Below are 57671 nucleotides of genomic sequence, written 5' to 3'. Positions count from 1 at the left end.
AGTACGTGCTGTCGTTCGTGCTCGCGTGGTTCGTGCCGCGCGTCCGCGAACGGTGGGTGTTCGGAAGCGCCGCAGGCGTGGGGGAGGGCGCGCTCGCCGTCGCACGCGCGCTGCTCGCCGAGCAGCCGAACGCCCGCATCGCCTGGATGGTGGCCGACGAGGCCGAAGCCGAGCACGCACGTCGCGAGGGGTTCGAACCGGTCGCGCGACGCGGACGCGCCGGGTTCTGGGCGACGCTGCGCGCCGGACACATCGTCGTCACCCACGGGCTCGGCGACGTGAACCGATTCGGCGTCGTCGGCGGCTTCATCGTGCAGCTCTGGCACGGAGCGCCGCTCAAGCGACTCCACTTCGACTCGCCGGTCACAACCTCCGTCGCCGGTCCGCCCGTCGTCAGAGCGCTGCTGACCCGCATGTACCGAGCCGGGGCGCAGCAGGTCGACCTGTACGTCGCGGGATCCCCGACCGCCGCCGATCGCCTGCGCTCGGCGTTCCGCGTGGACCTGGGAAAAGTGCGGGTGCTCGGCGACCCCCGCGACGACGCGCTCGACCGGTCAGCGGCCGCGGAGGGTGGCGCAGACGCCGCCCGCGACGAGGTGCGCGACATCCTGCACCGAGACGGAGCGAGCGTGCCGGCCGGGCGCTCGCTCGTGCTCTACGCCCCGACGTGGCGGGACGGCGCAGTCGATCCGGCGATCCCGTCGGCGGCTGAAGCCGACCTCATCCGCGAAGTCTGCGAACGGACGGGAAGCCACCTCGTGATCCGACCGCACCCGCTCGGGCGAGGCGCGTACGACGGGTTGATCGGCGAACGCGTGCACGTGCTCGGCTCCGACTCGCTCCGAGACATCACCCCCGTGCTCGGGGCGTTCGACGCGGTGATCACCGACTACTCGTCCATCGCACTGGACTTCTCGGTGCTCGGCCGGCCCATCATCTGGTTCGCTCCCGACCTCGAGGAGTACGGCAGCACGCGCGGTCTGTACGAGCCGCTCGCGGTCACGGCTTCGGGGCGCGTCTTCCGCGACTGGGCGGGCGTCGTGCAGGCATGGGCCTCCCTCTCCGCGCCGGCCGCGCGCCAGGCGTTCGCCCGTGAGGCGCGCGTCATCGCCGATCGGTTCCACGTCCACCGCGACGGCCGGTCTGCCGAGCGGGTCCTCGCCGAGATCCGGCGGCTCCGCACCCCGACAGCCGAACTCATCGACCCCGAGGGCGTCTTCTTCGAGAGCTTCTACGGCCGGCAGGTCAGCTGCAATCCCCTCGCACTCGACCGCGAGATCGCCCGGCGGTTCCCGGATCGCACCCGCTACTGGAGCGTCACCAGCGAGCGCCAGTCGGTGCCGAGCGGCGCGGTCCCCCTGCTCGTCGGCGGACGGGAGTGGTTCGCGGCGCGGCGCGGCGCGCGACTCCTGATCGTGAATGACTGGCTGCGCTACGGGTTCCGCCGTCGGCGCGGGCAGGTCGTGCTGCAGACCTGGCACGGCACAATGCTGAAGCATCTCGCGCTGGGCCGCCCCCGGGTGAGCCTGCGCACCCGGATCGCGATCCGCAGGGAGAGCCGGCGGTGGAGCCTCATGCTGTCCCAGAACCCGCACTCGACGGAGCAGTTCCGCGCGAGCTACGCGTTCACCGGCGAGATCCTCGAGACGGGCTACCCGCGCGACGATCGCCTGGCTCAGGCGCTCGCCGGGGAGACCGTGAATCCCGTGGCAGTCCGGCTCGCGCGCGCCGAGCTCGGTGTGCCCGCCGACGCACGGGTGCTCGTGTACGCCCCGACCTGGCGCGACCGCGGGGTCACGCTCGTCGACGATCTCGACGTGGGCCGCCTCGCGGAGGAGCTCGGGGAGGAGTGGGTCGTCGTGGCGCGCGGGCACACGCGCACCCACGCATTCGGCACCTATTCGGGCGCCGGCGGCCGCGTCGTCGACGCCTCGCACCACCCCGACGTCTCGACCGTCATCCTCGCCGCCGACGTGCTCGTCACCGACTACTCGTCGATCATGTTCGACGCCGCGGTATCCCGTACGCCCATGCTGTTCTTCGTGCCCGATCTCGCCGCCTACCGCGATCGGGAGCGCGGGTTCACCTTCGACTTCGAGCGGGAGGCGCCCGGCCCGCTGCTCGACACCCGCGATGCCGTCGTCGCGCACGCCCGCGCCTGGGCGACGGCCGGGCGCGACGCGGAATGGGTGCGCGGCTACGCCGCTGCGGCGGAGGCCTGGCGCGAGCGCTTCGCACCGCACGACGACGGCAGCGCCGCGGTGCGCGTCGTCGACGCGCTGATCGCGCGCGGCGCCCTGCCCCAGTCGGGGGCACCCGCAGCGCGCGAATAGCCGCGCCCGCTAGACGCGCGAGCGATCCACCACGCGGCCCCGCCCGAACACCCGACCGCCGCCGAAGACGATGCCGCGCAGGAATCCCGCGCCCCAGGTGAGATGCATCGTCACCAGCGTCGCGGCCGTCAGCATCCGATCGCGCGGCCCGTGCTGCGCCGGAATGCGCGCCACCGCGACGCCGATGCCGACGAGGTACGCCGCCATCGGCGCGAGGAGCACCGGCCAGCCCGACGCCCAGGGCAGCACCCCGGCGAGGAGGAGCGCGAGCGCGAGGGCGCTCACGGCGAGGCCGAGCACCAGTGCGCCCGGCGCGAAGAACCGCCAAGGGTTCGCGCGCCCGTACTTGCGCACGAGCACGGCGCGCCAGGTGCCGGTCGCGAAGAACTGACGCGCCAGGTCGGCGAAGCTCGCGCGCGGCCAGTAGGTGACGCCGAGCGCCGGTGAGAACCACACCCGACCGCCGGCCCTCCGGATCCGGAGGTTGAGCTCCCAGTCCTCGCCGCGCAGGATCTCGCGATCGTAGCCGCCGACGGCCTCGATGGCCTCGCGCCTGAAGATGCCGAGGTAGGCGGACTCCGCCTCGCCCGCCGCGCCGTCGCCGTGATAGGCGCCGCCGCCGAGCCCGTACGGGCTGTTGTAGCCGCGCGCGATGGCGCGCTGCACGTCGCCGTCGCCGGCCGCGCGCATGACGCCGCCGACGTTCGCCGCGCGCTCCCGGCCGAGGATCTCGACTCCGAGGCGCGTGTAATCGGGGGTCAGCTCGGAGTGCGCGTCGACGCGCACGACGATCGGATGGCGGCTCACGGCGATGGCGCGATTGAGGCCGGCAGGGATGTCGCGATCCGGGTTCCCCACGAGGCGCACGCGGGGATCCTCCTCCGCGAGCGCTGCGGCGATCGCATCGCTCCGATCCGTCGAGGGCCCGAGCGCGAGCACGATCTCCTTCGCGCCCACGTAATCCTGGGCGAGGATCGTGCGGACGGCGCGTTCGAGGAACCCCTCCTCGTTCAGCACGGGCATGACGTAGCTCACAGCCGGGAGGTCGGGCAGGGCGGGGAGATGCACGCGTCGATCCTCGCACATTCCGCGCTCGCGCCCCGCGGCTCAGGCGCTTCTGCGGCGCATCGGGTTAGGCTTGCAGGATGCAGTTGGCGAAAGATGTGAGTCGCGCTCTCCGGCTCGGCAAGCGCGTGCTCAAGAGGCGTCAGGCATACTCGCAGTTGCGCCGGCTGGTCGAGGAGCGCGGGCCCCTGCCGGAGGGCGGGTTCAGGATCGGCGTCTACTTCGCCGACAGCGACGTGAACATCTACCAGATGCGGCAGTGGTACGCGCCGCTGCAGAAGCTCTCGGAGCGGTGGCCGGTGCTCGTGCTGTCGCGCAACGCGTCGGGGGCGCGGCAGCTCATGCGCGAGAGCGGGCTCGCGGTGGAGTTCGTGCGTCGCGTCACGGAGATCGAGCAGGTGCTCGAGCAGCAGCGGCTCGACGTCATCCTCTACGTCAATCAGAACACCCGCAATTTCCAGATGATGCGGTACGGCCAGCGGTGGCACGTCTTCATCAATCACGGCGAGAGCGACAAGATGTACATGACGAGCAACCAGCACCAGGCGTACGACTTCGCGTTCGTCGCCGGTGACGCGGCCCGCGAGCGGCTCGCGCGCGCACTGTGGAACTTCGACGTCGACGCCCGCACCATGTCGATCGGCCGACCGCAGACCGACCACCTGGAGGGCGCGCCGCCGTTCACGCCCGATGAGCGCACCGTCGTGCTCTACGCCCCGACCTGGGAGGGCGACCGACCCGCGGCGAGCTACGGGTCCGTCGCCAGCCACGGAGAGGCGCTCGTGCGCACCCTCATCGGCACGGGCCGGCATCGGGTGGTGTATCGACCGCACCCGCGCAGCGGCGTCGTCGACGCCGAGTTCGGGGCGGCGAACGAGCGGATCATCGCCATGATCGACGCCGCCAATCGGGCGGACCCGTCGGCGCAGCACGTCTACGACACGAGCGCGCGCATCGGGTGGCAGCTGAGTCTCCCGGATGTGGCGATCTGCGACATCTCCGCGATGGTCTACGACCGACTCGCGACCGGCCGTCCGCTGATGGTCACGCGTCCAGTCTCTGCTGAGGCCGCGGTCGACGAGCAGGGGTATCTCGGGGTGTGCGAGTGGCTCGACGCGGCCGAGACGCCGCGGATCGCCGCGGTGCTGGATCGCGTCATCGGCGACGACGAGGCCCGCGAGCGCCTCGACACCTGGTCGGCGCACTACTTCGGCGACACCACTCCCGGGGCGCCCACGCGCAGATTCCACGGGGCGATCGCCGACCTGCTCGAGCGCGCCGACGCCGAGCGGGCCCGCCGCGGCCTCGCCTGAAGCTCCCGTGCCGCCGGCCCGCGCTCAGCCGAGCCGGGGCGGGGGCGGGGGCGGGACGCTCGGCAGCGGCGGGCCCGACGCCGACTCACACGGGGTGATCGGCGTTGTATCGCTCGAGCACCGCTTCGATATCGTCGTCGAGCACGAGCCGGCCGCGATCCAGGTACAGCCCGCGTGAGCAGAACCGGCGGAGGTCGCGCTCGTTGTGCGAGACGAGGAAGAGCGTCTTCCCCTCCGCGAGGATCTGCTCGATGCGCGCGTAGCACTTCGCCCGGAAGGCCTTGTCGCCCACCGCGAGCACCTCGTCGACGAGCAGCACCGGCTCGTCGAGCTGCGAGATGACCGAGAACGCGACGCGCACCTTCATCCCGCTCGAGAGATGCTTGAACGGCGTATCGATGACGTCCTCGGCCCCCGCGAACTCGATGATCGAGTCGAAGCGCGCCGCGATGGTGCGCTTGCTCAGCCCGTGGAGACCCGCGGTGAGCCACACGTTGTCGCGCACGGTCAGGTCGCCGACGAAGCCGCCCGTGATCTCGATGAGGGGCGCCACCCCGGCGTTGACCTCGACGCGGCCCTCGTCGGGGAAGAGCACGCGGGCCACCAGCTTGAGCAGCGTCGACTTGCCCTGACCGTTGCGTCCGACGACACCGATGGCCTCGCCGGCGCGGACGTCGAACGAGACGTCGCGCAGCGCCCAGAAGTCGCCGGGCCGCTCGCGGCGGGAGCGGCCCGAGAGCAGGTCCTTGAAGCTGCGGCGCGATCCGCGGTTGCGGCGGAAGCGGACCCCGAGACCGGTCACCGAGATGATCCGCTCGGCGGTCTGCGGGGCTCCGGGGGTGCCCTGGTGCGTTGCGTTCACGTTACAGCTCCTTCAGCACGCCGCCGATGGTGCGGCGGAAGACGAGGATCCCGATCCCGAGGAACAGGAGCGTCATACCGGTCGAGGCCGCGATGAGCGGCCAGTCGATCTGATCCGGGAAGAATCCGGCGCGGAAGAGCGCGAAGATGCCCGAGAGCGGGTTGAACCACGCGAGCGGCCGCGCGAACTCCGGCAGGTCCTGCGCGCCGTAGATGATCGGCGAGGCGTAGAAGAGCACGCGCAGGATGAGTTTGGTGGCCCGCTCCAGGTCGCGGAAGAAGACGACGAGCGGCGCGACGATCAGGCCGACGCCGAGCGTCAGCGCGGCGAGCAGCAGCACCGCCACCGGCATGAGGAGGACGCCCCAGCCGACGTGCGCCCCGCTGAAGATCGCGAACGCGACGAGCACGGGCAGGCTGAGCAGGAACTCGATGCCCTTCGAGCACACGATGCGGCCGACCCAGATCCAGTGGGGGAGCGCCACTGACCGCACGAGCTTGACGTCGCGCAGGAAGGCGCGCGTCGAGTCGGAGATCGCTCCGTTGACCCACACCCACGGCAGCAGGGCGGTGAGCAGGAAGACGATGTACGGCTGCTCGCCGACCGTGCGCTGGAAGACCTGGGTGAAGACGAACCAGTAGATGAGGCTCATCAGCAGCGGATCGAGGATGGACCAGAGGTACCCGAGCAGCGATGTCGCGTAGCGCACCTTGAGGTCGCGGCGCGTCAGCAGCCACAGCGACGACCATGCGCTGGCGCGCCGGTTACGGGAGGGAGGTGAAAGGGTCACGCTGCTATTCTGCCGTCTTCCGGCGGACGGCGAGGCCAGACGAGTGCACGGCGAACCTTTGCTAAATTAGTAGCCGTGCCGCCCGTGACCTCGTCTGCCCTGCCCGAGCCCGAACCCCAGAGGGGGTCGATGCCGAGTGAAGCGACGGTGATCGGCGAGATGTCGAGCGGAACGGGGGCGGGATCGCGCCTGCGTCCGAGCCGCACGGCCGGCGGGCAGCCGGTGCCCGCTCGACCTGCGGAACCCGCAGGGACGGCGCCCGCGCAGCCCTCCGCCCCCGCCGAAGCGCCCCCGACTGCGCCCGTGCCGGAGCCGACCGCGGACGAGACCGCTGCCCCGTCCGGCGAAGCGACCTCCACCCGGAGTGCGCCGCGGACGCCCCGCACCGGCCGCATCGAGGTGCCGGTGCCCTCGGTGGTGCGCGCCCGCGAGCGCGGGCGCATCGCCGAGCAGAACCCGATCGTGCTGCGCACGGAGATGCTGACGAAGACCTACGGCTCGCTCGTCGCCGCCGGCGACGTGTCGATCGACGTGCACGCCGGGTCGTTCACCGGGTTCGTCGGGCCGAACGGCGCCGGGAAGACCACGACGCTCTCCATGATCAGCGGGCTGCTGCGCCCCACATCGGGCCGGGTGACGGTGAGCGGGGTCGACGTCTGGGCCGATGGCCCGGCGGCGAAGCGACTCATCGGCACGCTGCCCGACCGACTGCGGCTGTTCGATCGTCTCACCGGCGCGCAGCTGCTGTACTACAGCGGTGTGCTGCACGGCGTGCCCGAGGCGGCGGTCGCCACGCGCTCAGCCGAGCTCGCCGAGGCGTTCGGCCTCGAATCGGCGCTCGGGCGGCTCGTCTCCGACTACTCCGCCGGCATGCAGAAGAAGATCGCACTCGCCTGCTCCATGATCCACGCCCCCGAGGTGCTGGTGCTCGACGAGCCGTTCGAGGCCATCGATCCGGTCTCGGCCTCCAACGTGACCGAGATCCTCGAGCGCTACGTGTCGGGCGGCGGCAGCGTGGTGATGTCGAGCCACAGCCTCGACCTCATCCAGCGGGTCTGCGACCACGTGTCGATCATCGTCGACGGCAGCGTCATCGCCCAGGGCACCGTCGACGCCGTGCGCGACGGTCTGAGCCTGGAGGAGCGCTTCGTGCAGCTCACCGGTGCGAGCGAGACGAGGAAGGGACTCGAGTGGCTTTCCGGCTCTTCCGACTCCGAGTAGCGCTGCTCGGCGGCGGCTTCCGCGGTTCGTTCGGCCGGGCATTCCGCACCGCGCTGCGCCTGCTGCTCCTCGCAGCCGCGGCGGTGCTCCTCGCGATCGCGCCTCGCATGCTGCTGGACGACGCGCACGAGCGGTCGGTGGTCGATCTCATCATCGGCACCGCGATCCTGCTCGGTGCGTTCCTGGTGCCCTTCTTCGAGAACCGTCGCATGCTCGAGCCACGCCAATTCGCGCAGTACCCAGCGAGGTCCGGCGCGATTGCCGCCGCGCTGCTCGCGTCGACCGTGGTGACCTGGCCCTGCTTCCTCCTCGTCATCTGGCTCGCGACGCTCGGCGTCGCGCGCCCCGAGTGGCACGACGCCCCCGGGGTGCTCGTTCTGGCGTTCGCGCTGGCGGCGCTCCTCGCCGTCACGGGCGCGCGCGTCACGTCGCTGCTGTCGCGCCTGCTCGCGGGGCAGCGCTTCGCAGGGGCGCTCCGCACCGCCGGGGTCGTGCTCGTCGTGGCCGCGCTGCCGCTCGCCGTCTTCGCCGGTGCAACCGTGATGGCGCCCGGCGGCTTCGACACGGCCGACCGCGTCGCGGAGCGGCTCGCTTGGACGCCGTTCGGGGCCCCCTTCGCCGCCGTCCAGGCCGCCGCCGCGGGCGACCTCGACGCCGCAGGCGGCTTCCTCGCCATCGTCGCGGGGGCGATCGCTCTGCTCCTCGTGATCTGGTTCCCGACCGTCGCCGCGTCGAACCAGCGCATCGAACGCCCGCTGTCGCCCGGCGTGGCGCGCAGCGGGCTCGGCTGGTTCGAGCGGTTCTCCGCGCGCCCCGCTCAGGTGATCGCAGCTCGTCAGCTCACCTACTGGGCCCGCGACCCGCGTTACCGCGTCGCGCTGTTCGCCATCCCGCTCGCCCCCGTGTTCATGCTGCTGGCGTTCTGGGTGGCCGGCGCACCGCTCACCGCGCTCGCGCTCGTGCCGCTGCCCGTCATGCTGCTGCTGCTCGGATGGTCGCAGCACAACGACATCGCCATGGACTCTACGGCGATCTGGGAGCACGTCGCGAGCGGTACCCGCGGTCGCTCGGACCGGGCCGGGCGCCTCGCGCCGGTGCTCATGATCGGCCTGCCGCTCGCCGTCATCGGATCGAGCGTGACGGTCACCATCGTGGGCGACTGGCGCATCCTCCCGGCGGTCATCGGGATGAACATCGGCGTGCTCCTCGTCGCGTGCGCCGTCTCCTGCATCTTCTCGGTGCTGACGCCGTACCCCGCCACACGTCCCGGGGACAGTCCGTTCGTGCAGCCGCAGGGTGCCGGCAACGGTTCGGGGCTCGCGCAGACCCTCGCGATGATCCTCGCGCTGGTGCTCGCCGTGCCGCCGGTATGGTTCGCCGTGGCGGCCGTCGTCGACGTGGAGTTCGCCGCGAATCTGTGGGCGCTCGGCTTCGGGATCGGCTACGGGCTCGTCGTGCTGGTGCTCGGCGTGCTCGTCGGCGGATGGCTCTTCGACCGCAGCGGCCCCGAGCTCATCGCCGTCACCCAGGTCTTCGATTGAGGCCCGTGCGCGCGGAGTAGACTGTGCGCATGGGCATCTTCACGCGCAACGATTCGGAACCCGCAGGGGGCACGGATGTGCTCGATCGCGAACTCGAGAAATTGCTCGAGGATTCGCAGATCGAGGATGGGGACCACGAGCGGTTCTCGCACTATGTGCCCAAGGACAAGATCATGGAGTCGGCGATGACCGGGAAGCCGGTGCGCGCGCTCTGCGGCAAGAAGTGGACGCCCTCGCGCGATCCCGAGAAGTTCCCCGTCTGCCCCGACTGCAAGCGGGTCTACGAGCGCATGCGCAAGTAGCGCTCCCGGTTCAGCGGTACTCGGTCGGGATCGCCGGGTCGCCCCGCGTCAGGCTCATCGCGACGAGCGGCAGCTCGGAGACGCTCACCCGGTGCCGTTCGCGCGCCGCGGCGATGCCGTCGCGACCGGTGAAGCCGGGCTGCACGGCGCCGTCCACGATGAGCGGCACGAGCACCTCGCGGCCCGCTGCATCGTCCGCCTCCGGTGCGCCGCCCGGCCCGTCGCCGAGCAGAATGAGCTCCTTGGCGGCGGCGCCATCCGCGCCGAATGCGCGCCGAACGCTCTTCCGGCCGCCGACGGACGCCTTCTCCGCCGACTTCTTCGCGACCGACACCCAGGCGCCCGTCGCATCCTCGTGGGCGACGAGCTTGTAGACCATCCCCATCGTGGGGGTGCCCGAGCCCACTACCACCGACGTTCCCACGCCGAAGCTGTCGACGGGCGCCGCGGCGAGCGCCGCGACGGTGTGCTCATCGAGGTCGTTCGTCACCGTGATACGGGTGCGGGTCGCGCCGAGTTCGTCGAGCAGGTGCCGCACGCGGCGCACGACGACGGGAAGATCCCCTGAATCGATGCGCACGGCGCCGAGATCGACGCCCGCGACGTCGATCGCGGTGCGCACGCCCTGGTCGATGTCGTAGGTGTCGACGAGCAGCGTCGTGTCGGTGCCGAGCGCGGCGACCTGAGCCGCGAACGCCTCCCGCTCGGTGTCGTGCAGCAGGGTGAAGCTGTGCGCAGCAGTGCCCATCGTGGGGATCCCGTGACTGCGACCCGCCTCCAGATTCGACGTCGCGGTGAATCCGGCGATGTAGGCGGCCCGCGCCGCGGCGACGGCGCTGTACTCGCCCGTCCGTCGCGACCCCATCTCGGCGAGCGGCTTGCCCGCCGCGGCGTGCACCATCCGCGACGCCGCGGTACCCACCGCTGAGTCGGCGTTCAGGATGCTCAGTGCGAGCGTCTCGAGGAGCACGCCCTCGGCGAAGCTGGACTCGACGGTGAGCAGCGGCGAACCGGGGAAGAAGACCTCGCCCTCGGGATACCCCCAGATGTGACCGCTGAACCGGAAGTCGGCGAGCCAGTCGAGGGTCCGATCGCTGACGACTCGCTGCTCGCGCAGGAACGATAGCTCGGCATCGGTGAAGCGGAAGCGCTCGATCGCTTCGAGGAGCCGGCCGGTGCCCACGACGACGCCGTAGCGCCGGGCGCCCGAGAGCCGTCGGGCGAAGATCTCGAACACGCTGCGACGATGAGCGGTGCCGGCTTGCAGCGCCGCATCGACCATCGTGAGTTCGTAGTGGTCGGTGAGCAGCGCCGTCGAGGTATGCACCCCGTCAGCTTAGCCGGTCGTCGCGGAGCGGCGCCGCACCACTGAATCACCGGAAATCGCGCGAATTCACGCCGATGGGGGCCGCGAGCGGCTCGAACGTCTGCGCGATCACGTTGACGACGCCCTCGGGCGAGCGCTCGAGCACGCCGCGGATGATGAGCGCGGGAGAGGCGCGGGCGACGAGACGGTTGCGCGTCCAGACCTTCGCCCACGTCACGATGTTGACGGTGCCCGCCTCGTCTTCGAGCGTGAGGAACGTGATCCCGCTCGCAGTGCCGGGTCGCTGCCGGTGCGTGACGAGGCCCGCCACCTCGACGACCGATCCGGGCTGGGTGTGCCGCGTGCGATCCGAGCGCACGACGCCGCGCGCGTCGAGCCCGTCGCGCAGGAGGGCGAGCGGATGCGTGCCGGTGGCGACGCCGGTCGTCCAGAGATCGAGAGCGGTCTGCTCCGCCGTGTTGAGCACGGGGAGCAGCGGCGGTTGCACATGCACCGCGATGCCGGGCAGGAACCGCTCACGGTTGTCGGAGGCGGGGGCGGCCGCCCACAGCGCCTCCCGCCGGTCGAGCCCCAGGCTCTCGCAGGCGCCGGAGGCGGCGAGCGCCTCCAGCCGGGTGCGGTCGAGATCGGCCCTCCGTGCGAGGTCGGCGAGATCTGCGAACGGCGCCTCCGCGCGGGCGCGTGCGATGCGCTCCGCGGTGTCGCGCTCGATCCCGCGGATCTCGGTGAGGCCGAGCCGCACCGCGAAGGCGCCGTCTCGTCGGTGGAGCGCGCTCGTGTCGGGGGAGTCCCGCACGAATGGGCCGGGGGCGGGGTGATGCGGGGCCAAGCAGTCGTCGGAGCCGGTCGGCGGCCGGCGATCCTCGACCTCTTCGGTGCCGTGCGCGCGGGGCGCGAGCGGCTCGAGGGTCGACAGCGCTGCGGAGTGCTGCACATCGGGCGGGCGCACCTCGACGCCGTGCCGGCGCGCATCCTCCGTGAGGGAGCGCGCGTTGTAGAACCCCATGGGCTGCGCGCGCAGCAGGCCAGCGAGAAACGCGCCCGGGTAGTGCAGCTTGCACCAGGAGCTGACGTACACGATCAGCGCGAAGCTGATGGAGTGGCTCTCGGCGAACCCGAAGCCGGCGAACGCCTCGATCTGCTCGTACATGCGAGTCGCCTCGTCGCCCGTGATGCCGTTCGCGGCCATGCCCTCGAAGAGCTTGGCCTTGAGGCTGTCGATGCGCTCCTGGCCGCGCTTCGAACCCATGGAGCGGCGCAGCAGATCCGCGTCTTCACCGCTGCACCCGCCGACGGTCATCGCCATCTGCATGAGCTGCTCCTGGAAGAGGGGCACCCCGAGCGTGCGCTCCAGCACCGGCACGAGCTTCGGGTGCGGGTAGACCACGTCCTCCTGCCCGTTCTTGCGCCGCAGGTACGGGTGCACCGCGCCGCCCTGAATGGGGCCGGGTCTGATCAGCGCGATCTCGATGACGAGGTCGTAGAACTTGCGGGGCAGCAGGCGGGGGAGCGTGTTGAGCTGGGCGCGGCTCTCGACCTGGAAGACGCCGATGGCATCGGCCCTGCAGAGCATGTCGTACACCCCGCCCTCCTCCTTCGGCACGGTGTCGAAGGTCCACCGCTCGCCGGTCGACTGCGCGATGATGTCGAAGGTGTGCCGCAGTGCGCTGAGGATGCCGAGCCCGAGCATGTCGAACTTCACGAGCCCCATCGTCTCGCAGCCCTCCTTGTCCCATTGCAGCACGGTGCGGTGCTCCATGCGCGCGTGCTCGATGGGGCAGACCTCTCCCACTGGGCGCTCCGTGAGCACCATGCCGCCCGAGTGGATGCCGAGGTGGCGCGGCGCCGTCTGGAAGGCCTGCGCCAGCCGCTGCACGGACATCGGGATCGGGCTCTCCGGATCCTCCTCGATGGTGCGTCGGCGCTCGAGGGCGCGCGTCCACGCGCGCTGCTGCCCCGCGCTGTAGCCGAGCGCTTTCGCCGCATCGCGGATCGACGCCTTCGGCTGGTAGGTGATGACGTTGGCGACCTGCGCCGCATTGCGCCGCCCGTAGCGCTCGTAGACGTACTGGATGATCTCCTCGCGCCGCTCGGAGTCGAAATCCACGTCGATGTCGGGCTCCTCGTCGCGGAGGCTCGAGAGGAAGCGCTCGAACGGGAGGTCGTAGAAGATCGAATCCACCGACGTGATGCCGAGCACGAAGCAGACGGCGGAGTTCGCCGCCGACCCGCGCCCCTGGCAGAGGATCTCCCGGTTGCGCGCCTCGCGCACGAGGTCGTGCACGATCAGGAAGTAGCCGGGGAAGTTCTTCTGCTCGATCACCTCCAGCTCCCGCTCGATGCGTGTGCGGTGACCGTCGGGCAGCGCGATGCCGTAGCGCCGCTCGGCGCCCTCCCAGACGAGTGCGCGCAACCAGCTCATCTGCGTGTGCCCCTCGGGCACGTCGAGTCGTGGCAAGCGGGGGCGGGCGGCGCGCAACGGGAATGCGAGCTCCTCGGCGAGCGGCACCGTGCGGGCGATGGCGTCGGGGTGCCGTGCGAAGCGCCGCAGCATCGCGGAACCGCTGCGCAGGTGCGCGGCACCGGAGGCCGGCAGGTGCGGATCGAGTTCCGCAAGGCTGCGCCGGGCCCGCACCGCCGCCATCGATTCGGCGAGCGGCGCATCGGCGGCGGTCGCGTAGTGCACGTTGCCGGTCGCGATCGTCGGCAGGCCGCGTGCGGCTGCCAGCTCGGCGAGGCGGTCGTTGCGCGGATCGTCTCCCGGATGCCCGTGATGGCTGAGCTCGACGTGCACGTTGTCGCGGCCGAAGAGCGCGGTCAACCGGTCGAGCTCGACGAGCGCCTGCGCGTCGCCCGCTGAGCGGGTCGAGGCACTGTCGAGTGCGCGGCGCACGGAGCCCTTGCGGCAGCCGGTCAGGATCGCCCATTCGCCCCCGCCCGCAGCTGCGAGGGCTTCGAGATCGTAGACCGGCCGTCCCTTCTCTCCGCCGCCGAGCTGCGCCTCGGTGATGGCCGCCGCGAGCCGGTGATATCCGCTCGCGCCGCGGGCGAGGACGAGCAGGTGGGCGCCCATGGGGTCGGCGGCTCCCAACTGGGGCGCGTCGAGGCCGAGGGAGAGCTCGGCGCCGTACACGGTGAGGAGGGCCATCTCGGGCGAGCGCCGCACGTGCGCGTCTGCGGCGTCGGCGAATGCCGCCGCGCCGTAGAAGCCGTCGTGGTCGGTGAGGGCGATGCCGGCGAGCTGCAGGCGGGAGGCCTCGGCGATGAGATGCTCGGGGGAGGAGGCCCCGTCGAGAAAGCTGAAGTGCGAGTGGGCGTGGAGCTCTGCGTAGGGAACGACCGGCCCCGGGGGTGCGGGGGGCGGGGCGCCGCGATCCTCGGTCGCAGCGCGTGCGCGCTCATCGGCGCCCGAGCCCTCGGGGGCGCGGCCCGAGAGGCGGCGTTCGAACTCGTTCCACGAGAGCGAGGAGTTGCTCCAGCGCATGCGGCCTCCAATGAGCGGGCGAACGGGGGAATGGAATGGGCGGGGCGATGCGGTGCGTCAGTCGTATCTCCCCTCGGCGGCCCAGGCGCCGGTGCGGAAGATCAGCAACCAGGCGTCGCCGTCGGCCAGCTGCACCTGCAGGCGGAAGCGCGCGGGAGCCCCCTCCCACCATCGCTCCCGCACGGCCCAGGGCGGCGACCACGCCGCGACGGGGGCGTCGAACCGGGTCGCGGCAACGAGCAGCTGAGCGGGATCCTCGGTCAGCAGATCATCGGCATCGATCCCGACCGGGGAGCCGGAGGCGCCCAGCAGCACGGCGGGGATCGGTTCGGGGAACACCTGGCTGGGCGCCGGGCCGGTGAGCGCGCCGGGCCACGGCCCGGAGGCCGATGCGCGCGCGGTGGCGCGCTCGACGCGCGTGGTGCTCCACGGCACGAATCGCTGCCGATCGGCGAGCAGGCGACCGCCCGCGAGCGCGACCGTTCCGACGCCCGTGTGCCCGAGACGGCTCTGCGCGCGACTGAGGTGGTGGTGCACGCGCTCGTCGGGTTCCGTGCTCCACAGGCCGGGTTCGTGCGATGCGGCGTGATCGGTGTGCACCGGGGTGATGCGCACGTTCGTGACCCCCGCTCCGCCGCGCTCGGTCTCCCGCGTCGCCGAAGCGGCCTGCCAGCGGATGCGGCCGACGGTGTCGGCCGCGGTGAAGTGCCTCGGGTGCGCCCATTCGCGCTCGTGCCGCGCGCCGACATCATCGGTGAGCTCGATGCGCAGTGCGGTGCACACCAGGCGATCTTCGGTGAGGCCCCCGATGAACCGCTCCGCGAGCGCGCTGCACGCGAACGCCAACTGGTCGGCCGCGTCGATGGGGGTGTCGAACGACAGCTCCACCGACAGCTCGCGCACCGGCTGCCGCGGGCGCACTTCGGCGCCGGGGCCGGCGCCGAACGCCGTCGCCCGCCGATGCGCGGTCAGCCCCTGCGGGCCGAAACGCTGCCGAACCGCATCTTCGGGGAGGGCCGCCAGCGCCCCGAGGGTGCGGATGCCGAGCCCCTGCAGGGTCTCTGCGAGGCCGGCGTCCACGGCGCGGGAGACCGGTAGCGGGGAGAGGAACGCGGGGGACCCGCCGGGTTCGACGATGCGCAGCCCCTCGAGCGGTGCGGAGACGCCGAGGTCGGTCGACGCGGCGCGGGCCGCCTGCTCGGCGGCGAACCGCCCGTCGGCGATGCCCACGCGCGCATCCGGCAGGCCCAACTCCGCCGCGAGCCGAAGCACCGCCTCCCCGGCGGGGGCCTCTCCGTCGTAGTAGCGCGACGGGCCGCGCGCCCGCATGGCGCAGAGGCCCGCGCGCACCACCTCGACGCCGGGCACGAGCTGTTCGAGGGCTGCCGCGACGGGTGCGAACCTCCGATCGTCGGTCTCGGGGTCGTGCGGGTACACGGCGAGCTCCGGGCAGCGCGTCTGAGCCTCGCGTTCGCGGATGCCGGTGCGCACGCCCTCGCGGCGGGCGGCGGGCGAGCACGCGACGACGAGGTGATTCGCGATGAGCGCCAGGGGCGCATCGGGGGAGAGGCCGTCGGCTCCGTCATCGCGCAGCAGCGCGTGCACGGGCCAATCGGGCACCCAGACTACGAGCGTGCGTTCTGCGATCATCGTGCCCCCAAGCGCCTGACCGGGGCGGTATCGGGGGCGACGACGGCTCCGTCCGCAAAGCGCACGGTGTGCCTCCTCGCACCGAGGCGATCCTGCGATTGCACCACCAGTTCGCGATTCGCGAGCAGGCCGTGGCCGCGCCCCAGACCATCCCAGCGCGACCCCGTGACGTGCAGCGTGGACTCGGGGCGCGGCCACTCGCCGGCCACCACCAGCGCGGCGTCGTGCTCCCGCAGACGAGCGGAGATGCGCTCCGCCTCGCCGGGGCTCGGCGGAGACGGCGAGGCCAGGAGCAGCACGGTGAGGATCTCGGCGAGCGCCCCCGTGAGGCCCAGCGCGTCCTCGCCCGGATGCGGGATCACGACGCAGCGCTCGAGCGCGATGCCGAGTGCTGCGGCGGCCTCCGCCCCGAACGATGCGTCGCCGATCACGCCGCACCAGGCGCCGGACGCCGATGCCTCGGCGAGCAGCGCGAGAGCCAGCTGCCGCGACCCCTGCACGGCGTAGCTCGCCCCCATGCGCAGCGCGCCGCCGGGGAGGAGCGGCCGCAATCCCTCGGGCGTCGGGAGCACGCGGGCGTCGAGGCGCACCGGCTGCATCTCGGAGATGCGCTGCTGGAGCGAGCGGACGGTCGCGAGGGAATTCATGCAGGTATATTCGAACATATGTTCGAATAAGTCAATCCCGCGACCGCTGGCGCGTCGCGCGCGAACGGCGCTCGAATCGCGCCGCGCGAACGGCGTAGGATGGACGGGATGAACGAGGACGAGCTAGACGATTACGAGCGCGAAGCCGAACTGTCGCTGTTTCGCGAGTACCGCGATATCGCGAGTCAATTCCGTTACGTCGTCGAGACCGAGCGGCGCTTCTATCTCGCGAACGATGTCGAGCTCACCCGGCAGGACGCGGGAAGCGATTTCTACTTCGAGCTCTCCATGACCGATGTGTGGGTGTGGGACGTCTATCGGGCGGATCGCTTCGTGAAGTCCGTCCGCGTGCTCACGTTCAAGGACGTCAACGTCGAGGAGCTGTCGGCCCGCGAGTTCTCGCTGCCGCAGGAGCTCGCGCTCGACGAGTAGCGCCCGCGCCGGCGCTGTCGGCGCCGGCGTTCGGGCCCGTGCCCGGCGGCGTCGCTCACACCTTCGACGTTGCTGGGGAACCGGCAACTTCTCCACATCATGGCGCACCGCCGCCGCGCGCCCTCCCCGTCCCGCCCATGCTGGGATGCCAGGAGGTGCATCATGGAGCGCACGGCAGGACGCACGAGCGGTACGGGGCGGGGCGCCCCCAGCGGAGCCCCGCCCCGCAATCGCACGCTCGGGGCGCAGGGCGAGACGATCGCGGCGGCGTACATCGAAGGGCTCGGGTGCCGCGTCCTCGACCGGAACTGGCGAAACCGCTACGGTGAGCTCGACCTCGTCGTGGCCGACCGCGGCGTCGTCGTCGCGGTGGAGGTGAAGACCCGCAGCGGCAGCGGCTACGGCAGCCCGCTCGAAGCCATCACCGCGCGGAAGGCGGCGCGGCTGCGTCGGCTGCTCCTGGACTGGGTGCGGGCGCACGCGCGATCCGCCACCGGTCTCCGCGTCGATGCGATCGCCATCATCCTCCGCTCGGGGGCGGAGCCGAGCATCGACCACCTGCGGGGGATCGCATGAGCGGGGTCGTGTGCCGAGCGGCGTCGATCGCCCTCACCGGGCTTCAGGGCACCCCCGTGATGGTCGAATCCGCGATCTCGCAGCAGCTCCCGGGAATCGCGATCATCGGTCTGCCCGACGCGTCACTCGCCGAGGCGAAGCTGCGCGTGCGCACGGCGACCGCGCAGAGCGGACTGCCGCTCTCCGACCGATTCATCACCGTGAACCTCGCGCCGGCTTCCCTTCCCAAGCACGGGTCGGGGTTCGACCTCGCGATCGCGCTCGCCGCGCTCGCCGCCTCCGGGCACCTCCCCGCATCGGCTCTGGCGGAGGTCGCCCATCTGGGGGAGCTGGCGCTCGACGGGGCGCTGCGCCGGCCGGCCGGGCTGCTCTCCTCGGTGGCGGCGGCGCGGAACCAGGGCTTCCCCCGAGTGATGGTGCCCGAGTCGTGCGCGGCGGAGGCCGCGCTGGTGCCGGGCATCGAAGTCGTCGCAGTGCCCGATCTCGCGAGCGCCGTCGCCTGGTACCGCGGCGAGCGAGACCGGGGGCGCGTCGTGTCCACGGAGACCGCGGCCGAACCCGCGGCCGAATCCGGCGCTCCCGGCTCGGGAATCGACATCTCCGACGTGGTGGGGCAACCGGAGGCGGTCGAGGCCATGGTGATCGCCGCCGCAGGCCGGCATCACGTGTCGCTGCTCGGGCCCCCGGGCGCCGGCAAGACGCTGCTGGCGACGCGTCTGCCGACCCTGCTCCCCGAGCTCGACGACGACGCGGCGCTCGAGGTCAGCAGCATCGCCTCTCTCGGGGGCTCTCCGCTGCTGCGACTCGTGCGTCGACCGCCGTTCGAGAGCCCGCATCACACCGCGTCGGCGGCATCCATCATCGGGGGCGGCCAGGGGATCGAAGTGCGGCCGGGCGCGATCACGCGCGCATGCCACGGCGTGCTCTTCCTCGATGAGGCGCCCGAGTTCCCGCGGTCCGTGCTCGATGCGCTGCGGCAGCCGCTCGAGACGGGGAGGATCGAGATCCACCGCTCGCGCATCCGCACGGTGCTCCCGGCTCGGGTGCAGCTCGTGCTGGCCGCGAATCCCTGCCCGTGCGGCAACGCGGGCTCGCCCGATACGGTCGCGAGCTGCACCTGCACCCCTCGGGTCAGAGTGGGGTACCGGCAGCGCATCTCCGGCCCTCTCGCGGATCGCATCGACCTGCGATTGACGCTGCACCGCGTCTCGAAGGTGCTGCTCGACGATCCGCACGAGCGCCGCCCCACCAGCGACCAGCTGCGCGCACGCGTGGTCGAGGCCCGTGCTCGCGCCGCGGAGCGGTGGGCGGGCATGCCCTGGTCCGTCAACGCGGAAGTACCCGGAAGCTGGTTACGCAGCCGCGACCTGCGGCTTCCCCGCGCCGATACGGCGGTGCTCGATCACGCGCTGGCCCGAGGCGCGCTGACGCTGCGCGGCTACGACCGGGTGCTGCGCGTGGCGTGGACGGTGAGCGACCTCGCCGGCGCGGAGCGGCCGCGGCGTGCGGAGGTCGCCCGGGCGCTGGCGCTGCGCGGGGGTGATCCGGCGTGAGCGAGCATCGACTTCGCGTGCGCGCCGATGCGGGGGAGCGCGCGGCGATCGGGCAGCTCGCCCCCGATGCCGGAGGCACGAACGGCACCTCGCATCGAAACCGGTCGGAGGAGTCGACCGCGGTGGATGCGGTGCTCGCCCGAATCGTCTGGTGCCGGCTCATCGAGCCCGGCGATGCGGTGGCCGGTGCGCTCATCGAGGCGCTGGGCGCGGTGCCGGCACTGGAGATGCTCGCAGACGCCGATGCGGTGCGGCGACTCTCCGAGGCCGCGCAATCGGCGGGGATCGACGTGACCCGGCGGGCTCTCAGCGCGGCGATCTCGCGCTGGCTCCCACGACTCGACCGCGCGGCCACGGGCGGCGACCTGTCGCGAGCGACTGCGGCGGGCCTTCGGGTCGTCACCCCGGAATCGCCGGAGTGGCCGGCGTCGCTGAACGATCTCGGCGTGCATGCTCCGCAGCTGCTCTGGGTGCGGGGCGACGCGAGCACGCTCGCGCGCGCCGGGCTCGCCGTCGTCGGCGCGCGTGCCTGCACGGGATACGGTGCGAGCGTGACCGCCGACCTGGTCGACTCGGCGGCTTCCGCGGGGGTCTCGATCGTCTCGGGGGCCGCCTACGGGATCGATGCGGTGGCGCACCGAACGGCGCTCGCCGCAGGTGCCGTGACCATCGCGGTGCTCGCCGGGGGCGCCGACCGTGCGTATCCCGCTGCGCACGCGCAGCTGCTCGATCGCATCGCAGCGGACGGGGTGGTGTGCTCGGAGATGGTGCCGGGGGCCGCGCCGACGCGGTGGCGCTTCCTGCAGCGCAACCGCTCGATCGCGGCCCTCGCCTCGGCGGCCCTCGTGACGGAGGCGGGCACGCGGTCGGGATCGCTCAACACGGCGGGCCACGCCGCAGAGCTGGGGCGCGATCTGGGGGCCGTTCCCGGACCCGTCACGAGCGCTGCGTCAGCCGGCTGCCATCGCCTCATCCGCGAATACGGGGCGACGCTCGTCTCGAACGCTGAGGAGCTCCGAGAATTCCTGAGGGTCGAGAGTGCGAGCGGCCAGCTCGTGAACGAGCTCTCGACCCGGCAGTCCGCAGCGCACCTCCGAGTGCTGGACGCGCTCCCGCTGCGCGGCAGCCGGAGCGCCGAAGACGTCGCGCTCGCCGCAGGCCTCGACGTCAGCGAGACTCGAGCGGTGCTCGCGGAGTTGGAGCTGCTGGGGTTCGCCGTGGCTGCGCATGCCGCTTCAGGCCGTGCGCACTGGCGTCTGGTGCGACGCGCATGAGTGCGCACCCCCCGGAGCGGGGCACCCCGGCGTCAGGCGGCGAGGAGCGGGTTGCGCTGCGCCCATTTGGTCGCCTCGGTCTCCGACAGCGCCACGAGTCCGCGCGGTGTGTAGGAGACCGCCAGCAGAGCTTTGATCCACGCGGGGTTGAGCTGAGGGGCCTTGCCTCCGCTGAACCGGAAGGCGATGGGGGAGTGCTCCGAGATCCACACCTCGTGCCGGCCGCTTCCCCGGTTCGCATCGACCGACCAGCTCAAGAAGAATCCCTCGCGCTTCGAGAGCTTCATGCCCATCACCGTCTTCAGGTGCGCGAGCGTGCGATCTTCGAACTCGTATTCACGGCCACCGTGCAGCATGTATCCCATACAGCAAGTGTCACATAATTTAAGCAAGTGAGAAAGCAACTAAGTGACAATTTCACCCCCCACCCGCGCCACGGTGCGCCAGCGGCGCCGAAAACGAGGCGGCGAGTCGCGAGTGTCGCGCCGCTCCGCTCGCCGTCGCGACGCCTCCGTGCCCGCTCTCGGGTGCGACGCCGGGCCGGCGAGCCGCGCGAGCGGGTGGACGTACAATCGCAGAGGGGATCGACGGCTGCGGCACTTGCAGCTGCGCGCAGAGGGGGTCGGCGACTGCAACACCTGCAGCCGCCGTGGAGAGACCGGTGGGGCGGTCGCAACGACATCGGAGAGGCCGCAATGAACAGCGATGCCGAAATGTTCCGCTACCTCGTCGAGGCGGTGCAGGACTACTCGATCTACCTGCTGTCGCCGAGTGGGACCGTGACCACCTGGAACGCCGGCGCGGAGCGCATCAAGGGATACCGACCGGACGAGATCATCGGGAAGTCCTTCGAGTCGTTCTTCACCGGCGAGGATCGCGCCGACGGGCTCCCCGGCCGCGTTCTCGCGGTCGCGAGACGCGACGGCCGCTTCGAGACCGAGGGGTGGCGGATCCGCAAAGACGGATCGCGGTTCTGGGCGCACGTCACGGTGAATGCGGTGCGCGACGACCGGGACGAGGTGATCGGCTTCGCGAAGATCACGCGCGACGTGACCGTGGCGCGCGAGGCGTCGAATGCGCTCAGGCGGGCGGCATCGACCGACCCGCTCACCGGGATGTGGAACCGGTCGGCGTTCCTCTCGGAGCTCGGTCAATGGTCCGCCGACGCCGCGCCGTTCGCCGTCGCACTCATCGATCTCAACGACTTCAAGCGGATCAACGACACGCTCGGACACGCGGCCGGCGACGAACTGCTGCGCGGCACCGCCGCCAACCTCCACCGCAGACAGGAGCTCGGCATCGTCACCGCGCGGCTCGGCGGCGATGAGTTCGCCGCCGCAGCGCTGACCCCCGACGCCCGAGCCGTCGACGACTTCATCGACGGGGTCGCCGCCGCGATGCACGAGCCGGTGCTCTTCCACGGAAAGTCGAGCAGCGTTCCCGCCAGCATCGGAGTCGCCCGGTTCCCGGCGGATGCGAGCGACATCTCAGAGCTACTGGTGCGGGCGGACGCCGCGATGTACGACGCCAAGGAGCGCGGGGCCACCGAGGCGATGCGGTACCGCGAGGGGCTGCTCGAGCACTCCGCATCCCGCCGCTTCCTCGGACGGCAGATCCTGGGAGCGATCGCGCGCGACGAGTTCACGCTCCTGTATCAGCCCCAATCGTCGCTGAAAGACGAAGTCGTCGTCGGGTGGGAGGCGCTCATCCGGTGGCAGCATCCGGTGCTCGGGCTGCTGCATCCCGGCGAGTTCATCCCCATCGCCGAGACGAACGGCACCATCGTGCAACTGGGCGAATGGGTGCTGCGACGCGCGTGCTCGGACGCGGCGAGCTGGCAGGATCAGGCCCGTATCGCCGTCAACGTCTCCGCTGCGCAACTCACGGACGACCATTTCCTCGCCTCCGTGACGCGCGCGCTCGACGAGAGCGGGCTCGAGCCCGGCCGGCTGGAACTGGAGATCACCGAATCGACGCTGATCTCGCATCGACGAGAGGTCATCGCGACGTTCGCGCACCTGCAGAAGACCGGCGTGCTCATCGCCCTCGACGACTTCGGCACCGGGTTCTCCTCCCTCGACACGCTGCTGTCGTTCGGGTTCGACCGTGTGAAGATCGACCGCTCCGTGCTGTACGAGAGCCTGCAGCCCTCCCGCACCCGCGACGTGCTCCGCGCGATACTGGCGCTCGGCCATGCGCTCACGGCCACGGTGCTCGTGGAGGGGGTCGAGACCGAGCAGCAGCGCGAGATTCTGAGAACCGAGGGCTTCGACGAGATCCAGGGATTCCTGACGGGGCGGCCCGGCGCCGGACCGATGCGCCCGGGAGCGGGCGAACCGCCTCGCCAGGCGGAGACTCCGTTCCCGGAGGCGGCTGAGCCGGCCCTCGCGGCGGGCGAAGCGCTGCTCGCAGAGCTGGCTGCGCGCGATGCCGAACGAGCCGGGCCGGAAACCGGCCAGATTCGGCTCGCGCTCCCCTGACCTCCGCGGTGCGGGCGGCGAGGCGGACACTCCGCCGGCCCGACGCCCCACCGGCGACCGGAGCGACGAGAATGGAACCGTGCGATTGTCAGCAGCCGTCGAGCGGTTCCTCACCGCTGCGCAGCTCGAGTACGGCTACTCCGAGCACACGGTGCGCGCCTACCAGCGCGACCTCGGGGCATTCGCCGCCTTCGCCGAATCGGCGGGTCATGCGGACCTCGCCGCGTGCGATCTCGAGCTCATGCGCGACTGGCTGTGGCAGCGACAGCAGCAGGGCCTGGCCGCGACGACCCTCGCGCGGAACGTCGCCACGCTGAAATCGTTCGGCGCATGGCTCGAACGCTCCCGGCTCGTTCCGGGAAGCCCGGCATCCCGGCTCCGAGCCCCCAAAGCGGGGAGAGACCTCCCGCGGGTGCTCGCGGACGAGCAGATGCGACGCCTGCTCGAACGGGTCGAAGCGCGGGCAGACCTGGAGCGCCCCGAATCGCTGCGAGACCACGCGGTGCTCGAACTCCTGTACGCCGCCGCGCTCCGCGTGTCCGAATTGTGCTCGCTGCCGCTGACCGGCGTCGATGCCGGCGCGCGCACCGTGCGCGTGCTGGGCAAGGGCGGCAAGGAGCGCGTCGTGCCTTACGGCCGCCCCGCGGCCCGCGCCATCGAGACCTACGTGCGCGACGCGCGCCCCGCACTGCTCCTGCGCGCCGAGTCGGCCGGCCGGGGTCGCCCGCCGGAGCCCGCACGCGATGCTCTGTTCGTGGGCAACCGGGGCGGGCGCTTGAGCACCAACGCCGTCTATCGAACGGTGGCGCGCGAGCTGGCGGACGAGCCGGGGGGAGGGCCGCGCGGCCCGCATACCCTCCGACACACCGCGGCGACCCATCTGCTCAACGGGGGCGCGGACCTGCGCGTGGTGCAGGAGATGCTGGGGCACTCGAGCCTATCGAGCACGCAGGTGTACACGCATGTGTCGACCGAGAGGCTCGCGCAGAGCTACCGTCAGGCGCACCCGCGGGCGTGAGGCCCCTCGGCACGGCTGGCCGTCAGCGGCGTCACCACGGCAGCAGCACGGGCCGAGCGACGAAGTAGCGCATCGGATTCACGTACGCGTCGTCGACGCGGATGCCGAGGTGCAGGCAGCGCGCATCGCAGTGCCCGCCGGCGGCCACCGCGCCGATCGGCGATCCGATGCCCACGGCGTCGCCCTGCTGCAGGTCGCTCGTGACGGGCTCCATCGAGTACACCGTCTGCTCGTCGACCTGCACGGAGACCACCGGGCGATCGACGACGAGCCCCGCAAAGCTGACCGTGCCCGCGGCAGGCGCCCGCACCGTCGCTCCCGGGGGTGCTGCGAGATCGATGCCGCGGTGTCCTGGACCGTACTCGTGCGGAGGCGCGCGGAAGGCCTCGATCAGCTCGAACGGCGTCGCCTCGAGGGGCGGAAGCCAGCGCGACCCGTCGGCGCGGATCGCCGGCGTCGTCGCAGAAGGTGCAGGAGAAGGTGCAGGAGTCGTAGGAAGTGCGAGCGGAGCCCAGAGGGCGAGTGCGCACAGCGTGACGCGTACGAGTGCGCCCGGTAACCTTCGATGTCTCATGCCGGGATTCTGCCGGTCGTCGCGCCGCAGTTCCCGGTGCGGTGCGCGGAGTGTGCAGAGGTCGCATGATTCCGCGCGAAGCCCGGGGTGTGAGCGGAGGAAACCGCGACCGTGCTGGTGTACACTGGTCCAGCACCTCGCGAGAGGTGACTTCGCGTGCCCACGCATCGGAGTGAAGCCGACGGTCCGCGTTCTTCTGGAACGCGGTGGCGGATCCCGAGGGCACCAGGATCTGGTCGCACCCGCGACCGATGACAACCGTGATGCGCGCGCCCGCGAGGGCGCGCAGAACAGGAGAACGGCAATGGCCGTCGTAACCATGCGCCAGCTGCTCGACAGCGGCGTCCACTTCGGACACCAGACCCGCCGCTGGAACCCGAAGATGAAGCGCTTCATCTTCACCGAGCGCTCGGGCATCTACATCATCGACCTGCAGCAGTCGCTCGGGTACATCGATGCCGCGTACGACTTCGTGAAGCAGACGGTCGCCCGCGGCGGCAACATCCTCTTCGTCGGCACGAAGAAGCAGGCCCAGGAGGCCATCGCCGAGCAGGCGACCCGCGTCAACCAGCCGTACGTCAACCAGCGCTGGCTCGGCGGTCTGCTCACGAACTTCCAGACGGTCACCGGCCGCCTGGAGCGCATGAAGGAGCTCGAGCAGCTCGACTTCGAGGGCACGACGAGCGGCTTCACCAAGAAGGAGCTGCTGCTCAAGAAGCGCGAGCTCGAGAAGCTGCAGAAGTCGCTCGGCGGCATCCGCCACATGGGCAAGACCCCTTCGGCTCTCTGGGTGGTCGACACCAAGAAGGAGCACCTCGCGATCGACGAGGCCAAGAAGCTGGGCATCCCGGTGATCGCGATCCTCGACACCAACTGCGATCCCGACGAGGTCACCTACCCGATCCCGGGCAACGATGACGCGATCCGCTCGGTCGCACTGCTGACCCGCGTCATCGCCGATGCCGCCGCCGAGGGTCTCATGGAGCGCCACCAGAAGCCCTCGGAGGGTTCCGAGCAGGCCGCTGAGCCGCTCGCCGAGTGGGAGGTCGAGCTGCTCGGTAGCGACGCTTCGGCTCCCGCCGCCGAGGCTCCGGCTGCTGAAGAGGCTCCGGCTGCCGAGGCTCCCGCCGCGGAGGAGGCTCCGGCCGAGGCCGCTGCCGAAACCCCGGCCGCAGAGTAAGTTTCTGACCGTTCACCGAACGACCACTGTAAGGAGTCACACATGGCTGCAGTAAGCATGGCCGCTGTGAAGGAGCTGCGCGACCGCCTCGGCGCCGGCATGCTCGACAGCAAGAACGCGCTCATCGAGGCCGACGGAGACGTCGAGAAGGCCATCGAGATCCTGCGTCTCAAGGGCCTCAAGGGCGTCGCCAAGCGCGGCGACCGCGAGGCGAGCGAGGGCCTCGTCGCCGTCCGTCAGTCCGAGGGCGCTGCGACGATGATCGAGCTCGTCTGCGAGACCGACTTCGTCGCGAAGAACGAGAAGTTCATCGCGCTCGCCGAGCGGGTGCTCGATGCGGCCGTCGCCGCCGGGGCGTCTTCGGCCGAGGAGGCCCTCGCGGCCCCCGCCGAGGGCAAGACCGTCGCCGACGTCATCACCGAGGAAGCCGCCATCATCGGCGAGCGCATCGAGGTGCGCAAGCTGTCGCGCGTCGAGGCGCCCGCCACGTCGGTCTACCTGCACCAGACCTCGAAGGATCTGCCCCCGCAGATCGGCGTGGTCGTGGGCTACGAGGGCGACGACGCCGAGGCTGCGCTCAGCATCGCGCGTCACATCTCGTTCGCGGATCCGCTCTACCTGAGCCGCGAGGACGTTCCCGAGGCGGACGTCGAGAAGGAGCGCGCACTCGTCACGGAGATCTCCAAGAACGAGGGCAAGCCCGAGGCCGCACTGCCGAAGATCGTCGAGGGTCGCCTCACCGCGTTCTTCAAGCAGGTCGCACTCAACGAGCAGGTCCACGCGCTCGACGCGGACAAGCGCGAGGTGAAGAAGGTGGCGGAAGCCGCAGGCATCACCGTCACCGGCTTCGCTCGCAGCAAGGTCGGCGCCTAGCCACTCGCACCGGGACCCGGGCCTCACGGCTCGGGTCCCATGCTGTGTCCGCACTAATATGGGCTCCGGGTTCGACCGGGCCCCACGGCGCTTCGGCGTCCACGTTCGAATCAAGGAGACACCTCACATGACGAAGACCGCCGATCGCAAGCGTCGAGTACTGCTCAAGCTCTCGGGGGAGGCCTTCGGGGGAGGGACGCTCGGGGTGAACCCCGACGTGGTCAGCCAGATCGCCCGTGAGATCGCCGCCGCGATGCAGGAGGCGGAGGTCGCCGTGGTCGTCGGCGGCGGAAACTTCTTCCGCGGAGCGGAGCTCTCGCAGCGGGGCATGGATCGCGCTCGCGCCGACTACATGGGGATGCTCGGCACCGTGATGAACGCCCTCGCCCTCCAGGATTTCCTCGAGCAGGCGGGCGTCGAGACCCGTGTGCAATCGGCCATCACGATGACGCAGGTCGCGGAGACGTACATCCCGCTGCGCGCCATCCGCCACCTCGAGAAGGGCCGCGTCGTCATCTTCGGCGCCGGGGCGGGACTGCCGTACTTCTCGACCGACACGGTGGCCGCGCAGCGCGCGCTGGAGATCCAGGCCGATCAGGTGCTCGTCGCGAAGAACGGCGTCGACGGGGTCTACACGGCAGACCCGCGCCACGATCCCGAGGCGACGCTGATCGAGCAGATCACGTACAACGATGCGCTGGTGCGGGGGCTCAAGGTGGTCGATTCGACCTCGTTCAGCCTCTGCATGGACAACGGCATGCCGATGAGGGTCTTCGGGATGGAGCCGGCGGGCAACGTCACGGCGGCGCTTCGCGGCGCACCGCTCGGCACACTCGTACACGCCTGACGGCGGCGTCGGGGGTGGCGCCCGCTAAGCTGGAATTCCGAGCGTTTTCACTAAGGAGTACACCGTGATCGAAGAAGTCTTCGCCGACGTCAAGGACCGCATGAGCCGCGCGGTCGAATCCGCCAAGGAGAGCTTCGCCACGGTTCGCACGGGTCGCGCGAACCCGTCGCTGCTGCAGAACGTGCAGGTCGACTACTACGGCACGCCCACGCCGCTGTCGCAGCTCGCGTCGGTGCAGAACCAGGACGCTCGCAGCCTCCTCGTGACGCCCTACGACAAGGGCGCGATGAAGGACATCGAGCAGGCGATTCGCGACATGCCGAATCTGGGCGCCAACCCCTCGAACGACGGCTCGGTGATCCGCCTGTCGCTTCCCGAGCTCACGACCGAGCGTCGCAAGGAGTTCGTGAAGATCGTGAAGGGCAAGGCTGAGGATGCGCGCGTCGCTGTGCGCAACGTGCGCCGCTCGGGCAAGGACGATCTCGAGGCCCTGAAGAGCGAGGTCGGCGAGGACGAGATCGCCCGCGCCGAGAAGGAGCTCGAGAGCGTGACGAAGCAGTTCATCGAGCAGATCGACGAGGCCGCCAAGCGCAAAGAAGCCGAGCTGCTGGAGGTCTGACCCGGATGGCCGGCTCGGAGAAACGCGAAGAGATTCGCAGCGCGCTCGAATCGACTCGCGCGCAGCTCGAGGCGACGAATGCTCGCATCGAGGCTCGGGCCGGCCGTAATCTCGCCTTCGCCATCGCGTCGGGGGTCATTCTCGGCGGAGTGTTCCTGGCGAGTCTGCTGCTGGTGAAGCAGGTGTTCGTCGTGCTCGTGGCGATTCTGGTCGGGATCGCGCTCGTCGAGCTCGCGTCCGCGTTCCGCGTCGCCGGCCGCCGCGTGCCGCGCGTGGGCGTGGTGCTCGCGGGGCTGGTCGTCGTCGCGGGGGCGACCTTCTGGGGTGCCGAGGGCATGCTGCTCGGCCTCTTCGCCGGATCGCTGCTGCTCATCGTGTGGCGGCTGATCGAGGGTCTCGTGCCGCGCTGGGAGGCTCCGGCGCGGACGCTCGTGCGGGATGTGTTCTCGGGCTGGTTCACGCTGGTGTACGTCGGCTTTCTGGCATCATTCACGATTCTGCTGGTGCTCGCGGAGCAGGGCGAGTGGTGGGTGTTCGCGCTCGTGCTCGTGGTGGTCTCGGTGGACATCGGGGCCTACGCCGCCGGAGTGACGCTCGGCAAGCACAAGATGACGCCCCGCATCAGCCCGAACAAGACGTGGGAGGGCTTCGCCGGAGCCGCGGTGGTGGCCACGGGCGCCGGCGTGCTGGTGTCGATGCTGGCGCTCGGCCAGCCGTGGTGGGTCGGCGTCGTCATCGGCATCGTCGTGCTCTTCACGGCCACGGGGGGAGATCTCACGGAGTCTCTCATCAAACGCAACTTAGGGGTGAAAGACATGAGTTCCTGGATTCCTGGTCACGGCGGTTTTCTGGACCGCCTCGACTCGCTGCTGCCGTCGGCGGTCGGCGTGTACGGCGTGGCCCTCGCTCTGGGAGTCGTGTGATGACGCGCTCCACTCAGCGGTCGAGCACGGAGCCGGTGCAGAATGGTCGCGTGCACACCTCCTTCCCCCTCGCGACCGGATCGCAGCTCGGCTATCAGCAGGAGCAGGTCGACCGGTTCTTGGAGGAGGCCCGCTCGGCCTACGAAGGCGCCGCAGAGGGCAGTGCGATGACGTCGGAGACGGTGCGCAGGCGGGCGTTCGCGGTGAAGCGCGGCGGCTATGCGCCGAGGTACGTGGACGCCGCGATGGATCGCCTCGAAGAGGTCTTCTACGAGCGGGAGCGTCGCGCGCGCGTGCGCGCCGCGGGCGAGGAGGCCTGGTGGGAGGAGACCCGGCAGCTGCTCTCCGAAGTGCGGGGCAGGATCAACCGGCCGCGGGGCAAGCGCTTTCGCCGACGGGGGCTGTTCGCGACGGGCTACCGCCGCTCGCAGGTCGACGCCTTTCTCGATCGCGTCTCGGAGATGTTCGAGCGTCGCGAGCTCGCGCTGCAGCCGGCGGAGGTGCGCGATGTCGTGTTCCACTCACAGTGGCGGGGCTACGACGAGGAGCAGGTCGATGCGCTGCTGGATGCCGTGGTCGAGCTGATCCTCGCGACCAGATGATCGCCCGTGCTGGGCTGGCCGGCCCGCGGCGGCGAGTTCCGGTTGTCCATTCCACCCTCCCGAGATAGAATCGTTACATTGTGGCTATCGTGAAGTTTGCTCCCGTCTCCCGCTGGTCGAAGCTCCGGGCTCCGATCGCGGTGCTCGCGGTATCCGGGTTCCTGGGTGCCGCGGTCATCGCTCCGTTCGCGATGCCCAGCGCTCCGGCTGATGCCGAGACGCTCGCGTTCCAAGAGCGAATCCATCAGGAGTTCACTCCTGCCGCGACGGATGAGGCCGACCTGGTCTACACCGAGGTCGGCGTCGTCGAGCTTCCCGACCCCGCCGAGGTGAAGCGGAAGCAGGAGGCGAAGCGCGCTGCAGAAGCGGCGAAATCCGCCAAGGCCGCGGAGGAGGCCGAGGAAGCGGAGGGCGCCGAGGGCGAGCCCGCTCAGGAGGAGGGCCCCGAGGCGCCGCCGAAGTACTCGGGCGGAGGCTCGCCCGCGGAGTGGATGGCGGCCGCCGGGATCCCCGAATCCGACTGGGGCTACGTCGACTACATCGCTTCGCGCGAGAGCTCCTGGAACCCGAACGCTACGAACGCCAGCTCGGGCGCGTGCGGGCTGATCCAGGCGCTGCCGTGCAGCAAGGTGCCGGGCAGCGGCTACGATCCGGTCGACAACCTGCGTTGGGCGAACGGGTACGCGATCGACCGCTACGGCAGCTGGAAGGCCGCCCACGCGTTCTGGACCGCGAACCACTGGTGGTGACCCGGCGTCGTGGCGAAGAGCCGGCGTCTGAACAAGTACCAGCGCGCTGCGCTCTCGCCGCAGCCCGACGTCACGAGGCTCGCCCACGGCGGGGCGCGGTCTGAGACCCGCTCCGGCGCGGCGTGGTTCGTGCGCGACATTCCCGCGCATCGCGCCGAGAAGGCCTATGTCTGCCCCTCGTGCAGCACCGATATTCCCATCGGCCAGGCGCATGTGGTCGCGTGGCGCGCAGACGATCTCTTCGGAGATGAGGCAGCGGTGCGCAATCGTCGCCACTACCATCTGCACTGCTGGCGTCTGAAATAGCCGACGCTCCTCCGCGGCGAGCGGTCGAGCGGAGCGAGCGCGCACCCGGCTCTCGCGCGGGCCGTAGACGCTCTCGCGCGAAGCCGCTCAGAACAGGGTCGGCGGCACCGGCGCGGTCGGTGCCGCGATTTCGAGCGTCGGCGATCCCTCCCCGGCGAGCCCGGGGCCCCGCTCGGGCTCGCGACCGGCCTGGAACGCGGTCGCCGCCGCGCGAGCCCGCAGATCCGCAGCCTCGTTGAGCGCGTGCCCGGCATGGCCCTTCACCCACTCGAACTGCACGTCCCGACCGACCATCGCCGCGTCCAAGCGCTCGAGCAGTTCGCGGTTCAGCACCGGCTTGCCGTCGGCCTTCCGCCAGCCTCTGCGCTTCCACCCCGCCATCCACTGCGTCACGGAGTTGATCACGTACTGGCTGTCGCACAGGATCCGCAGCGGTTCATCGGCTCGATCCTCGGTGGCGAGCAGCAGGTCGAGCACCGCCATCAGCTCGCCCTGATTGTTCGTGGCGCGCGGCCACCCGCCGGCCCGCCACTGATCGTCGTCGACGTACCAGGCCCAGCCCGCCGGTCCGGGGTTGCCGAGTGCTGAGCCGTCAGCTGCTGCAGTGAGTGCCATGGAGTCCATCCTGCCAGAGCCGGGACGGGGTTCCGGATAGGCTGGTCGGGTCGGCTGAAGGGAAGCGGAGGATGCGGGCGATGGTGGAGATCTCGAGCAATACGGTGCTGCGGTCGCGCCGGGAGGACGTCGAACTGCGCACTGCGGACGGGCTCACGCTCTACGGCGAGCTGGCGCTGCCGTTCGACCGGGAGCCGCGGGCCACGCTCGTGACCCTGCATCCGCTGCCCACCGCCGGCGGGTTCATGGAGTCGCACATTCTGAGAAAGGCGGCCAATCGGCTGCCCGAGCTCGCGGACCTCGCGGTGCTGCGGTTCAATACGCGCGGCACCTCGTCGCCCCGGGGCACGAGCGAGGGCGAGTTCGGCGAGGGGGTCGCGGAGGAGCACGATGTCGCCGCCGCGATGGCGTTCGTCGCCGAGCGTGCGCTGCCGAACCCTTGGCTGCTGGGATGGTCGTTCGGTACCGAGCTCGCGCTGAAGTACGGCCTCGATCACGACATCGTGGGCGCGATCCTGCTCTCGCCGCCGCTCCATCGGGCGACGGCCGACGACGTCGCCGCGTGGCAGCAGGCGACTCCCGAGCTCGTCGCCCTCATTCCGGAGTTCGACGACTATCTGCGCCCGGCGGAGGCGGCGGAGCGGTTCGCGAGCGTGCCGCGCATGACGCTCATCGACGTGGAAGGCGGGCGTCACCTCTGGGTGGGGGAGAAGCAGACTCGTCGGGTGCTCGACGAGATCGTCGCCGCGGTGGGCACCGCAGCGACTCCGCTGCCCGTCGAGGTGGAAGCGGAGCGGCTGCAGCGCTAGCGGTTCTCCTGCCCCGGCGCGCGGGGAGCCTCACCCGGCGTCTCGCGCGGCTCCTCCGCCGGCGCCGGCGCGTTCGGTGCCTGCGCGTCCGGTACCGGCGCGACGGTCGCCTGGGCGGTCTCGTCGAGGTCTCGAGGCACGGCCTCGGCGACGGGCTGCGCGACGAGTCGACCCGCCACGGTGCTCATCTTCTGGGCATTCGTGATGACCTCGCCGAGGCTCTCGAAATAGCGGGCGACGGCTCCGCGCTCCACCTTCAACTGCGCCATGCGATCCTCGGCCGCGGCGAGCACCTTGGTCGCCCGGTCCTCCGCGGCCGCGAAGGTCGTCTGGGCGCGCTGCTCGGCCTCCATGACGATCTCGGCTGCCTGGCGCTCGGCGTTCGCGCGCACGTTGCGCGCGTCCTGCGTCGCCTCCGAGCTGAGTCGTTCGTACTCCGCACGAGCCGATTCCAGCTGCGCCTTGAGCTCTGCGAGCTCCGTGCGCGTGGCGTCGAGCTCGCGCTGCGCGGTCTCCGAGGCGACGCGCTGGCGCTCCGCCAGGTCGCGCTCGAACGCCTCGCGCTGCTCCGCGGTGTCGGTGCTGAACGCGGCGCTCTCGCGCTCGATCCGCTCCGTCATCTGCCGCACGGCGTCCTCGGTGCGCTCGCGAAGCTCCGCGAGGCGGGCCTCTTCGGCGGCGCGATGCTCGGCCAGCTCGGCCACCGTGTCGGCACGCAGCAGATCCGTCTCTTCGGTGACGGCCGCGCGCTTCGCCGCGACCTCGCGCTCGATCGCCGCGGTGTGCTCCTCCCGCTCGCGCCGCAGGTCCGCCTCGTGCTGAGCGACCTCCGCCGCGATGGCGCGGTCGTGCTCCTCTCGTTCTCGCGTCAGGTCATCGGTCAGGCGGGCGCGCTCCCGCTCCATCTCGAGCTCGAGGGTCTCGCGCGCGAGACCCAGCGCCTCGGCGGCCTCATCCCGCTGGATCCGCAGACGCTCGGACTCAGCGGCCCGCTCGTCGGCGATGCGCTGCTCGTGCTCCCGCGCCTGGGCGGCGAGCCGCTCCTCGTGCACCGTGGTCTCATCGGAGATGCGGGCGGCGTGCACCTGCTGCTCGCGCTCCTGCTGGCGGGCGAACGACTCGCGCGCTTCGATCATCTCGCGCTCGTGGGCGGTGCGCTCGGCGGCGATCCGCGCACGATGCTCGTCCCACTCGGAGATCACGCGATCCTGATGGGACGCGAGTTCTGCTCCCAGCCGCTCCTCGTGAGCGGCGACCTCGCCGGCGAGGCGGGTGTCGTGCGCGTGCCGCTCTTCGACGAGCTCCGTGTGCAGGGCGGCGCGCTGCGCCTCCTGCTCCTCTGCGAGCTCGGCGCGGGCCGATGCGATGCTCATCTCGTGCTCGGCTCGCTCGCTCTCGATGCGCGTGCGGTGCTCGTGCAGCTCAGCGGCGAGAGCCGTGTCGTGGGCGTCGCGCTCGCTCGAGATCGCCGTGCGGTGAGCCTCCAGCTCCTCGGCGATGCGCGCCTCGTGCGCGCTGCGCTCCGATGCGATCGCCGCGTCGTGGGCGTCCCGCTCCGACGCGATCGCGGCTTCGTGCTCCGCGCGCTCCCGCGAGATCGAGGTCTCGTGCGCGTCGCGCTCCTGGGCCAGGCGGGAGACGTGGGCGGCGAGCTCGTCGGAGAGCCGCACCTCCTGCCGGTGCCGCTCGTCGGCGAGCCGCATCTCCTGCGCCGCGCGCTCCTCGTCGAGTGCCGCGTCGTGCGCTGCCCGCTCCTCGTGCAGGCGGGCGTCGTGCTCGGCGCGCTCGGTCGCGATGCTCGTGTCGTGCTCGCGGCGCTCGCGGGCGATGGTGTCGCGGTGCTCGGCGAGCTCTGCGGCGATGGCCGCGTCGTGCGCGTCGCGCTCCTGCGACAGCGATTCGCGTTGCGCGGCCGTCTCGCCGGCGAGCACCTGATCGTGATCCTCCCGCTGGGCGGCGAGCTGGGATTCGAGGCGGGCGGCTGCCGCTGCGCGGTCCTCGGCCGCCAGGGCGTCCTCGCGCTCGCGCTCCCGGTCCGCCTGCGCGGCGCGGGTCGCCAGCTCCTGATCGAGCGCCTCGCGGTCGCGCGCGATCCCCGCCTCGTGCTCGGCGCGCTCCTGCGCGATGCGGTCCGTGTGGGCCTGCAGCTCGGCGTGCAGGCGCCGGTCGTGGGCGTCGCGCTCCTGCTGCAGCGCGGTGTCGTGCTCGGCGCGCTCCTGCGCGATGCGCCCGCGGAGCGTCTCGACCTCGGTCGTGAGTGCTCGGCGCTGCGCGTCGATGTCGGCCTCGAGGGTGCGCTGCTGCTCCGTGTAGCGCTCTTCGAGCTCGGCCTCCTCCCGCTGGCGCCGAGCCTCGAACTCGGCGCGCGCGCGTTCGCCCTCCTGCACGAGGCGAGCCCGCTCCAGCTCCGCCTCCCGTTCGTTCTCGGCCCGCTGGCGCTCGAAGGCCTCCGCCTGCATCTCGGTCTGCGCCCGCAGTTCGTTCGCGGCGGCGCGGGATTCGGCGGTCAGGCGCTCCGCCTGCGCTTCCGCGGCGGCGATCGCGGCCTGTGCATCGCGGTGGGCGGTCTCCCGTTCGGCGAGCGCCGCGCGCTCCGCGCTGCTCCTCGTCAGCTCGGCCTCGCGGCGCGCCTCGTCGAGCAGTCGCTCGCGCTCGGCGTTGGCCTCGGCGCTCTGCGTCGCGACGTCGTTGCGCGCTCCCGTGAGAATGATCTCGGCCTGCTCGGAGGCGGAGGTGAGGAGCGCATCGGCCCGCTGCTGCGCCTGCGTCAGCACGCGGCGGCTCTCCTCCTCCGAGGATCGGCGCAGCTTCTCGGCGTCGAGGTCCGCCTGCGCCATCAACCGCTGCGCGTGATCCTCGGCGACCTGGAGGCTCTTCTCGACGCGGAGGCCGAGGCCCGAGTAGCCCGAGGCGCCGAGCTCGGCGACCTGCTCCTGCAGATCCGCGATCAGCTGCCGCTGCTCGTTCCCGACCTGCGCGGCCTGCTGGTGGGCCTGCTGCAGCGATTCGAGGTGCGATTGCAGCGTGGCGATGTGGCCGGTGAGCGCGCTGACTCGTTCGTCGACCTCTTCGCGGTTGTAGCCGCGGAACGCGGGTGAGAACTGCTGGGCTGGTTCGGACACGGGCCCTCCGGTAACTGAAAGTCGTCGCGCACACACGGGCCGCGACGAGAACACGATTGCCCACCAACGATAGCGCAACGGTCTGATCGGGTCGGGGGAGCGCTCCCGCTCTCCGGGCCCGCTCGAAACGGCTCGAAATCGGCGTCTTCATGTCACACCCGGGAAGCTCCGGTACCGTGGGAGGTCGAAGAATCGTGTCCGGGCGCAGGGGCCTCCGCCGCTCGCCCCCGGACCGTCGCGAATGTAGAGGAGATCCCGTGCGACATGCGCTTGCGATCGCAGTGCTCGTGCTGTCCGGAGTGCTACTGCTCCTCGGGCTCGGGCAGCGCACCTTTCTCGCCGGCCCCGCAGAGATCAGTCTGCCGGTCGACACCCAGTCGGAGGCGGCGTTCGCCGTCGTGGACGGAGCGGAATTCGCCAAGCTGCCCGGGCAGGCGAACGTCGTGGTGCAGGGCGCGGATGCGTTCGTCGCGACGGCGATGACTCGTGACGTGGACGCGTGGCTGGAGCCGTTCCCGCACGCCGAGCTCACCGTCGATCAGCGTCAGGAGCGGCTGCTGACGGCGCTCATCCCAGGCGCCCCGGCGGAGGCTCCGGCCGCGGGCTCCGCGTCTGAGCCGGCCGACGCCGAGGCGGGCCTCGACCCCCGCGGCAGCGACCTCTGGCTCGACTCGAGGTACGTCGACGGCGTGGGCGACGCGGCATCCGCGACGGAGACGGAGACGCTGCGCGTGCCGGTGTCGATCGCGGTCGATCAGTCGGTGCTCATCGCGACCAACGGCACGGATCCGATTCCGAGCGAGCTGACCCTCGTCTGGGCGCAGGATCGCAGCACCCCGTGGGCCGGGCCCCTGCTCGCGGCGGGCGGGCTCCTCGCCGTCGTCGGCGCGGTGCTCTACCTGCTCGCCATCGACCACGATCGCCGCGGCCTCGGCCCGCGCCGCGGGCGCCGCGGACCCCTGCAGGGCCTGCGCAACGCATTCGCACGGCCGAACCGCCCGAGTCGCCGAACGTCAGCGCCGGTCGACTCCGACGGCGCGGCCGTCGCACCCCGAGGAGACCGCATGTCCATCACGAGGCACGACCGATCGTCGAACGACCGAGGCGGGGTGCGCGCGATGCGCATCGGGCGCCGCGCGCGCCGCGCGATCCCGGTGCTCGGGATCGCCACGGTGCTCGGTCTCACCGGCTGCTCGGCCGAGTACTGGCCGCAGGTCGGCCCGAAGCAGGTGGAGGAGACGCCGACCGCGCAGCCGTCGTCGATCGCGCCGGTGCCCGTCACCGAGGCGCAGCTGCATCGCATCGTCGAGCAGATCTCCGCCGCGGCGAACCGCGGCGACGATGAGCTCGACCCCGCGGCTCTCGAGGAGCGCTTCGTCGGCGACGCACTCGCGCAGCGCACCGCGAACTATCAGATCCGCGCCGCGGTGCCCGACTACGCGGTGGTTCCGCCGCGGATCACCGATGAGGAGCTCGACTACGCCCTGGTGCAGAGCACCGAGTCGTGGCCGCGCACCGCGTTCATCACGGTGGCGTCGCAGTCGGGCAAGACCGATGCCGACGCGGCGGCCGACGGCACCGCCGACGGGTCGGAGGATTCGGGCGCGGCGGAGGACGAGTCCGCTGCCGGCGAAGACGCGGCGGAGCAGCAGACCTCGCCCTCGCTCGCGCTGATCCTCACCCAGCAGTCGCCGCAGGAGAACTTCGAGGTCTCGCGGGTCATCGCCCTGCGGGGCGGCATCTCGATGCCGCAGGCCGCGCCGGCCGAAGACGGCACCGCGCTGCTCTCCAACGACATCGAGACGCTCGTGCTCCCGCCGGGGCAGGTCGGCGACGCCTACGCCGCGCTGCTCCAGAACGGCACGGAGGCGCCGGAGGCGGACCTGTTCGATCTCGAGAGCGACACGCTGCTCGAGAATTACGGCCGGGCGCGCGCCGCCGCCGCGCAGCAGCAGTCGGACGACAAGGACCAGACGATGAAGTACAGCGCGACCGCGCGCCAGGGCGATGCGCCCGCCGTTGCGCTCTCCACGGGAGCCGGCGGCGCACTCGTCGCGACGACGGTCATCGACGAGCAGATCGTCGACGCCGCGGGCGGGCGCTTCAAGCCGCAGGCGCAGGGCGCGATCACCGCACTGTCCGGCCTCGAGGGCGAGCAGGAGCGGCTCGTGCAGCAGGTCGCCCACCAGATGCTCTTCTTCGTTCCGAGCAAGTCCGACGGGGCCAAGATCGAACTGCTCGGCGTGACGAGCGAGCTCGTCGGCGTCTCGAACTGATTCACCAGCACCCCGTCGGCGCGTCGGCGGCGGCGCAGTCGAGCGACTCGCCCCGCCCCGCAGCCGCGACCACCGAACACGAGAGAGGACCCGACCGATGAGTCAGCAGTTCCCGGAGCGCATTCCCGGCGGAGGCGTGGACCTCAGCCACCTCGCCGCGCGAGCCGCGTCCCCGCAGCCCGGCGCCGCCGCGCCGACGGCGAGCGGTGCGCCCGGAGTTTCGGGAGCGCCGGTCGTCGACGTGCCGTCCCTCGTACTGGACGTGACCGACGCGACCTTCGAGCAGGCGGCGCAGCTCTCGAGCGTCGTCCCCGTCGTCGCGCTGCTGTGGTCCACGCGGAGCGAGCCGTCGACGGCGCTCGGAGCGGTGCTCGAGCGGGTGACGCGCGAGCTCGACGGGCGCGTGCTCCTGGCGCGGATCGACGCGGACGGCAACCCGGGCCTCGCCCAGGCGTTCCAGGCGCAGGCGGTTCCGACGGTCGTCGCGCTCGTCGGGGGCCGGCCCGTGCCGCTGTTCCAGGGCCCCGTTCCGGAGGAGCAGGTGCGCGAGTTCTTCGGTCAGCTGCTGCAGCTGGCCGAGCAGCACGGCGTCGCCGGCCGGGTGAATGCTCCCGACGACGGGGGCGCCGACGCGAGCGAGGCCCCGGCGGAGCCCGAGATCCCCGCTGCGCACCTCGCCGCGATCGAGGCCGCGGAGCGGGGCGACTACGCCCGGGCGATCTCGGAGTGGGAGGCGGTGCTGACCCGCTCCCCGGCGGACGCCGACGCGCGGGCGGCGCTCGTGCAGGTGAAGCTGCTGCACCGTCTGCAGGGGCTGACCGCCGACGAGATCCGCAGCGGCGCAGCCGCGGCCCCGACCGACATCGAGGCGCAGCTCCGCGTCGCGGATCTCGACGTGTCGGGCGGGCACGTGGAGGATGCCTTCCTGCGTCTGCTCGACCTCTTCGCCGCGGAGGATGCCGAGGGCCGCGCGGTGATCCGGGAGCGCCTGCTCGAGCTGTTCGAGGTCGTCGGCGTCGGCGATCCTCGCGTGGCCGCGGCGCGCGGCCGGCTCGCGAACCTCCTCTACTGAGCGGTGCACCGATGATGGTCGGCGGGAACGCGTATCTCGATCACGCCGCGACGTCGCCGATGCCCGAGGCCGTGCTCGAGGCCTACGTCGAGGCGCTGCGCACCGTCGGCAACCCCGCGTCGACGCACGGCCACGGGCAGCGGGCGAGCCTCGTGCTCGAGTCGGCGCGCGACCGCATCGCCCGGCTGGTCGGCTGCGATCACGCCGAGCTCATCTTCACGGCGGGCGGTACCGAGTCGATCAATCTCGCGCTGAAGGGGCTGTACTGGTCGCGCCGGCGCGCCGGGGCGGGCCCGGTCGTGCTGGTGGCCGCGGGCGAGCATCACGCGACGGTGGAGGCGGCGGAGTGGCTGCGCGACACGCAGGGCGCCGAGCTCGTCTGGGTGCCGATCGACGCGCACGGGCTGCTCGCGCCGGACGCGCTCGCGCACGCGATCGCCGCGGCGGGGGCGGAGCGGGTCGCCGTCGTCTCGTTCCTCTGGGCGAACAACGAGGTCGGCACCGTGCAGTCCGTCCGCGAGCTGTGCCGGATCGCCGCCGACCACGGCATCCCGGCGCATGTCGACGCGGTGTCCGCGCTCGGCCAGGTGCCGATCGACTTCGCGGGTTCCGGCGCCGCCGCCCTCAGCCTCTCGGCGCACAAGGTCGGCGGCCCGGTGGGCGTGGGAGCGCTGATTCTCGGGCGCAGGGTGACGGCCGACGCGCTGCTGCACGGAGGCAGCCAGCAGCGGTCGCGATCCGGCACCCAGGACGTCGCCGGCGCAGTGGCCTTCGCCGCCGCCCTCGCACTCGTGCTCGACGATGACGGGAGCCCGCGAGCGAGCGGGATCGAGCACCTCGAGGCCCTGCGCCGGCGACTCGTCGACGGCGTGCGCGCGGCCGATCCGACCGCCGTGCTCCGCGGCGCGCCGGTCGGCCCGGGCCGTCTCCCCGGCAACGCGCACTTCACATTCCCGGGGTGCCAGGGGGACTCTCTGGTCTTCCTGCTCGACGCCGCGGGCGTCTCCGTCTCGGTGGGATCCGCCTGCCGGGCGGGCGTCGCGGAGATCTCGCACGTGCTGCTCGCGATGGGCGTCACGCCCGAGGAGGCCGCCGGAGCACTGCGATTCACTCTGGGCCACGCGACCCGTGCCGCCGAGGTGGACGCCCTCGTGGAGGCGCTGCCGGAGGCGGTGCGCGCCGCTCGAGCGGCCGGGTTGAGCTGACGCTGCCCGCCGCGGGCCGGGGGCGCCGCTGCCGACCGCGTCTCGTCATCGACGCGCACCCGCGCAGCGACTAGAATGCTCTGGTGAAGATTTTGGCAGCGATGAGCGGCGGCGTCGATTCGGCCGTCGCCGCCGCTCGCGCCGTCGAGGCGGGCCACGACGTCGTCGGAGTGCACCTGGCGCTGAGCCGGATGCCGGGCACGATACGCACCGGGTCGCGCGGGTGCTGCACCATCGAGGACGCGATGGACGCCCGTCGCGCGGCGAACCTGCTCGGCATCCCCTTCTACGTGTGGGATCTGAGCGAGCGGTTCAAGGAGGACGTGGTCGACGACTTCATCGCCGAGTACGCCGCGGGCCGAACCCCGAACCCGTGCATGCGCTGCAACGAGAAGATCAAGTTCGCCGCACTGCTCGACAAGGCCACGGCGCTCGGGTTCGACGCCGTCGCGACGGGCCATTACGCCACGCTCATGCCCGGCCCGAACGGCCCGGAGCTGCATCGTGCGAGCGCATGGGCGAAGGATCAGTCGTACGTGCTCGGGGTGCTGACCGATCGGCAGCTCGCGCACTGCTACTTCCCGCTGGGAGACACGCCGTCGAAGCAGCTCATCCGAGCGGAGGCGGCCGAGCGCGGCCTGCAGGTGGCGCAGAAGCCCGACAGCCACGACATCTGCTTCATCCCCGACGGGGACACGCGCGGCTGGCTCTCGGGTCATGTCGACCGCTCCCCGGGGGACATCCTCGACGAGTCCGGCGCGGTCGTCGGGAGCCACGACGGCGCGCACGGCTACACGGTGGGCCAGCGCCGCGGGCTGCAGCTCGGCCGCCCCGCCGCCGACGGGAAGCCGCGGTACGTGCTGTCGATCCGTCCGGTCTCGAACCAGGTCGTCGTCGGGCCGAAGGAGCAGCTCGAGATCTCGCGGATCGCGGGCGGACGGTACAGCTGGGCGGGCGAGCCCGGGTTCGATCCGGCGGAGCCGTTCGCCTGCGACGTGCAGATCCGCGCGCATGCCGACCCGGTTCCCGCTCTGGCGCGGCTCGAGCCCATCCACGACGACGAGCGCACCGAGTCGCATCGCGCGGATGCCACGCACGAGGTGGTCGTCGACATCGATCTGGAGCACGCGGAGCCGCTGGTCGGGGTCGCCCCCGGGCAGACCGCGGTGCTCTACGTCGGCACGCGCGTGCTGGGGCAGTTCACCATCGATCGCGCAGTGCCGCTCGAGGCGGCCGCAACCCGCTCCTGAATGTCCGTCGGCGCTCATACACTGGAGTCGTGAGCACGAACGCGCAGCAGATCCCCGAAGATTTCGACGCCGCCCGCGAGGAGTCGGAACGCCTCGCCGAGCAGATCGAACGCCTGCGCGTGGCCTACTACTCCGAGGCCGCGAGCCTCGTCTCCGACGCCGAGTACGACGAGATGTTCCACCGGCTGGAGGCGATCGAGCGCGCGTTCCCCGAGCTCGCGAGCCAGGACAGCCCCACGCGCGAGGTGGGCGCCGCCGTCGTCTCGGCGGGGTTCCCCGAGCACGAGCACGCGGAGCGGATGCTCAGTCTCGACAACGTGTTCTCCGTCGAGGAGTTCCGCGACTGGGCGGCCAAGACGGCTGCCGCGGCGGGGCGCCCCGTGCGGTGGCTGTCCGAGTTGAAGATCGACGGCCTGGCGATCAGCCTGGCCTACCGCGACGGGGTGCTGGAGACGGCGACGACGCGGGGCGACGGGCGCGTGGGGGAGGACATCACGGAGAACGTGGATCTCATCCCGGTCATCCCGCGCACCCTCTCGGGCAGCGGATTCCCGGCGTTCTTCGAGGCGCGCGGCGAGGTCTTCCTGACCGGGGAGAACTTCGTCGCGCTCAACGAACGGCAGCACGAGTTGCAGCAGGCGTTCGCCGCCGAGCAGCTCGGGAAGGGGCGCGCCGCCGAGCAGATCCCGGTGCGGTATCCGGAGTTCGCGAACGCGCGGAACACGGCGGCGGGCAGCCTGCGGCAGCGGGCGGAGAAGAAGACGGAGTCGGAGCTCGCGCTGATGCGGGATCGACTCGGCCGCCTGTCGCTGTACGTGCACGGAATCGGCGCGTGGCCCGACCCCGCGATCGAGAATCAGTCGGAGGTGTACGAGCTGCTGGCCGGATGGGGGCTTCCGGTCTCGCCGCACTCGCGCGTCTTCGACGCCGTCGACGAGGTGGTGCACTTCATCGAGGACCGGGGCGAGCACCGCCACGATGTCGAGCACGAGATCGACGGCATCGTGGTGAAGGTCGACGAGCTCTCGCTGCACGGGGAGCTCGGCGAGACGAGTCGCGCTCCCCGGTGGGCGATCGCCTACAAGTACCCGCCGGAGGAGGTGCACACGCGGCTGCTCGACATCCGCGTCGGGGTGGGCCGCACCGGGCGCGCCACTCCCTACGCGGTGATGGAGCCGGTCAAGGTCGCGGGGTCGACGGTGCGCCAGGCGACGCTGCACAATCAGCAGGTCGTGCAGGCGAAGGGAGTGCGCATCGGCGACACCGTGGTGCTGCGCAAGGCCGGCGACGTGATCCCCGAGGTGCTCGGAGCGGTCGTCGAGCTGCGCGACGGCGATGAGCGGGAGTGGCAGATGCCCGACACCTGCCCGGGGTGCGGCACCACGCTGCGCCCGATGAAGGAGGGCGACATCGACCTGCGCTGCCCGAATGCGCGGGACTGCCCGGCGCAGGTGCGCGGCCGCGTCGAGCACATCGGCTCGCGCGGGGCGCTCGACATCGAGGTGCTCGGCGAGATCACGGCGGCGGCCCTGACGCAGCCCGAGACCCCGTCGGTGCCGCCGCTCGAAACGGAGGCGGGCCTCTTCGATCTCACGCTGGAGCAGATCGTGCCGATCGTCGTGATCGTGCGCGACAGCGAGACCGGCGAGCAGCGGATCGACGAGACGACGGGCGACTTCGTGCGACGCGCACCGTTCCAGCGCGTCACGCTCGAGTACCCGCCCGCCGCTGCGGGGCTCAGCCCCGCCGAGCGGCGCAAGGCGGGACTGCGCAAGGACCACCGCGTGGTGCACCCCTCGCGAGACGCCGAGACCTTCCTCGCCGAATTGGAGAAGGCGAAGACGAAGCCGCTGTGGCGGCTGCTGGTCGCGTTGAACATTCGGCACGTGGGCCCGGTCGCGGCGCGCGCGCTCGCCGACTGGTTCGGGTCGCTCGACGCGATCCGAGCGGCGTCGCAGGAGGCGCTCGCGGAGGTCGACGGTGTGGGGAGCATCATCGCCGAATCGCTGACGGCCTGGTTCGAGGTCGACTGGCACCGCGAGATCGTCGAGCGATGGACGGCCGCGGGGGTGCAGTGGTCGACGCCGGGGCATCCGGGGCCCGGCGCCGCGTCGGCCGAAGGGGTGCTCTCGGGCCTGACCGTCGTCGCGACGGGGTCGCTCGACGGCTTCACCCGGGAGGGCGCCACCGAGGCCATCATCGCCGCGGGGGGCAAGGCGGCGTCGAGCGTATCGAAGAAGACCGACTTCGTCGCAGCCGGACCAGGCGCCGGTTCGAAGCTCGCGAAGGCCGAAGAGCTCGGGATCCCCGTGCTCGATGCGGCTCAGTTCGCGCTCCTCGTCACGGAGGGGCCGCAGGCGGTCACGGACGGCGCACGTTCGTCCACAGATGACGAATAGGGCCAGAATCGCGAATCTATCCACAGTTTGTGCGTGAGCGGAGCCGCGGGGTCGCCCTGCGCCTACGGTGGGAGCACGCGGTGCCGTTCCGCGTTGATTCTTGTGAAGGAGTGCCGATGGCAGAGGACGCCGAAACCCCGATACGAGCCGGCTGGGCCGCTCAGAACCCGCTGTTGACCGAGTACTACGACACCGAGTGGGGGATGCCGGTGTTCGACGACGACGGCGTATTCGAGCGGCTCTCGCTCGAAGCCTTCCAGTCGGGGCTGTCGTGGCTCACCATTCTGCGCAGGCGCGACGCCTTCAGGCTGGCGTTCGACGGCTTCTCCATCGAACGCGTGGCCCGCTTCGGAGAGGCGGAGGTCGAACGTCTGCTGCACGACGAGGGCATCATTCGTAATCGGCGGAAGATCGTGGCGACCGTCGCGAACGCTCAGGCGGCGCTGCGGCTGCGCGACGGCGGCGGGCTCGCCGCACTCGTCTGGTCGTTCCGGCCGGAGCGCTCGCCCGCTCCGGCGAACGACGCCGAAGTGCCGGCGACGTCGGACGAGTCGCGCGCGCTCGCCCAAGAGCTGAAGCGGCGGGGCTTCGCGTTCGTCGGCCCGACGACGGTATTCGCCCTCATGACCGCGATCGGCGTCGTCGACACCCACGTGGTGACGAGCCATCGTCGCGGCTGCTCGGGGCTCTGGACCCGCGATGGCGCCCGCACCGCTGCGGCGCTGCCGTTCGCGGACGCCGAGCCCGGTTGAGCGACGGCGCGCCGAGCGGCGAACCGCCGGGCGGCGACGGGACGAGCTTCGCGCTGAGCGCCGCAGAGTTCTCCCCGCGCCCCGCAGATAAGATGGTGGGCGATCCCAGACGACCCCTCCCGATGGAGCAGCATGCCTGAAGCCAGCGCGGCGAGCACCGAGATCACGGCGGATACCGTCGCACATCTCGCGGGCCTCGCACGAATCGCCCTCACCCCAGACGAGATCGGCGCGCTCACGAGCGACCTCGACTCGATCCTGACCCATATCGCGAAGGTCGGCGAGGTGGCGACACCCGACGTTCCCGCGACCAGCCACCCCATTCCGCTGAGCAACGTGACGCGACCCGACGTCGTCTCCGACGTGCTGACCCGCGAGCAGGCGCTCGCGAACGCACCGGAGTCGACGGACGGCATGTTCCGCGTCTCGTCGATCCTCGGCGAAGAGCAGTGAGCGCGGGCATGAGCGATCTGACCCGCCTGACCGCCGCCGACCTCGCCGCACGCCTCGCCTCGGGGGAGGTCTCCTCCGAGGAGGCGACGCGCGCGCACCTCGACCGCATCGCCGAGGTCGACGGTGCGCTCAACGCCTTCCTCGCGACCGACGCCGAGGTGTCCCTCGCCGCGGCCCGCGACATCGACGCCCGGCGAGCTGCGGGCGAATCGCTCGGCGAACTCGCCGGCGTGCCGCTCGCGATCAAGGACGTGCTCGTCACGACCGACATGCCCGCCACGTCGGGCTCCAAGATTCTCGAGGGCTACCGATCGCCGTTCGACGCGACCGCCGTCGCCCGCGCACGAGCCGCCGGCCTCGTGTCGATCGGCAAGACGAACATGGACGAGTTCGCCATGGGGTCGTCCACGGAGAACTCCGCCTACGGCCCGACGCTCAACCCCTGGAAGCTCGGGAACGTGCCGGGCGGCTCGGGCGGCGGATCGGCCGTGGCCGTGAGCGCGTTCGAAGCTCCGCTGGCGCTCGGCTCCGATACCGGCGGCTCGATCCGTCAGCCCGCAGCGCTGACGGGCTCCGTCGGCGTCAAGCCGACGTACGGTGGCGTGAGCCGCTACGGCGCCATCGCGCTCGCCTCCTCGCTCGACCAGATCGGCCCCTGCGCCCGCACCGTACTCGACACGGCGCTGCTCCACGACGTCATCGCGGGGCACGATCGGCACGATTCCACGTCGCTCGACTTCTCCTGGCCGTCGATGGCCCGCGCGGCGCGCGACGGCGCCGACCCGGCGTCGCTGCGCGGTCTGCGCGTCGGCGTGGTCAAGCAGCTCATGATCGACGGGGTGCAGCCCGGGGTGCAGACCCGCTTCGAGCAGGCCCTCGAACTGCTCACGGCCCAGGGCGCGGAGATCGTCGAGATCGACGCCCCCCACTTCGAGTACGCGGTGGCGGCCTACTACCTCATCCTCCCCGCGGAGGCGTCGAGCAACCTCGCGAAGTACGACTCCGTGCGCTTCGGTCTGCGCGTCTCCCCGCAGGGCGGCGGCACCGTCGAGAGCGTGATGAGCGAGACGCGTGCGGCAGGTTTCGGCGCCGAGGTGAAGCGACGCATCATCCTGGGAACCTACGCGCTCTCCGCCGGCTACTACGACGCGTACTACGGCAGCGCGCAGCAGGTCCGCACCCTGATCCAGCGCGACTTCGCGGCGGCGTTCGAGCGCGTCGACGTCATCGCGTCGCCGACGGCGCCGACGACGGCATGGGCCCTCGGCGCGCACAGCGGAGACCCGATGCGCGACTACCTGAACGACGCCACCACCATTCCCGCGAATCTCGCCGGCATCCCCGGGATCAGCCTGCCGATCGGCACGGCGAGCGAAGACGGGCTGCCGGTCGGGCTGCAGCTCATGGCTCCGGCATTCGAAGACGCGCGGTTGTACCGCGCCGGGAGCGCGATCGAGCAGCTGATCGCCGAACGCGACGATGCTCCCTTCTGGGCGCAGGCCCCCGAACTCGACGCGGCGCTCCTTGCGACGGCCCCGACCGGAAAGGCGGCGAACTGATGGCCAAGATCAAGCTAATGGACTTCGATCGCGCGCTCGAACTCTTCGAACCGGTGATCGGGCTCGAGGTGCACGTCGAGCTCAACACGAAGACCAAGATGTTCTCGACGGCGCCCAATGTGTTCGGCTCCGACCCCAACACCAACCTGGCTCCGGTATGCCTCGGCCTCCCGGGTTCGCTCCCCGTGCTCAACCACGAGGCCGTGCGGTACTCGATCAGCCTCGGCCTGGCGCTCGGATGCGAGATCGCGGAGATCTCGGGGTTTGCGCGGAAGAACTACTTCTACCCCGACATGGGCAAGAACTACCAGATCTCCCAGTACGACGATCCCATCGCGCACGACGGCTCGGTGGAGATCGAGCTCGCCTCCGGCCGGATCGTCCACGTGCCGATCGAACGCGCGCACATGGAGGAGGACGCCGGCAAGCTGAACCACGTGGGCGGCTCGACCGGGCGCATCCAAGGCGCCGAGTACTCGCTGGTCGACTACAACCGCGCCGGTGTGCCGCTCGTCGAGATCGTCACGCGACCGATCTTCGGCGGCGAGGCGGACACGCCGGAGATCGCGTCCGCCTACGTGTCGACCATCCGCGACCTGGTCGTGGCGCTCGGCATCTCGGATGCGCGGATGGAGCGCGGCAACATCCGCTGCGACGCGAACGTCTCGCTGCGCCCGCGCGGCAACGAGGATGCCGGGATGTCGGTGCTCGGCACGCGCACGGAGACCAAGAACGTGAACTCCCTGCGATCGATCGAGCGGGCCGTCCGGTTCGAGATCCAGCGCCAGGCGCACATTCTCGATGCCGGCGGTTCCATCACCCAGGAGACGCGCCACTGGCACGAGGACACGGGGGAGACCTCGCCGGGGCGCCCGAAGAGCGACGCCGACGACTACCGGTACTTCCCCGAGCCCGACCTCGCGCCGCTCACCCCCGAGCGCGAACTGGTCGAGGAGCTGCGCGCGCAGCTGCCGGAGCATCCGACGCTCCGCCGCCGCCGCCTGCGCAGCGAGTGGCAGTTCTCGGCCCTCGAGTTCCAGGACCTCGTCAACGCCGGTCTGCTGTCGACCATCGAGGAGACCGTGGCGGTCGGAGTGCCGCCGCAGACCGCCCGCAAGTGGTGGACGGGTGAGATCGCGCGCATCGCGAACGAGCGGTCGACGCCGTCGGCCGACCTGATCACGCCCGAGCAGGTCGCATCCGTCGTGGAGCTCGTCGATGCGGGCACCCTCAACGACAAGCTCGCACGACAGGTCATCGCCGGCATCATCGACGGCGAGGGCACCGCCTCCGAGATCGTCGAGGCGCGCGGGCTCGCGATCGTCTCGGACGACGGCGCGCTCATCGAAGCCGTCGACGCGGCACTCGCGCAGCAGCCCGACGTGCTCGCGAAGATCCGCGACGGCAAGGTGCAGGCGGCGGGAGCGATCATCGGTGCCGTGATGAAGGCGATGCGGGGATCCGCAGACGCCGCTCGCGTCCGCGAGCTCGTGCTCGAACGGGCCGCGAGCGCCGAGTAGGGCGCCCGACGCGCCGCGAGATCGCGAGCGCCGGGTCGGGCGCCCGGCGCTCCGATCCGCCCGCAGAGACGCCGACGGGCGGCAGTTCACTCGAACTGCCGCCCGCTGACGTTCACGGAGAGCGCGCTCAGCGCACGTCCTCGTCCACCCAGTCCATCGACTTGGTGACCGCCTTGCGCCACTGACGCAGCAGACGCTCCTGCTCCGCCGAGTCGAGCTTCGGCTCCCACCGGCGGTCCTCCTGCCAGTTCGCGGAGAGATCGTCGAGACCCGACCAGAAGCCGACCGCGAGACCGGCCGCGTAGGCCGCTCCGAGCGCCGTCGTCTCCGCCACCACCGGTCGCACCACGGGCACCCCGAGGATGTCGGCCTGGAACTGCATGAGCATGTCGTTCGCGACCATGCCGCCGTCGACCTTCAGCTCCGTCAGGTCGACGCCCGCATCCGCGTTGACAGCGTCGAGCACGTCGCGCGTCTGGTACGCGACGGCCTCCAGCGCCGCGCGCGACAGGTGGCCCTTGTTCGCGTACCGGGTGAGCCCCACGATCGCGCCGCGGGCGTCAGGGCGCCAGTACGGCGCGTACAGCCCCGAGAACGCCGGCACGATGTAGACGCCGCCGTTGTCGGGCACGCTGTCGGCGAGCTGCTCGACCTCGGGGGCGTCCGAGATGATCCCGAGCTGATCCCGCAGCCACTGGATGAGGGAGCCCGTCACCGCGATGGATCCCTCGAGCGCGTAGTGCGTCGGACCGTCGCCGAGCTTGTATCCGACGGTCGTCAGCAGACCGTTCTTCGAGTGGATGATCTCCTCGCCCGTGTTGAAGATCAGGAAGCAGCCGGTGCCGTAGGTGTTCTTCGACTCGCCGGCGGTGAAGGCCGCCTGGCCGAACGTCGCGGCCTGCTGGTCGCCGAGGATGCCTGCGATCGGCGTCTCCCGCAGCAGCGACGAATCCTCGGCGGTGCCGTAGATCTCGGAGGACGACTTGATCTCGGGCAGCATCGAGCGCGGCACGCCGAACGCCTCGAGGATGTCGTCGCGCCATTCGAGCGTCTGCAGATCCATGAACAGCGTGCGCGACGCGTTCGTGACGTCGGTGACGTGCACGCCCTGCTCCGAGCCGCCAGTGAGGTTCCAGATGACCCAGCTGTCGGTGGTGCCGAAGAGCAGATCGCCCGCGTCCGCGGCCTCGCGCGCGCCCTCGACGTTCTCGAGGATCCAGGCGACCTTCGTGCCCGAGAAGTAGGTCGCGAGGGGCAGCCCCACGATGTCCTTGAACCGGTCGGTTCCGCCGTCGGCCGCGAGGCGGTCGACGATGTCCTGCGTGCGCGTGTCCTGCCAGACGATCGCGTTGTAGACCGGCTTGCCCGTCTTGCGGTTCCAGACCACTGCCGTCTCGCGCTGGTTGGTGATCCCGATCGCGGAGATGTCGTGCCGCGTCAGGTCGGCGCGTCCGAGCGCGATGCCGATGACCTCCTGCACGTTGCGCCAGATCTCGAGGGCGTCGTGCTCGACCCAGCCGGCCTGCGGCATGATCTGCTCGTGCTCCTTCTGGCCGACGGAGATGATGCTGCCGCTCCGGTCGAAGATGATCGCCCTGCTCGAGGTCGTGCCCTGGTCGATCGCGATGATGTATTCGGACATGGTGTTCCTTTCGTGTCAGCTTCGTTGCTTCGGGGCGCTCAGGCCGCCGCTGCGAGTCCCAGCACCAGGGGCGCGAGGAGGGCGGCGATCACGCCGCCGACGAGCGGGCCGACGACGGGCACCCACGCGTAGCCCCAGTCGCTGCCGCCCTTGCCCTTGATGGGGAGGATCGCGTGCGCGATGCGGGGCCCGAGGTCTCGGGCCGGGTTGATCGCGTAACCGGTGGGGCCGCCGAGGGACGCGCCGATGCTCACGACGACGAGCGCGACGGGGAGCGCGGTGAGGGGCCCGAGGCCTCCGGGCACGCCGACCTGGATGTCGCCGTAATCGGCGAACGCGAAGACGGCGAAGACGAGAACGAAGGTGCCGATGACCTCGGTGATGAAGTTGCCGAAGGGAGTGCGGATCGCAGGGCCGGTCGAGAACACGCCGAGTTTCGCGGCGGCGTCGGGTTCGGCGTCGAAGTGCGAGCGGTAGGCGAGCCAGCAGAGCACGGCGCCGACGATGGCTCCGAGCAGTTCGGCCGCGGTCGCGACCAGGAACTGGGTCACGCTGATCTTGCCGGCGATGGCGAGACCGATGCCCACGGCGGGGTTCAGAATCGCGCCCGAGTAGGCGGAGCCGAGCACGCCGACGAAGACGGCGAGGCCCCATCCCCAGTTGACGAGCAGGAAGCCGCCGCCGTTCCCCTTCGTCTTCGCGAGGGCTACGTTGGCGACCACGCCGCAGCCCAGCAGGATGAGGAGACCCGTACCGACGAACTCGGAGAGGAAGTAGAGACCGAGATTGACATCTGGCATGTCGTCGTTGACCTTTCAGGAATGCGAGACGAATGGCTCGCGGTGGGTGTTGAGTGCGGGTGCGGAGCTCGCGCGCCGCACCCGCCGGGTCGCCCCGCTTAGATATCGACGGCGGCGCCTCCGCGCTCGACGTCGATGCGGTGGGCGGTGCGAAGCAGGTGGGCGGTGCGGGCGACCTCCTCGTCGACGCGGGCGTCGTCCCAGCCGAGCGCGGGGGCGATCGCCTCGGCCGCGGCACGCACGCGCTCGAGGGTGAGCCCGCCGAGGAACGCGATCGCGGTGCGCCGGAGCAGCAGGTCGTCGAGGTGCACGACCTGCTCGGATGCCGCGAGATGCGCGAGCTCGGCCGCGGTGTACGCGGGGAGCAGCTCGAGTGCCGCGTCGTGCTCGGGCGTCGCCGCCAGCACTTCGTCGGCGCGCGTGCCGTAGCGGTCGAGCAGCGCTTCGACTCGTGCCCGGTGGTTGCCGTCCGCGCGCTCGGCCACCCAGCGGGTGCGCGCCGCCCGGCCCTTCGGGAAGCCCTTGCCGCCCCCGATGTCGAGGCTCTCGGTGCCGACGGTGCGGGCCACGCCGAGCAGCTCCATCGTGTCGTTCGCGAGGTGGGCCGCGAGGGCGCGGAAGGTGGTCCACTTGCCGCCGACGAGGCTGAGCAGGGGCACGCCGGCGCGCTCGGTCGACTCGATGCGGTAGTCGCGGGAGACGAATCCGGGCGCCGTGTCGTCGTGCCGGGGCAGGGGGCGGATTCCCGAGAACGTGTACACGATCTGCGAACGGTCGACCGCGATGTCGGGGAAGACGTGGGAGATGAGATCGAAGAAGTAGTCGACCTCATCGCTCGTGCAGGCGGTCGGGGTGCTGGGATCCGCGTCGATGTCGGTGGTGCCCACCAGCACGCGGTCCTTCAGGGGGTAGATCAGCACGATGCGGCCGTCGGAGTGCTCGAAGAAGATCTCCCGGCCGGCGGTCGCGGCGAGCAGCTCGGGGTGGTCGAGCACGATGTGCGAGCCCTTCGTGCCGCCCATGAACCGGGTGCCCTGACCGAGCGCCTCGTTCGTGAGGTCGGTCCAGGGGCCGCTCGTGTTGAGGATCACCTTGGCGGTGACGTCGAAGACGTCGCCCGTGAGCTCGTCGCGCACCTGCACCGCGCCGTTCTCGAAGCCGACGGCCGGCAGGTAGTTCGCGGCGCGAGCGCGGTCGCCTCCTGCGACGAGGCCGTCGTGCAGCACGTCGAGCGCGAGCCGCTCGGGGTCGTGCATCGACGCGTCGTAGTAGGTGGCGGTGTACTTCACGTCGCTGTTGAGGCGGGGCAGCTCGCCGAGCGAACGGCGCCGCCCGAGGAACTTGTGCCGAGGCACCTGCCCGCCGTCGCGGGAGAAGGTGTCGTAAAGCGTCAGGCCGATCTTGATGAGCGCGGCGCCGCGCTCGCGCGCCTTTCCGCGGCCGTGGGTGACGAGCAGGCGGAAGGGCGCCGACAGGATGCCGGAGAACGTGGAGAAGATGGGGATCGTCGTCTGGAGCGGGCGCACGTAGTGCGGTGCGGTGCGGAGGAGCCGGTTGCGCTCCGCGACCGCCTCCTGCACCAGCCGGAACTCGCCGTTCTCGAGGTAGCGGACGCCGCCGTGCACCATGTGGCTCGATGCGGAGGAGGCGCCGGAGACGAAGTCGCCGCGCTCGACGAGGGCGACGTCGATGCCCTGGAGCGCGAGCTCGCGGAAGGTGGCGATGCCATTGATGCCGCCGCCGATGATGAGGACATCGGCGTGGGGGCGATCCCGCAGGCTGCGAACCGCGGGTCGGGTGGTCGGCGTGCGATCATTCATGGCTTCAACCTTTCGACGTTCGAGGTCAGCTTCCACCCGCCTGCACCGAGTTGCAACCTCATTGCACGTATGTGCATGATGTGTTCATCGAACCGAGCGAAGGGGGCAGCGGTGACGGCGAGTGGGTCCAGGTCGCGGGAGGCTCTGCGAGCCGCGCAACTGTACTACCTGCAGCATCTCACGATGGAGGCGATCGCGCAGGAGATGCGCGTGTCGCGCTCCTCCGTCTCGCGGCTGCTAGCATACGCGCGCGACTCCGGCCTCGTCGAGATCCAGGTCCACTCGCCGCAGGAGGCCCGGTCGCAGCTCGAGCTGCGCATCGCCGAGCGGTACGGCATCACCGCGCACGTGGTGCCCTCGCCCGCCCGCGCCTCGGAGGCCGACCGGCTCAAGCGCACCGCCCGCACGGCGGCCCACCGCGTCGCCGCCGCCGTGGGAGATCGCTCGACGATCGGCGTCGCCTGGGGCGCGACGATGAGCGCCGTCGCGCGGCACCTGCCCTCGAAGACCGTGCACGAGACGCGGGTCGTGCAGATGAACGGGGCGGCGAACGTGCGCACCACCGGCGTCTCCTACGCGGCGGAGCTGCTCGGCGGCTTCGGCAACGCCTTCGCCGCCTCCGTCTACCAGTTCTCCGTGCCCGCGATCTTCGACAACCCCGACACGCGCCGCGCGCTCTGGCGGGAGCGCTCGGTGAGCCGCGTGCTCGAACTGCAGGCGTCGAGCGACCTCTACGTATTCGGGCTCGGGTCGCGGATCGGCGATCCCCGCTCCCGCATCTACTCCGGCGGCTACCTGGATCGCGACGATCTGCAGGAGCTCGTGCGAGCGGGCGTCGTCGGCGACTGCGGCACCGTCTTCTACCGGAGCGACGGGAGCACCGATGGAGTAGCGCTGAACGAGCGGTCGAGCGGACCATCGCTCGACACGGTGCGGCGCATTCCGCACCGGCTGTGCGTCGTATCGGGAGCCGCGAAGCGCGACAGCCTGCGCGGCGCGCTCTCCGCCCGCATCATCACGGAGCTCGTGGTCGACGAGGAACTCGCGCGGCTCGTCGTCGAAGCTGGCGGCTGAGCCCGGAGCATGATGGAATAGTACACATGTTCGAGTCGCCGCGTGACATCGCCTCCGTGCTGCACGTCGACATGGACTCGTTCTTCGTGTCGGTCGAGCTGCTCGACCGCCCCGAGCTCGTGGGGCTCCCCGTGGCGGCCGCGCACGACACGGCCCGATCGGTGGTGTCGAGCGCGAGCTACGAGGCGCGGCGGTTCGGCGTGCGCTCCGCCATGCCGGTGGCCCGCGCGAAGCAGCTCTGCCCGCAGCTCGTGCTCGTCGAGCCCGTGTATGCGAAGTACCGCAGTGCGTCGAAAGCGGTGATGGCGGTCTTCCAAGAGTTCACGCCGCTCGTCGAGCCGCTGAGCATCGACGAGGCGTTCCTCGATGTCGCCGGCACGGTACGGCTCTTCGGCCCGCCCGTGGAGATCGCCCGCGCGATCCGGGAGCGCGTGCGGGAGCGCACGGGCCTGCCCGCCTCCGTGGGCCTCGCCGGAACGAAGTTCGTCGCCAAGCTCGCCTCGCAGCGCGCGAAGCCCGACGGCATTCTCGAGGTGCCGCCCCAGCGCACCATCGAGTTCCTGCATCCGCTGCCGATCGGTGCGATGTGGGGAGTCGGCCAGGCCACCGAGCGCGCTCTGCACGCCCGCGCGATTCGCACCGTCGGAGAGCTGGCGCGCGAGCCGCTGCCGTCGCTGGAGCGCATCGTCGGCGCTGCGAGCGCACGGCGGCTGCACGAGCTCGCGAACGGCCGGGACGCGCGCCGGGTCGAGACCTCGCGCACCGAGAAGAGCATCGGGCACGAGGAGACGTTCGCCCACGACGTCTCCGACACGGGCGTGCTGCAGCGGGAGCTGCTGCGCTTGGCGACGCGCACGGGGGAGCGGCTGCGCGCGGCGGGCGCCGAGGCCCGCACGGTCTCCATCAAGGTGCGGTGGGGCAACTTCGAGACGATCACTCGGTCGCGCACGCTTCCCGAGGCGACGGATGCAACGCAGCGGATCTACCACACGGCGCGCGATCTCTTCTCGGCGCTGGACCGCGGGGGCCGCGCGGTACGTCTCATCGGCGTGCGCGCCGAGCAGCTCATGCCCGCCGGCTCCGACATCGCGGCGCTCTGGAGCGAAGACGACGGCTGGCGCGCCGTCGACCAGGCCGTCGACGACGTGCGCGAGCGCTTCGGCGCGGCAGGGGTGACGTCGGCGAGCCTGCTGCACGGGCGCGGAACGGTGGTCGACCCGCGTTCGCTGGAGGAGCCGGGCTAACGCGACCGCCCGCCTCAGCCGTTCCGGTTCGCCGCGCCAGGATCGGGGCGAGGGCCGGAGTCGGGGTCGGGGGCGTCGTCGGTCTCGTCGTCGGGCTCGCCCGACTCGACGATCGCCAGCACCGATTCGAGGATCGCGGCCAGCCAGTCGAACACGAGCACCGTACCGCGCGTCTCCTCGTCATCCAGGAGGCGCGGCCGATCCTCGGAGCCGTCGAGCCCGATGCGAGCGGCGATCGCGAGGCGCAGCGCCGTGACGGTGCGCACCCAGGCGGGGAGCGTCGACTGCGAGATGTCGACCTCGACCAGCGTCCCGTCCGCGGGCGCCCCGCCGCCGAGCCCGAGCGCAGCCGTCACATCCATGGCGTCCTGCAGCTTGCGATTGAGCAGGCCCTGCTCGGTCACGCTGCGGAACTCGCCCGACCGCGCACCCTCTGCGTACGCGTCCGGGAAGAGACGGGCGAGAGCGGGGTCGTCGGGAGTCTCATCGGAGCCCCCGACCTCGAGGCTCGCGAAGAGCGGGTCGGGATCGAGCGCCGTGCTGCTGTGACTCTGCAGCAGTTGGATGAGCTGCGCGATCAGCTGGTCGAGCATCGCGGCCTCGTCGTGGTCGAGCAGGAGCCGGAGCCCGCGGCCGGGCAGGGGAAGGAGCTTCACAGCTCGCCCGCCTGACGCACCGTCGCCCAGAGTCCGTATCCGTGCATCGCCTCGACGTGCATCTCCATCGCCTCCTGCGACCCCTCCGCGACGACCGCGCTGCCCGAGTGGTGCACCTGCAGCATCAGCTCCTCGGCGCGATCCCGGCTGAACCCGAAGTGCCGCTGGAAGACGAAGGCGACGTACGACATGAGATTGACCGGGTCATCCCACACGACCGTCTGCCAGACGGGGGATTCGAGGCTGGTGGTCTCCGCGACCCGGCGCGTGCGCGCCTCAGGATGCGCCGCCTGCATCAGCCCCACCCGAGTTCGTGGATGCGCTCCTCGGTGATGCCGTAGAAGTGCGCGATCTCGTGCACGAGCGTCACCCGGATCTCGTCCACGAGCTCCTGCTGGTCCGAGCAGTGCTCGAGCAGGTTCTCGCGGAAGAGGATGATGCGATCCGGCTCCTCCCCGTAGCCGTACGCGCCGCGCTCGGCGAGTGAGAACCCCTCGTACACCCCGAGAACCTCGCTGCCGTCGGCGGGTCGATCCTCGACCAGGAAGATGACGTTGTCGAGCTGCGCGAGCATGTCGTCGTGCAGCGAGTCGAGGCCATCCGCGACCAGCGATTCGAACTCCTCGTGTGAGATGTCGAGCATGTCTTCACCCTACACAGTACGACTCCGCGCCGTCGGGGAGAATTGCGCGAAGCCCGGGGGTGCGCCCATGTCATAATGAGCTGCTGCGTTCACGCATCGCAGATGGGGAATGCGCGGAGGCATGGGGGAGAAGGGGGTCGCAGTGCAGCGCGTCGGTGTAGCGAAGGGGGACGCGGTGTTCGCCGCACCCTTCATCCTCTTCGCGCTCGTCACCATCGGCACCGGCGTCGCCCACCTCGTCGTGCACCCGCCCACATCGTGGACGCTGGTGCTGGCCGTGATCGCGAGCGTGATCATCTGCGGGCCGTTCCACATCCGCATCGGCCGCGACCGGGGATTCCCGCGAGCGGGCGTCTCGATCGTCATGCTCTCCATCGATCCGCTGCAGCACGCGCCGTTCATCGGCGTGTGCATCTGGGCGGTGGGCGTCGTGATCGCGCAGGCCTGGCTGCGGCGCAACGTCTGGTTGGCGCTCTACACGACCGGGCTCGCCGCCGTCGGCGCCGTCGGCTTCGTCGCCGTGCGCCTCGGCGGGGAAGCGCTCGGCATCTGGTCGGTCCCGACCTTCGTGGTCGCAACCGCGGTGTTCTACGGCGTCGTGCTGCTCGCCGAGTTCGCCCGGCAGTGGGGCCGGGCCGAGGTGGACCGCGGCGTGAGCGCCGCCTCGGTCAAGCCGAGCCGCGTCGGTTTCCTCATCGCCGTGGTCGCCTGCACTGCGACGCTGATCCACTACATGGATGCGACCGTCATCTCCTGGCTGGAGAGCGATCCCGAGGTGAGCCTCACCCCGTTCGTGGTGCTGCTCGCCGGTTCGCTCTTCTACGTGCTCGCCCAGCGCTCGCGCTCCGACGATATCGAGGCGCGGCTCTCGGCGGTCGTGGACGCCGCGATCGAGCTGCCGCGCGAGAGCGGTGCGTCCCTCGGCGCGGCGCTGCTCAACCGCGCGCGAGGGGTGGTGCGCGCCAACAGCGTCGAGTTGCGCGACTCCGCGCCGTCGACCTCCGAGATCGGAGCACCCGTGAGCCTGGAGGCGGGGGCGTGGCAGTACGTGGTCGCCTCCCGCAAGCTCGGCGGCGGCGCCTTCACCCGCGACGACCAGCGCGCCATCGAGTCGCTCGCGCACCTCGCCAGCGAGGCCGCGCGCATGCAGTACGAGGTCGATTCACTCGAGCAGCGCGCCAACACCGACCCTCTGACGGGGCTGCCGAACTACGGCGCGTTCCAGGAGGCGCTGATCGAGGCGAACGAGCATCGCGCCTATCACGAGGGCATCGCCCTGCTCTTCATCGACCTCGACAACTTCAAGAAACTGAACGACAACTTCGGCCACCGAGCCGGCGACGCGCTGCTGCGCGCGCTCGCCGGCCGACTCGAACGCGCTGCGGGCGGCGGCGACTTCGTCTCGCGGGTCGGCGGCGACGAATTCGTCGTGATCTTCACGGGGCTCGTCTCCATCGACCAGGCCAAGGAGTCGGCGGATCGCGTGATCGCCGCGCTGAGCGAGCGCATGGACCTCGAGGGGCACGATCTCAGGCCCCTCGTGAGCGCGGGGCTCGCCTTCTCGAGCCACCGCGAGATCGACGCCCAGTCCCTCGTCGAGGACGCGGATCGCACGATGCTGCAGGCCAAGCGCTCCAGGCGGCAGGGGACCGACCCCGTCGGCAGCACGGTGAGCATCTCGTCGCACCGCTCCACCCGCCTCAACGACATCGTCGCCCGCGCCATCGAGGGCAACCGGCTGATGCTCGCCTTCCAGCCCATCGTCGACATCTCGACGGGGAAGATCTGGGCGTTCGAAGCGCTCACACGCTACGTCGATCCCGAGCTCGGCCCGATCTCCGCGCCCTCGCTGATCGCGCGGGCCAAGAGCCTGGGGCTGATGAACGCGCTGACCGAGCAGGTCATCACGAAGGCGCTCCATGCCGCCGAGCAGTTCCGCGCGCTGGAGCCGAGCGTGAACTGCGTGACCGTGAACCTCGACCTCGGCCAGATCAGCGATGCCGAGCTCGGCCCCTTCCTGCGCGACGCGGCACGAGCGCACCCCGACGTCACCCTCTGTATCGAGCTCAACGAGCGATCACTGCGATCCGTCACCGACGAGCTGCGGCGCGACGCCGAGAACCTGCAGACCGCGGGGCTCATCATCGCCCTCGACGATTACGGCTCCGACGACTCCTCGGTGGGGGCCCTCGTGCACTTCCCCATGAACATCCTGAAGA

The 57671-nt window shown here is 71.2% G+C and carries 49 protein-coding genes (2 of these 49 running past the window's edge); 32 read left to right on the top strand and 17 right to left on the bottom strand.

Going from position 1 to position 57671, the window contains the following annotated elements; all coding sequences use genetic code 11:
• A protein-coding gene (locus BLT44_RS12190; RefSeq protein ID WP_010156780.1) for a CDP-glycerol glycerophosphotransferase family protein crosses the window boundary here: on the top strand, positions 1–2333 show its 3' portion. Its footprint begins 61 nt before the window's first position; the window shows 2333 of its 2394 coding nt (coding positions 62–2394); its start codon lies off the left edge, out of view; the stop codon is at positions 2331–2333.
• A gap of 9 nt (positions 2334–2342) precedes the next feature.
• Here the strand turns inward: BLT44_RS12190 and BLT44_RS12185 are convergent, their stop codons facing one another.
• Entirely contained in the window at positions 2343–3401 is a 1059-nt protein-coding gene (locus tag BLT44_RS12185) for a glycosyltransferase family 2 protein (RefSeq protein ID WP_010156781.1), read from the bottom strand.
• Between the two features lie 77 nt (positions 3402–3478).
• Here BLT44_RS12185 and BLT44_RS12180 point away from each other — a divergent pair, with 77 nt between their 5' ends.
• Positions 3479–4711: a CDP-glycerol glycerophosphotransferase family protein gene (locus BLT44_RS12180; RefSeq protein ID WP_029608280.1), complete on the top strand. Its 1233-nt coding sequence runs from the start codon at positions 3479–3481 to the stop codon at positions 4709–4711.
• Between the two features lie 85 nt (positions 4712–4796).
• On the opposite strand, the gene BLT44_RS12175 is transcribed toward BLT44_RS12180, so the two are convergent.
• Both BLT44_RS12175 and BLT44_RS12170 read right to left on the bottom strand, forming a co-directional pair.
• Positions 4797–5573 carry an ABC transporter ATP-binding protein gene (locus BLT44_RS12175; protein WP_010156783.1) on the bottom strand — a complete coding sequence of 259 codons (777 nt, stop codon included), beginning with the start codon at positions 5571–5573 and terminating at the stop codon, positions 4797–4799.
• Between the two features lies 1 nt (position 5574).
• Positions 5575–6363 (bottom strand): ABC transporter permease, encoded by a 789-nt coding sequence (locus BLT44_RS12170; RefSeq protein ID WP_010156784.1) that lies wholly within the window; start codon positions 6361–6363, stop codon positions 5575–5577.
• Between the two features lie 129 nt (positions 6364–6492).
• Here BLT44_RS12170 and BLT44_RS12165 point away from each other — a divergent pair, with 129 nt between their 5' ends.
• From BLT44_RS12165 to BLT44_RS12155, 3 genes are read left to right on the top strand one after another with little or no spacing between them, the layout of a single operon-like run.
• Positions 6493–7584, top strand: a complete 1092-nt coding sequence (locus BLT44_RS12165) for an ABC transporter ATP-binding protein (protein WP_010156785.1) — start codon at positions 6493–6495, stop codon at positions 7582–7584.
• Positions 7554–9125 carry a hypothetical protein gene (locus tag BLT44_RS12160; RefSeq protein WP_010156786.1) on the top strand — a complete coding sequence of 524 codons (1572 nt, stop codon included), beginning with the start codon at positions 7554–7556 and terminating at the stop codon, positions 9123–9125. Before BLT44_RS12165 ends, BLT44_RS12160 begins: the two co-directional genes overlap by 31 nt.
• 29 nt (positions 9126–9154) lie before the next feature.
• Positions 9155–9427 carry a DUF3039 domain-containing protein gene (locus BLT44_RS12155; RefSeq protein ID WP_010156787.1) on the top strand — a complete coding sequence of 91 codons (273 nt, stop codon included), beginning with the start codon at positions 9155–9157 and terminating at the stop codon, positions 9425–9427.
• Positions 9428–9437: 10 nt separating this feature from the next.
• Here the strand turns inward: BLT44_RS12155 and BLT44_RS12150 are convergent, their stop codons facing one another.
• Genes BLT44_RS12150 through BLT44_RS12135 form a run of 4 tightly spaced genes read right to left on the bottom strand, consistent with a single transcriptional unit; the run spans position 9438 to position 16535 of the window.
• Positions 9438–10754 carry a nicotinate phosphoribosyltransferase gene (locus BLT44_RS12150; RefSeq protein ID WP_010156788.1) on the bottom strand — a complete coding sequence of 439 codons (1317 nt, stop codon included), beginning with the start codon at positions 10752–10754 and terminating at the stop codon, positions 9438–9440.
• Between the two features lie 46 nt (positions 10755–10800).
• Positions 10801–14238, bottom strand: a complete 3438-nt coding sequence (locus BLT44_RS12145; protein ID WP_010156789.1) for an error-prone DNA polymerase — start codon at positions 14236–14238, stop codon at positions 10801–10803.
• A gap of 57 nt (positions 14239–14295) precedes the next feature.
• Positions 14296–15888 carry a DNA polymerase Y family protein gene (locus tag BLT44_RS12140; protein ID WP_010156790.1) on the bottom strand — a complete coding sequence of 531 codons (1593 nt, stop codon included), beginning with the start codon at positions 15886–15888 and terminating at the stop codon, positions 14296–14298.
• On the bottom strand, positions 15885–16535 hold the full coding sequence (locus tag BLT44_RS12135; RefSeq protein WP_010156791.1) for a hypothetical protein: 651 nt from the start codon (positions 16533–16535) through the stop codon (positions 15885–15887). Before BLT44_RS12135 ends, BLT44_RS12140 begins: the two co-directional genes overlap by 4 nt.
• Before the next feature lie 108 nt (positions 16536–16643).
• On the opposite strand from BLT44_RS12135, the gene BLT44_RS12130 reads away from it, so the two are divergent.
• From BLT44_RS12130 to dprA, 4 genes are all read left to right on the top strand, one after another.
• Complete coding sequence (locus tag BLT44_RS12130) at positions 16644–16967, top strand: DUF2469 domain-containing protein (RefSeq protein ID WP_010156792.1); 324 nt, start codon at positions 16644–16646, stop codon at positions 16965–16967.
• A 162-nt stretch (positions 16968–17129) separates the two neighbouring features.
• Entirely contained in the window at positions 17130–17543 is a 414-nt protein-coding gene (locus BLT44_RS12125) for a YraN family protein (RefSeq protein ID WP_010156794.1), read from the top strand.
• Positions 17540–19096 (top strand): YifB family Mg chelatase-like AAA ATPase, encoded by a 1557-nt coding sequence (locus BLT44_RS12120; protein ID WP_010156795.1) that lies wholly within the window; start codon positions 17540–17542, stop codon positions 19094–19096. Before BLT44_RS12125 ends, BLT44_RS12120 begins: the two co-directional genes overlap by 4 nt.
• Positions 19093–20370 (top strand): DNA-processing protein DprA, encoded by a 1278-nt coding sequence (dprA, locus tag BLT44_RS12115; RefSeq protein ID WP_231291545.1) that lies wholly within the window; start codon positions 19093–19095, stop codon positions 20368–20370. Before BLT44_RS12120 ends, dprA begins: the two co-directional genes overlap by 4 nt.
• A gap of 32 nt (positions 20371–20402) precedes the next feature.
• Here dprA and BLT44_RS12110 read toward each other — a convergent pair whose 3' ends face one another.
• Positions 20403–20735 carry a DUF7882 family protein gene (locus BLT44_RS12110; RefSeq protein WP_010156797.1) on the bottom strand — a complete coding sequence of 111 codons (333 nt, stop codon included), beginning with the start codon at positions 20733–20735 and terminating at the stop codon, positions 20403–20405.
• A gap of 330 nt (positions 20736–21065) precedes the next feature.
• On the opposite strand from BLT44_RS12110, the gene BLT44_RS12105 reads away from it, so the two are divergent.
• Together BLT44_RS12105 and BLT44_RS12100 are read left to right on the top strand one after the other, a co-directional pair.
• A complete protein-coding gene (locus BLT44_RS12105) occupies positions 21066–22850 on the top strand; it encodes a putative bifunctional diguanylate cyclase/phosphodiesterase (protein ID WP_074690236.1) in 1785 nt (594 codons plus the stop codon).
• 79 nt (positions 22851–22929) lie between these two features.
• Positions 22930–23868, top strand: coding sequence for a tyrosine recombinase XerC (locus BLT44_RS12100; protein WP_029608282.1), 939 nt, complete (start codon positions 22930–22932; stop codon positions 23866–23868).
• Positions 23869–23899: 31 nt separating this feature from the next.
• Here the strand turns inward: BLT44_RS12100 and BLT44_RS15670 are convergent, their stop codons facing one another.
• A complete protein-coding gene (locus BLT44_RS15670) occupies positions 23900–24442 on the bottom strand; it encodes a murein hydrolase activator EnvC family protein (RefSeq protein WP_029608283.1) in 543 nt (180 codons plus the stop codon).
• A gap of 304 nt (positions 24443–24746) precedes the next feature.
• Between BLT44_RS15670 and rpsB the strand changes: the two genes are divergently transcribed.
• The 8 genes from rpsB (at position 24747) to BLT44_RS12055 (ending at position 30541) form a co-directional block, all read left to right on the top strand.
• Entirely contained in the window at positions 24747–25622 is an 876-nt protein-coding gene (gene rpsB / locus BLT44_RS12090; RefSeq protein ID WP_010156801.1) for a 30S ribosomal protein S2, read from the top strand.
• A gap of 42 nt (positions 25623–25664) precedes the next feature.
• Positions 25665–26495 carry a translation elongation factor Ts gene (gene tsf, locus BLT44_RS12085; RefSeq protein WP_029608284.1) on the top strand — a complete coding sequence of 277 codons (831 nt, stop codon included), beginning with the start codon at positions 25665–25667 and terminating at the stop codon, positions 26493–26495.
• Between the two features lie 127 nt (positions 26496–26622).
• Positions 26623–27342 (top strand): UMP kinase, encoded by a 720-nt coding sequence (gene pyrH / locus BLT44_RS12080; RefSeq protein WP_010156803.1) that lies wholly within the window; start codon positions 26623–26625, stop codon positions 27340–27342.
• Between the two features lie 64 nt (positions 27343–27406).
• Complete coding sequence (gene frr / locus BLT44_RS12075) at positions 27407–27961, top strand: ribosome recycling factor (protein WP_010156805.1); 555 nt, start codon at positions 27407–27409, stop codon at positions 27959–27961.
• A gap of 5 nt (positions 27962–27966) precedes the next feature.
• A complete protein-coding gene (locus BLT44_RS12070) occupies positions 27967–28884 on the top strand; it encodes a phosphatidate cytidylyltransferase (protein ID WP_010156806.1) in 918 nt (305 codons plus the stop codon).
• Positions 28885–28934: 50 nt separating this feature from the next.
• Positions 28935–29486: a DivIVA domain-containing protein gene (locus BLT44_RS12065; protein ID WP_029608285.1), complete on the top strand. Its 552-nt coding sequence runs from the start codon at positions 28935–28937 to the stop codon at positions 29484–29486.
• Positions 29487–29566: 80 nt separating this feature from the next.
• Positions 29567–30235: an aggregation-promoting factor C-terminal-like domain-containing protein gene (locus tag BLT44_RS12060; protein WP_010156808.1), complete on the top strand. Its 669-nt coding sequence runs from the start codon at positions 29567–29569 to the stop codon at positions 30233–30235.
• Positions 30236–30244: 9 nt separating this feature from the next.
• Entirely contained in the window at positions 30245–30541 is a 297-nt protein-coding gene (locus BLT44_RS12055) for a hypothetical protein (protein WP_010156809.1), read from the top strand.
• Positions 30542–30628: 87 nt separating this feature from the next.
• On the opposite strand, the gene BLT44_RS12050 is transcribed toward BLT44_RS12055, so the two are convergent.
• A complete protein-coding gene (locus BLT44_RS12050; RefSeq protein ID WP_010156810.1) occupies positions 30629–31156 on the bottom strand; it encodes a ribonuclease H family protein in 528 nt (175 codons plus the stop codon).
• 80 nt (positions 31157–31236) lie between these two features.
• Between BLT44_RS12050 and BLT44_RS12045 the strand changes: the two genes are divergently transcribed.
• Positions 31237–31965, top strand: a complete 729-nt coding sequence (locus BLT44_RS12045) for an alpha/beta hydrolase (RefSeq protein WP_010156811.1) — start codon at positions 31237–31239, stop codon at positions 31963–31965.
• Here BLT44_RS12045 and BLT44_RS12040 read toward each other — a convergent pair.
• Positions 31962–35087: a hypothetical protein gene (locus BLT44_RS12040; RefSeq protein WP_010156812.1), complete on the bottom strand. Its 3126-nt coding sequence runs from the start codon at positions 35085–35087 to the stop codon at positions 31962–31964. The genes BLT44_RS12045 and BLT44_RS12040 overlap by 4 nt on opposite strands.
• A gap of 257 nt (positions 35088–35344) precedes the next feature.
• On the opposite strand from BLT44_RS12040, the gene BLT44_RS12035 reads away from it, so the two are divergent.
• From BLT44_RS12035 to gatB, 9 genes are all read left to right on the top strand, one after another.
• Positions 35345–37363 carry a DUF8094 domain-containing protein gene (locus BLT44_RS12035; protein ID WP_010156813.1) on the top strand — a complete coding sequence of 673 codons (2019 nt, stop codon included), beginning with the start codon at positions 35345–35347 and terminating at the stop codon, positions 37361–37363.
• A gap of 97 nt (positions 37364–37460) precedes the next feature.
• Complete coding sequence (locus BLT44_RS12030) at positions 37461–38435, top strand: tetratricopeptide repeat protein (RefSeq protein WP_010156814.1); 975 nt, start codon at positions 37461–37463, stop codon at positions 38433–38435.
• Between the two features lie 11 nt (positions 38436–38446).
• Complete coding sequence (locus BLT44_RS12025; RefSeq protein WP_010156815.1) at positions 38447–39640, top strand: cysteine desulfurase family protein; 1194 nt, start codon at positions 38447–38449, stop codon at positions 39638–39640.
• An 83-nt stretch (positions 39641–39723) separates the two neighbouring features.
• Positions 39724–40890: a tRNA 2-thiouridine(34) synthase MnmA gene (gene mnmA / locus BLT44_RS12020; RefSeq protein ID WP_029608287.1), complete on the top strand. Its 1167-nt coding sequence runs from the start codon at positions 39724–39726 to the stop codon at positions 40888–40890.
• Between the two features lie 29 nt (positions 40891–40919).
• Entirely contained in the window at positions 40920–43289 is a 2370-nt protein-coding gene (gene ligA / locus BLT44_RS12015) for an NAD-dependent DNA ligase LigA (protein WP_010156817.1), read from the top strand.
• 116 nt (positions 43290–43405) lie between these two features.
• A complete protein-coding gene (locus tag BLT44_RS12010; RefSeq protein WP_010156818.1) occupies positions 43406–44041 on the top strand; it encodes a DNA-3-methyladenine glycosylase I in 636 nt (211 codons plus the stop codon).
• A 132-nt stretch (positions 44042–44173) separates the two neighbouring features.
• Entirely contained in the window at positions 44174–44494 is a 321-nt protein-coding gene (gene gatC, locus BLT44_RS12005) for an Asp-tRNA(Asn)/Glu-tRNA(Gln) amidotransferase subunit GatC (protein ID WP_010156820.1), read from the top strand.
• A gap of 8 nt (positions 44495–44502) precedes the next feature.
• Positions 44503–46053 carry an Asp-tRNA(Asn)/Glu-tRNA(Gln) amidotransferase subunit GatA gene (gene gatA, locus BLT44_RS12000; protein WP_010156821.1) on the top strand — a complete coding sequence of 517 codons (1551 nt, stop codon included), beginning with the start codon at positions 44503–44505 and terminating at the stop codon, positions 46051–46053.
• Positions 46053–47573 carry an Asp-tRNA(Asn)/Glu-tRNA(Gln) amidotransferase subunit GatB gene (gene gatB, locus BLT44_RS11995; protein WP_010156822.1) on the top strand — a complete coding sequence of 507 codons (1521 nt, stop codon included), beginning with the start codon at positions 46053–46055 and terminating at the stop codon, positions 47571–47573. Before gatA ends, gatB begins: the two co-directional genes overlap by 1 nt.
• A 127-nt stretch (positions 47574–47700) precedes the next feature.
• Here gatB and glpK read toward each other — a convergent pair whose 3' ends face one another.
• The 3 genes from glpK to BLT44_RS11980 all read right to left on the bottom strand — a co-directional run bounded on the left by glpK (position 47701) and on the right by BLT44_RS11980 (position 51835).
• Complete coding sequence (glpK, locus tag BLT44_RS11990; RefSeq protein ID WP_010156823.1) at positions 47701–49215, bottom strand: glycerol kinase GlpK; 1515 nt, start codon at positions 49213–49215, stop codon at positions 47701–47703.
• A 38-nt stretch (positions 49216–49253) separates the two neighbouring features.
• Entirely contained in the window at positions 49254–50015 is a 762-nt protein-coding gene (locus BLT44_RS11985) for an MIP/aquaporin family protein (protein ID WP_010156824.1), read from the bottom strand.
• A 98-nt stretch (positions 50016–50113) separates the two neighbouring features.
• Positions 50114–51835, bottom strand: a complete 1722-nt coding sequence (locus BLT44_RS11980) for a glycerol-3-phosphate dehydrogenase/oxidase (RefSeq protein WP_010156825.1) — start codon at positions 51833–51835, stop codon at positions 50114–50116.
• Between the two features lie 183 nt (positions 51836–52018).
• On the opposite strand from BLT44_RS11980, the gene BLT44_RS11975 reads away from it, so the two are divergent.
• Positions 52019–52909: a sugar-binding transcriptional regulator gene (locus BLT44_RS11975; protein WP_010156828.1), complete on the top strand. Its 891-nt coding sequence runs from the start codon at positions 52019–52021 to the stop codon at positions 52907–52909.
• A gap of 26 nt (positions 52910–52935) precedes the next feature.
• Positions 52936–54153 carry a DNA polymerase IV gene (gene dinB, locus BLT44_RS11970; protein ID WP_010156829.1) on the top strand — a complete coding sequence of 406 codons (1218 nt, stop codon included), beginning with the start codon at positions 52936–52938 and terminating at the stop codon, positions 54151–54153.
• 14 nt (positions 54154–54167) lie between these two features.
• On the opposite strand, the gene BLT44_RS11965 is transcribed toward dinB, so the two are convergent.
• Genes BLT44_RS11965 through BLT44_RS11955 form a run of 3 tightly spaced genes read right to left on the bottom strand, consistent with a single transcriptional unit; the run spans position 54168 to position 55452 of the window.
• Positions 54168–54809, bottom strand: a complete 642-nt coding sequence (locus BLT44_RS11965) for a DUF2017 family protein (protein ID WP_010156830.1) — start codon at positions 54807–54809, stop codon at positions 54168–54170.
• On the bottom strand, positions 54806–55105 hold the full coding sequence (gene clpS, locus BLT44_RS11960) for an ATP-dependent Clp protease adapter ClpS (protein WP_143026053.1): 300 nt from the start codon (positions 55103–55105) through the stop codon (positions 54806–54808). The genes BLT44_RS11965 and clpS overlap by 4 nt, the downstream gene beginning before the upstream one ends.
• Positions 55105–55452: a metallopeptidase family protein gene (locus tag BLT44_RS11955; protein WP_010156832.1), complete on the bottom strand. Its 348-nt coding sequence runs from the start codon at positions 55450–55452 to the stop codon at positions 55105–55107. The genes clpS and BLT44_RS11955 overlap by 1 nt, the downstream gene beginning before the upstream one ends.
• Positions 55453–55627: 175 nt before the next feature.
• Here BLT44_RS11955 and BLT44_RS11950 point away from each other — a divergent pair, with 175 nt between their 5' ends.
• Positions 55628–57671, top strand: partial view of a putative bifunctional diguanylate cyclase/phosphodiesterase gene (locus tag BLT44_RS11950; RefSeq protein WP_143026052.1) — the 5' portion only. Its footprint extends 248 nt past the window's final position; only the first 2044 of its 2292 coding nucleotides appear in the window; its start codon is at positions 55628–55630; the stop codon falls past the right edge of the window.

The organism is Leucobacter chromiiresistens, assembly GCF_900102345.1.
Taxonomy (GTDB): Bacteria; Actinomycetota; Actinomycetes; order Actinomycetales; family Microbacteriaceae; genus Leucobacter; species Leucobacter chromiiresistens.
The sequence above is the reverse complement of the archived record's forward strand: the minus strand, read 5'-3'. Positions and strand labels throughout refer to the sequence as shown.

Bases quoted from the DNA above. Each gene is read 5' to 3' on its own strand.
- clpS (WP_143026053.1), bottom strand. From the start codon at position 55,105: ATGCAGGCGGCGCATCCTGAGGCGCGCACGCGCCGGGTCGCGGAGACC.
- BLT44_RS11980 (WP_010156825.1), bottom strand. From the start codon at position 51,835: ATGAATGATCGCACGCCGACCACCCGACCCGCGGTTCGCAGCCTGCGG.
- BLT44_RS12130 (WP_010156792.1), top strand. From the start codon at position 16,644: ATGAACGAGGACGAGCTAGACGATTACGAGCGCGAAGCCGAACTGTCG.
- BLT44_RS12105 (WP_074690236.1), top strand. From the start codon at position 21,066: ATGAACAGCGATGCCGAAATGTTCCGCTACCTCGTCGAGGCGGTGCAG.
- gatA (WP_010156821.1), top strand. From the start codon at position 44,503: ATGAGCGATCTGACCCGCCTGACCGCCGCCGACCTCGCCGCACGCCTC.
- BLT44_RS11955 (WP_010156832.1), bottom strand. From the start codon at position 55,452: ATGCTCGACATCTCACACGAGGAGTTCGAATCGCTGGTCGCGGATGGC.
- dinB (WP_010156829.1), top strand. From the start codon at position 52,936: ATGTTCGAGTCGCCGCGTGACATCGCCTCCGTGCTGCACGTCGACATG.
- BLT44_RS12110 (WP_010156797.1), bottom strand. From the start codon at position 20,735: ATGGGATACATGCTGCACGGTGGCCGTGAATACGAGTTCGAAGATCGC.
- BLT44_RS12145 (WP_010156789.1), bottom strand. From the start codon at position 14,238: ATGCGCTGGAGCAACTCCTCGCTCTCGTGGAACGAGTTCGAACGCCGC.
- glpK (WP_010156823.1), bottom strand. From the start codon at position 49,215: ATGTCCGAATACATCATCGCGATCGACCAGGGCACGACCTCGAGCAGG.
- BLT44_RS15670 (WP_029608283.1), bottom strand. From the start codon at position 24,442: ATGAGACATCGAAGGTTACCGGGCGCACTCGTACGCGTCACGCTGTGC.
- BLT44_RS12045 (WP_010156811.1), top strand. From the start codon at position 31,237: ATGGTGGAGATCTCGAGCAATACGGTGCTGCGGTCGCGCCGGGAGGAC.
- pyrH (WP_010156803.1), top strand. From the start codon at position 26,623: ATGACGAAGACCGCCGATCGCAAGCGTCGAGTACTGCTCAAGCTCTCG.
- BLT44_RS12155 (WP_010156787.1), top strand. From the start codon at position 9,155: ATGGGCATCTTCACGCGCAACGATTCGGAACCCGCAGGGGGCACGGAT.
- BLT44_RS12135 (WP_010156791.1), bottom strand. From the start codon at position 16,535: ATGAATTCCCTCGCGACCGTCCGCTCGCTCCAGCAGCGCATCTCCGAG.
- rpsB (WP_010156801.1), top strand. From the start codon at position 24,747: ATGGCCGTCGTAACCATGCGCCAGCTGCTCGACAGCGGCGTCCACTTC.
- BLT44_RS12050 (WP_010156810.1), bottom strand. From the start codon at position 31,156: ATGGCACTCACTGCAGCAGCTGACGGCTCAGCACTCGGCAACCCCGGA.
- BLT44_RS12120 (WP_010156795.1), top strand. From the start codon at position 17,540: ATGAGCGGGGTCGTGTGCCGAGCGGCGTCGATCGCCCTCACCGGGCTT.
- BLT44_RS11975 (WP_010156828.1), top strand. From the start codon at position 52,019: ATGGAGGCGATCGCGCAGGAGATGCGCGTGTCGCGCTCCTCCGTCTCG.
- BLT44_RS12030 (WP_010156814.1), top strand. From the start codon at position 37,461: ATGAGTCAGCAGTTCCCGGAGCGCATTCCCGGCGGAGGCGTGGACCTC.
- BLT44_RS11985 (WP_010156824.1), bottom strand. From the start codon at position 50,015: ATGCCAGATGTCAATCTCGGTCTCTACTTCCTCTCCGAGTTCGTCGGT.
- BLT44_RS12025 (WP_010156815.1), top strand. From the start codon at position 38,447: ATGATGGTCGGCGGGAACGCGTATCTCGATCACGCCGCGACGTCGCCG.
- BLT44_RS12070 (WP_010156806.1), top strand. From the start codon at position 27,967: ATGGCCGGCTCGGAGAAACGCGAAGAGATTCGCAGCGCGCTCGAATCG.
- gatC (WP_010156820.1), top strand. From the start codon at position 44,174: ATGCCTGAAGCCAGCGCGGCGAGCACCGAGATCACGGCGGATACCGTC.
- BLT44_RS12010 (WP_010156818.1), top strand. From the start codon at position 43,406: ATGGCAGAGGACGCCGAAACCCCGATACGAGCCGGCTGGGCCGCTCAG.
- tsf (WP_029608284.1), top strand. From the start codon at position 25,665: ATGGCTGCAGTAAGCATGGCCGCTGTGAAGGAGCTGCGCGACCGCCTC.
- BLT44_RS12125 (WP_010156794.1), top strand. From the start codon at position 17,130: ATGGAGCGCACGGCAGGACGCACGAGCGGTACGGGGCGGGGCGCCCCC.
- gatB (WP_010156822.1), top strand. From the start codon at position 46,053: ATGGCCAAGATCAAGCTAATGGACTTCGATCGCGCGCTCGAACTCTTC.
- BLT44_RS12140 (WP_010156790.1), bottom strand. From the start codon at position 15,888: ATGATCGCAGAACGCACGCTCGTAGTCTGGGTGCCCGATTGGCCCGTG.
- BLT44_RS12180 (WP_029608280.1), top strand. From the start codon at position 3,479: ATGCAGTTGGCGAAAGATGTGAGTCGCGCTCTCCGGCTCGGCAAGCGC.
- BLT44_RS12165 (WP_010156785.1), top strand. From the start codon at position 6,493: ATGCCGAGTGAAGCGACGGTGATCGGCGAGATGTCGAGCGGAACGGGG.